At 60.8% G+C, this 53,693-nt stretch carries 69 protein-coding genes, 1 tRNA gene and 1 other RNA gene (2 of these 71 cut by a window edge); 57 read left to right on the plus strand and 14 right to left on the minus strand.

The features are described from left to right. The 3 genes from G7Y49_RS01655 to murI all read right to left on the minus strand — a co-directional run. On the minus strand, positions 1–892 hold the 5' portion of the coding sequence (locus tag G7Y49_RS01655; protein WP_206214514.1) for a site-specific integrase. The gene continues 32 nt to the left of window position 1, outside the view; the window shows 892 of its 924 coding nt (coding positions 1–892); it begins with the start codon at positions 890–892; its stop codon lies off the left edge, out of view. A 356-nt stretch (positions 893–1,248) separates the two neighbouring features. After that, positions 1,249–1,845: an RdgB/HAM1 family non-canonical purine NTP pyrophosphatase gene (gene rdgB / locus G7Y49_RS01660; protein ID WP_165170584.1), complete on the minus strand. Its 597-nt coding sequence runs from the start codon at positions 1,843–1,845 to the stop codon at positions 1,249–1,251. 42 nt (positions 1,846–1,887) lie between these two features. Beyond that, positions 1,888–2,790: a glutamate racemase gene (gene murI / locus G7Y49_RS01665; protein ID WP_165170586.1), complete on the minus strand. Its 903-nt coding sequence runs from the start codon at positions 2,788–2,790 to the stop codon at positions 1,888–1,890. 218 nt (positions 2,791–3,008) lie between these two features. On the opposite strand from murI, the gene ybaK reads away from it, so the two are divergent. Beyond that, positions 3,009–3,521 carry a Cys-tRNA(Pro) deacylase gene (gene ybaK, locus G7Y49_RS01670; protein ID WP_165170588.1) on the plus strand — a complete coding sequence of 171 codons (513 nt, stop codon included), beginning with the start codon at positions 3,009–3,011 and terminating at the stop codon, positions 3,519–3,521. Here ybaK and G7Y49_RS01675 read toward each other — a convergent pair. The 5 genes from G7Y49_RS01675 to pyrE all read right to left on the minus strand — a co-directional run bounded on the left by G7Y49_RS01675 (position 3,484) and on the right by pyrE (position 7,929). Continuing rightward, positions 3,484–5,028, minus strand: a complete 1,545-nt coding sequence (locus G7Y49_RS01675; RefSeq protein ID WP_241157219.1) for a L,D-transpeptidase family protein — start codon at positions 5,026–5,028, stop codon at positions 3,484–3,486. The genes ybaK and G7Y49_RS01675 overlap by 38 nt on opposite strands. 328 nt (positions 5,029–5,356) lie before the next feature. Further along, the gene (locus tag G7Y49_RS12045; RefSeq protein ID WP_206214515.1) at positions 5,357–5,494 is read right to left on the minus strand and encodes a hypothetical protein; all 138 of its coding nucleotides are present in this window, start codon (positions 5,492–5,494) and stop codon (positions 5,357–5,359) included. A gap of 24 nt (positions 5,495–5,518) precedes the next feature. Further along, complete coding sequence (locus G7Y49_RS01680; RefSeq protein ID WP_165170590.1) at positions 5,519–6,589, minus strand: YhcG family protein; 1,071 nt, start codon at positions 6,587–6,589, stop codon at positions 5,519–5,521. 393 nt (positions 6,590–6,982) lie between these two features. Next, a tRNA-Thr gene (locus tag G7Y49_RS01685) sits at positions 6,983–7,057 on the minus strand. 188 nt (positions 7,058–7,245) lie between these two features. Beyond that, positions 7,246–7,929 carry an orotate phosphoribosyltransferase gene (gene pyrE / locus G7Y49_RS01690; RefSeq protein WP_165050841.1) on the minus strand — a complete coding sequence of 228 codons (684 nt, stop codon included), beginning with the start codon at positions 7,927–7,929 and terminating at the stop codon, positions 7,246–7,248. A 141-nt stretch (positions 7,930–8,070) separates the two neighbouring features. Here pyrE and G7Y49_RS01695 point away from each other — a divergent pair, with 141 nt between their 5' ends. From G7Y49_RS01695 to ssrA, 5 genes are all read left to right on the plus strand, one after another. Then, complete coding sequence (locus tag G7Y49_RS01695; protein ID WP_165170592.1) at positions 8,071–8,352, plus strand: hypothetical protein; 282 nt, start codon at positions 8,071–8,073, stop codon at positions 8,350–8,352. A 24-nt stretch (positions 8,353–8,376) separates the two neighbouring features. Then, positions 8,377–9,585 (plus strand): M42 family metallopeptidase, encoded by a 1,209-nt coding sequence (locus tag G7Y49_RS01700; RefSeq protein ID WP_165170594.1) that lies wholly within the window; start codon positions 8,377–8,379, stop codon positions 9,583–9,585. Positions 9,586–9,593: 8 nt separating this feature from the next. Further along, entirely contained in the window at positions 9,594–10,061 is a 468-nt protein-coding gene (gene smpB / locus G7Y49_RS01705; RefSeq protein WP_165170607.1) for an SsrA-binding protein SmpB, read from the plus strand. 9 nt (positions 10,062–10,070) lie between these two features. Further along, positions 10,071–10,430 (plus strand): hypothetical protein, encoded by a 360-nt coding sequence (locus tag G7Y49_RS01710; RefSeq protein WP_165170609.1) that lies wholly within the window; start codon positions 10,071–10,073, stop codon positions 10,428–10,430. A gap of 43 nt (positions 10,431–10,473) precedes the next feature. Further along, positions 10,474–10,842, plus strand: a transfer-messenger RNA (tmRNA) gene (ssrA, locus tag G7Y49_RS01715). Here ssrA and G7Y49_RS01720 read toward each other — a convergent pair. Together G7Y49_RS01720 and G7Y49_RS01725 are read right to left on the minus strand one after the other, a co-directional pair. Then, the gene (locus tag G7Y49_RS01720) at positions 10,804–12,321 is read right to left on the minus strand and encodes a recombinase family protein (protein ID WP_165170611.1); all 1,518 of its coding nucleotides are present in this window, start codon (positions 12,319–12,321) and stop codon (positions 10,804–10,806) included. The genes ssrA and G7Y49_RS01720 overlap by 39 nt on opposite strands. Next, the gene (locus tag G7Y49_RS01725) at positions 12,318–12,773 is read right to left on the minus strand and encodes a hypothetical protein (protein ID WP_165170613.1); all 456 of its coding nucleotides are present in this window, start codon (positions 12,771–12,773) and stop codon (positions 12,318–12,320) included. Before G7Y49_RS01725 ends, G7Y49_RS01720 begins: the two co-directional genes overlap by 4 nt. A 358-nt stretch (positions 12,774–13,131) precedes the next feature. On the opposite strand from G7Y49_RS01725, the gene G7Y49_RS01730 reads away from it, so the two are divergent. After that, positions 13,132–13,374, plus strand: coding sequence for a hypothetical protein (locus tag G7Y49_RS01730; RefSeq protein ID WP_165170615.1), 243 nt, complete (start codon positions 13,132–13,134; stop codon positions 13,372–13,374). A gap of 317 nt (positions 13,375–13,691) precedes the next feature. Beyond that, positions 13,692–15,038, plus strand: coding sequence for a DEAD/DEAH box helicase (locus G7Y49_RS01735; RefSeq protein ID WP_165170617.1), 1,347 nt, complete (start codon positions 13,692–13,694; stop codon positions 15,036–15,038). Positions 15,039–15,443: 405 nt separating this feature from the next. On the opposite strand, the gene G7Y49_RS12460 is transcribed toward G7Y49_RS01735, so the two are convergent. Continuing rightward, positions 15,444–15,521 carry a hypothetical protein gene (locus G7Y49_RS12460; RefSeq protein ID WP_370519561.1) on the minus strand — a complete coding sequence of 26 codons (78 nt, stop codon included), beginning with the start codon at positions 15,519–15,521 and terminating at the stop codon, positions 15,444–15,446. A gap of 30 nt (positions 15,522–15,551) precedes the next feature. Between G7Y49_RS12460 and G7Y49_RS01745 the strand changes: the two genes are divergently transcribed. The 23 genes from G7Y49_RS01745 (at position 15,552) to G7Y49_RS01855 (ending at position 30,432) form a co-directional block, all read left to right on the plus strand. Continuing rightward, positions 15,552–18,353: an ERF family protein gene (locus G7Y49_RS01745; protein ID WP_165170621.1), complete on the plus strand. Its 2,802-nt coding sequence runs from the start codon at positions 15,552–15,554 to the stop codon at positions 18,351–18,353. A gap of 2 nt (positions 18,354–18,355) precedes the next feature. After that, positions 18,356–19,420, plus strand: a complete 1,065-nt coding sequence (locus tag G7Y49_RS01750; RefSeq protein WP_165170623.1) for a YqaJ viral recombinase family protein — start codon at positions 18,356–18,358, stop codon at positions 19,418–19,420. A gap of 20 nt (positions 19,421–19,440) precedes the next feature. Continuing rightward, the gene (locus tag G7Y49_RS01755) at positions 19,441–19,872 is read left to right on the plus strand and encodes a hypothetical protein (protein ID WP_165170625.1); all 432 of its coding nucleotides are present in this window, start codon (positions 19,441–19,443) and stop codon (positions 19,870–19,872) included. 71 nt (positions 19,873–19,943) lie between these two features. Further along, positions 19,944–20,177, plus strand: a complete 234-nt coding sequence (locus G7Y49_RS01760) for a hypothetical protein (protein WP_165170627.1) — start codon at positions 19,944–19,946, stop codon at positions 20,175–20,177. Further along, positions 20,161–20,475 (plus strand): hypothetical protein, encoded by a 315-nt coding sequence (locus G7Y49_RS01765; protein ID WP_165170629.1) that lies wholly within the window; start codon positions 20,161–20,163, stop codon positions 20,473–20,475. Before G7Y49_RS01760 ends, G7Y49_RS01765 begins: the two co-directional genes overlap by 17 nt. Before the next feature lie 4 nt (positions 20,476–20,479). Then, positions 20,480–21,265, plus strand: coding sequence for a primase C-terminal domain-containing protein (locus tag G7Y49_RS01770; protein WP_165170631.1), 786 nt, complete (start codon positions 20,480–20,482; stop codon positions 21,263–21,265). Positions 21,266–21,268: 3 nt separating this feature from the next. Then, on the plus strand, positions 21,269–21,562 hold the full coding sequence (locus G7Y49_RS01775; protein WP_165170633.1) for a hypothetical protein: 294 nt from the start codon (positions 21,269–21,271) through the stop codon (positions 21,560–21,562). Next, on the plus strand, positions 21,559–22,089 hold the full coding sequence (locus G7Y49_RS01780) for a hypothetical protein (RefSeq protein ID WP_165170635.1): 531 nt from the start codon (positions 21,559–21,561) through the stop codon (positions 22,087–22,089). Before G7Y49_RS01775 ends, G7Y49_RS01780 begins: the two co-directional genes overlap by 4 nt. Before the next feature lie 52 nt (positions 22,090–22,141). After that, positions 22,142–22,612, plus strand: a complete 471-nt coding sequence (locus G7Y49_RS01785) for a DUF3310 domain-containing protein (RefSeq protein WP_165170637.1) — start codon at positions 22,142–22,144, stop codon at positions 22,610–22,612. Beyond that, entirely contained in the window at positions 22,596–23,000 is a 405-nt protein-coding gene (locus G7Y49_RS01790) for a hypothetical protein (RefSeq protein WP_165170639.1), read from the plus strand. The genes G7Y49_RS01785 and G7Y49_RS01790 overlap by 17 nt, the downstream gene beginning before the upstream one ends. Then, complete coding sequence (locus G7Y49_RS01795; protein ID WP_165170641.1) at positions 22,997–24,361, plus strand: DNA cytosine methyltransferase; 1,365 nt, start codon at positions 22,997–22,999, stop codon at positions 24,359–24,361. The genes G7Y49_RS01790 and G7Y49_RS01795 overlap by 4 nt, the downstream gene beginning before the upstream one ends. After that, positions 24,355–24,540 (plus strand): hypothetical protein, encoded by a 186-nt coding sequence (locus tag G7Y49_RS01800; RefSeq protein ID WP_165170643.1) that lies wholly within the window; start codon positions 24,355–24,357, stop codon positions 24,538–24,540. The genes G7Y49_RS01795 and G7Y49_RS01800 overlap by 7 nt, the downstream gene beginning before the upstream one ends. Continuing rightward, a complete protein-coding gene (locus tag G7Y49_RS01805) occupies positions 24,537–24,917 on the plus strand; it encodes a hypothetical protein (protein ID WP_165170645.1) in 381 nt (126 codons plus the stop codon). The genes G7Y49_RS01800 and G7Y49_RS01805 overlap by 4 nt, the downstream gene beginning before the upstream one ends. A gap of 65 nt (positions 24,918–24,982) precedes the next feature. Beyond that, positions 24,983–25,258 carry a hypothetical protein gene (locus G7Y49_RS01810; protein ID WP_165170647.1) on the plus strand — a complete coding sequence of 92 codons (276 nt, stop codon included), beginning with the start codon at positions 24,983–24,985 and terminating at the stop codon, positions 25,256–25,258. Between the two features lie 185 nt (positions 25,259–25,443). Then, positions 25,444–25,677 (plus strand): hypothetical protein, encoded by a 234-nt coding sequence (locus G7Y49_RS01815; protein WP_165170649.1) that lies wholly within the window; start codon positions 25,444–25,446, stop codon positions 25,675–25,677. Then, on the plus strand, positions 25,674–26,015 hold the full coding sequence (locus G7Y49_RS12465) for a Lar family restriction alleviation protein (RefSeq protein WP_165170651.1): 342 nt from the start codon (positions 25,674–25,676) through the stop codon (positions 26,013–26,015). The genes G7Y49_RS01815 and G7Y49_RS12465 overlap by 4 nt, the downstream gene beginning before the upstream one ends. Beyond that, positions 26,012–26,338: a Lar family restriction alleviation protein gene (locus tag G7Y49_RS12470; protein ID WP_370519560.1), complete on the plus strand. Its 327-nt coding sequence runs from the start codon at positions 26,012–26,014 to the stop codon at positions 26,336–26,338. Before G7Y49_RS12465 ends, G7Y49_RS12470 begins: the two co-directional genes overlap by 4 nt. A 378-nt stretch (positions 26,339–26,716) precedes the next feature. Next, positions 26,717–27,031, plus strand: a complete 315-nt coding sequence (locus G7Y49_RS01830; RefSeq protein WP_165170653.1) for a hypothetical protein — start codon at positions 26,717–26,719, stop codon at positions 27,029–27,031. Next, the gene (locus G7Y49_RS01835; protein ID WP_165170655.1) at positions 27,028–27,297 is read left to right on the plus strand and encodes a hypothetical protein; all 270 of its coding nucleotides are present in this window, start codon (positions 27,028–27,030) and stop codon (positions 27,295–27,297) included. The genes G7Y49_RS01830 and G7Y49_RS01835 overlap by 4 nt, the downstream gene beginning before the upstream one ends. Further along, positions 27,294–27,725, plus strand: coding sequence for a hypothetical protein (locus G7Y49_RS01840; RefSeq protein ID WP_165170657.1), 432 nt, complete (start codon positions 27,294–27,296; stop codon positions 27,723–27,725). Before G7Y49_RS01835 ends, G7Y49_RS01840 begins: the two co-directional genes overlap by 4 nt. Then, positions 27,722–27,871, plus strand: a complete 150-nt coding sequence (locus tag G7Y49_RS01845; protein ID WP_165170659.1) for a hypothetical protein — start codon at positions 27,722–27,724, stop codon at positions 27,869–27,871. The genes G7Y49_RS01840 and G7Y49_RS01845 overlap by 4 nt, the downstream gene beginning before the upstream one ends. A gap of 72 nt (positions 27,872–27,943) precedes the next feature. Then, complete coding sequence (locus G7Y49_RS01850) at positions 27,944–29,563, plus strand: phage/plasmid primase, P4 family (RefSeq protein ID WP_165170661.1); 1,620 nt, start codon at positions 27,944–27,946, stop codon at positions 29,561–29,563. A gap of 242 nt (positions 29,564–29,805) precedes the next feature. Then, positions 29,806–30,432: a hypothetical protein gene (locus tag G7Y49_RS01855; RefSeq protein WP_165170663.1), complete on the plus strand. Its 627-nt coding sequence runs from the start codon at positions 29,806–29,808 to the stop codon at positions 30,430–30,432. Positions 30,433–30,975: 543 nt separating this feature from the next. On the opposite strand, the gene G7Y49_RS01860 is transcribed toward G7Y49_RS01855, so the two are convergent. The 3 genes from G7Y49_RS01860 to G7Y49_RS01870 form a co-directional block, all read right to left on the minus strand. After that, the gene (locus tag G7Y49_RS01860) at positions 30,976–31,338 is read right to left on the minus strand and encodes a hypothetical protein (protein WP_165170665.1); all 363 of its coding nucleotides are present in this window, start codon (positions 31,336–31,338) and stop codon (positions 30,976–30,978) included. Positions 31,339–31,354: 16 nt separating this feature from the next. Continuing rightward, entirely contained in the window at positions 31,355–31,798 is a 444-nt protein-coding gene (locus G7Y49_RS01865) for a hypothetical protein (protein ID WP_165170667.1), read from the minus strand. A gap of 76 nt (positions 31,799–31,874) precedes the next feature. After that, positions 31,875–32,201 carry a hypothetical protein gene (locus G7Y49_RS01870; RefSeq protein ID WP_165170669.1) on the minus strand — a complete coding sequence of 109 codons (327 nt, stop codon included), beginning with the start codon at positions 32,199–32,201 and terminating at the stop codon, positions 31,875–31,877. 394 nt (positions 32,202–32,595) lie between these two features. Between G7Y49_RS01870 and G7Y49_RS01875 the strand changes: the two genes are divergently transcribed. From G7Y49_RS01875 to G7Y49_RS02000, 26 genes are all read left to right on the plus strand, one after another. Beyond that, a complete protein-coding gene (locus G7Y49_RS01875; protein WP_165170671.1) occupies positions 32,596–32,826 on the plus strand; it encodes a helix-turn-helix transcriptional regulator in 231 nt (76 codons plus the stop codon). An 11-nt stretch (positions 32,827–32,837) separates the two neighbouring features. Beyond that, positions 32,838–33,440, plus strand: coding sequence for a recombinase family protein (locus G7Y49_RS01880; protein ID WP_165170673.1), 603 nt, complete (start codon positions 32,838–32,840; stop codon positions 33,438–33,440). Then, the gene (locus G7Y49_RS01885; protein ID WP_165170675.1) at positions 33,437–33,655 is read left to right on the plus strand and encodes a hypothetical protein; all 219 of its coding nucleotides are present in this window, start codon (positions 33,437–33,439) and stop codon (positions 33,653–33,655) included. The genes G7Y49_RS01880 and G7Y49_RS01885 overlap by 4 nt, the downstream gene beginning before the upstream one ends. Beyond that, positions 33,652–34,008, plus strand: a complete 357-nt coding sequence (locus G7Y49_RS01890) for a hypothetical protein (protein WP_165170677.1) — start codon at positions 33,652–33,654, stop codon at positions 34,006–34,008. The genes G7Y49_RS01885 and G7Y49_RS01890 overlap by 4 nt, the downstream gene beginning before the upstream one ends. A 78-nt stretch (positions 34,009–34,086) precedes the next feature. Continuing rightward, positions 34,087–35,739, plus strand: a complete 1,653-nt coding sequence (terL, locus tag G7Y49_RS01895; protein ID WP_165170679.1) for a phage terminase large subunit — start codon at positions 34,087–34,089, stop codon at positions 35,737–35,739. 215 nt (positions 35,740–35,954) lie between these two features. After that, complete coding sequence (locus G7Y49_RS01900) at positions 35,955–37,553, plus strand: phage portal protein (protein WP_165170681.1); 1,599 nt, start codon at positions 35,955–35,957, stop codon at positions 37,551–37,553. A gap of 48 nt (positions 37,554–37,601) precedes the next feature. Then, positions 37,602–38,261 carry a hypothetical protein gene (locus G7Y49_RS01905; protein WP_165170683.1) on the plus strand — a complete coding sequence of 220 codons (660 nt, stop codon included), beginning with the start codon at positions 37,602–37,604 and terminating at the stop codon, positions 38,259–38,261. A 19-nt stretch (positions 38,262–38,280) separates the two neighbouring features. Then, positions 38,281–39,291 (plus strand): coat protein, encoded by a 1,011-nt coding sequence (locus G7Y49_RS01910; RefSeq protein ID WP_165170685.1) that lies wholly within the window; start codon positions 38,281–38,283, stop codon positions 39,289–39,291. Between the two features lie 11 nt (positions 39,292–39,302). Then, positions 39,303–39,623, plus strand: a complete 321-nt coding sequence (locus G7Y49_RS01915) for a phage head-tail connector protein (protein ID WP_165170687.1) — start codon at positions 39,303–39,305, stop codon at positions 39,621–39,623. Positions 39,624–39,760: 137 nt separating this feature from the next. Continuing rightward, positions 39,761–39,991, plus strand: coding sequence for a hypothetical protein (locus tag G7Y49_RS12050; RefSeq protein WP_206214516.1), 231 nt, complete (start codon positions 39,761–39,763; stop codon positions 39,989–39,991). Then, complete coding sequence (locus G7Y49_RS01925; protein ID WP_165170691.1) at positions 39,988–40,479, plus strand: HK97 gp10 family phage protein; 492 nt, start codon at positions 39,988–39,990, stop codon at positions 40,477–40,479. The genes G7Y49_RS12050 and G7Y49_RS01925 overlap by 4 nt, the downstream gene beginning before the upstream one ends. Beyond that, positions 40,476–40,880: a hypothetical protein gene (locus tag G7Y49_RS01930; RefSeq protein WP_165170693.1), complete on the plus strand. Its 405-nt coding sequence runs from the start codon at positions 40,476–40,478 to the stop codon at positions 40,878–40,880. Before G7Y49_RS01925 ends, G7Y49_RS01930 begins: the two co-directional genes overlap by 4 nt. 4 nt (positions 40,881–40,884) lie before the next feature. Beyond that, entirely contained in the window at positions 40,885–41,334 is a 450-nt protein-coding gene (locus tag G7Y49_RS01935) for a phage tail protein (RefSeq protein ID WP_165170695.1), read from the plus strand. Between the two features lie 30 nt (positions 41,335–41,364). Then, complete coding sequence (locus G7Y49_RS01940; RefSeq protein ID WP_165170697.1) at positions 41,365–41,715, plus strand: DUF5055 domain-containing protein; 351 nt, start codon at positions 41,365–41,367, stop codon at positions 41,713–41,715. Then, on the plus strand, positions 41,700–42,140 hold the full coding sequence (locus G7Y49_RS01945; RefSeq protein ID WP_165170699.1) for a hypothetical protein: 441 nt from the start codon (positions 41,700–41,702) through the stop codon (positions 42,138–42,140). The genes G7Y49_RS01940 and G7Y49_RS01945 overlap by 16 nt, the downstream gene beginning before the upstream one ends. 48 nt (positions 42,141–42,188) lie before the next feature. After that, entirely contained in the window at positions 42,189–46,394 is a 4,206-nt protein-coding gene (locus G7Y49_RS01950; RefSeq protein ID WP_165170701.1) for a hypothetical protein, read from the plus strand. A 10-nt stretch (positions 46,395–46,404) separates the two neighbouring features. Continuing rightward, positions 46,405–46,791, plus strand: coding sequence for a DUF6711 family protein (locus tag G7Y49_RS01955; RefSeq protein ID WP_206214517.1), 387 nt, complete (start codon positions 46,405–46,407; stop codon positions 46,789–46,791). Positions 46,792–46,801: 10 nt separating this feature from the next. Continuing rightward, positions 46,802–49,597 carry a hypothetical protein gene (locus G7Y49_RS01960; RefSeq protein ID WP_165170703.1) on the plus strand — a complete coding sequence of 932 codons (2,796 nt, stop codon included), beginning with the start codon at positions 46,802–46,804 and terminating at the stop codon, positions 49,595–49,597. Positions 49,598–49,607: 10 nt separating this feature from the next. Then, on the plus strand, positions 49,608–49,763 hold the full coding sequence (locus G7Y49_RS01965; RefSeq protein WP_165170705.1) for a hypothetical protein: 156 nt from the start codon (positions 49,608–49,610) through the stop codon (positions 49,761–49,763). Between the two features lie 11 nt (positions 49,764–49,774). Beyond that, entirely contained in the window at positions 49,775–50,146 is a 372-nt protein-coding gene (locus tag G7Y49_RS01970; RefSeq protein ID WP_165170707.1) for a hypothetical protein, read from the plus strand. 65 nt (positions 50,147–50,211) lie between these two features. Then, positions 50,212–50,457 carry a hypothetical protein gene (locus G7Y49_RS01975; RefSeq protein ID WP_165170709.1) on the plus strand — a complete coding sequence of 82 codons (246 nt, stop codon included), beginning with the start codon at positions 50,212–50,214 and terminating at the stop codon, positions 50,455–50,457. 11 nt (positions 50,458–50,468) lie between these two features. After that, positions 50,469–50,747 carry a phage holin gene (locus tag G7Y49_RS01980; protein WP_165170711.1) on the plus strand — a complete coding sequence of 93 codons (279 nt, stop codon included), beginning with the start codon at positions 50,469–50,471 and terminating at the stop codon, positions 50,745–50,747. Between the two features lie 15 nt (positions 50,748–50,762). Beyond that, positions 50,763–51,470 (plus strand): C39 family peptidase, encoded by a 708-nt coding sequence (locus G7Y49_RS01985; RefSeq protein ID WP_206214518.1) that lies wholly within the window; start codon positions 50,763–50,765, stop codon positions 51,468–51,470. A gap of 16 nt (positions 51,471–51,486) precedes the next feature. After that, a complete protein-coding gene (locus G7Y49_RS01990) occupies positions 51,487–52,398 on the plus strand; it encodes a peptidoglycan-binding protein (RefSeq protein ID WP_165170715.1) in 912 nt (303 codons plus the stop codon). 43 nt (positions 52,399–52,441) lie between these two features. Then, positions 52,442–53,371, plus strand: a complete 930-nt coding sequence (locus G7Y49_RS01995) for a hypothetical protein (protein WP_165170717.1) — start codon at positions 52,442–52,444, stop codon at positions 53,369–53,371. Between the two features lie 9 nt (positions 53,372–53,380). Then, positions 53,381–53,693 carry the beginning of a hypothetical protein gene (locus tag G7Y49_RS02000; RefSeq protein ID WP_165170719.1) on the plus strand. The gene runs 1,307 nt beyond the window's last position, so only the first 313 of its 1,620 coding nucleotides appear in the window; its start codon is at positions 53,381–53,383; its stop codon lies beyond the right edge, outside the window.

A 53,693-nucleotide genomic window follows, 5' to 3' on the forward strand; every position in this document is an offset into this window, starting at 1 on the left:
GGTCTTCCGCCACAAGATGAACATAGCGATCCGTCATCTCGCGTGTCTTATGCCCCAGTATTCTCTGAAGCTTTTCGGCGCGCCCACCTTTTCTGAGATAGATAGTTGCATAAGTATGGCGCATAAGGTGAACTGATGTCTTCTTCACTCCCCTTTTCAAGTTGTATGCGCGAATAGCCTGTGTGAGGGAGTTAGGGCTAAGCCTTCCCTCGGAATAAGTTGAGAAGAATATGAAATTACCCTCCGTAACAGGAGAAATCTCGCGCCAAATCAGCAACACCTCTATCGCGCTTTGGGGAAGCGGAACATAATACTGCTGCTTATTCTTCGAATGGCGTATCAGAAGTCGCTTTCGCTCGAAATCGACATCAACCCATTTCATTTCGCAAACAGAAGAACGACGCAGCCCTGTTCTCAGTATCACATTGATCACAGCCCAGTTCCTCCACTCCGATAAGTCATGCGTTCTTGGCTGTGCCAGAATCGCCGCAATCTCCTTTTCCGAGTAAGGTTCCTTGATTCGTTCCTCTGCTTTCGGCAATGGGATTCTGAAATACTTGCAGTATCCCCTGTCTTCGTCCATGCACCAATACAAAAACGTCCTGATTGACTTAATCTTGGTCTTTATTGACGTATCTCGATTGTTGCGCTCAAGACGCAAGACACCCTCCCACTCAATCAGGTGGTCTTTCCTTACGTCAAACGCGGGAAACCTTGACAGCCCATACGGAATGTGTCCGTTGTTCCTGTCATCAAGATAGCAAATGAACTCAGGGACATGGCTATCGTAGGCTCGAATCGTAGCCTTGGCATAGCCTTTTGCTTCCATCTGGTGTCTAAACTCAGAATACGCATCCCCTAGATACACGATGTCCCTGCTGCCGTTTGCCACAACGTTGGACACGTTGATCAATCTGCCCATTTCTATCCCGCCCGAGAAGCACAATCGCATAGAGCAGAAGGGATATCAAAGAGGTATGAAGAGAGAAATACGGTGTTTACCTGGGAAAATGCAACTTGCTATAGTCTTTCTTTGCTCCCAAAGCAGGCGCGCTACCAGACTGCGCCACATCCCGATTGCTTGGCAGCGAAGGTGATTATAGCAGAACTTACGCCGCGCGTTGATCAGCGAAAACGCCTTCCAACACACTTTTCCGAAACGCCGTAGAACTACAATTCATCCTGCCCATCTCGACATCGCTCACTTGCCCTATGCCCCAATCATCCTGCCCTCAAGTACCGAGTGCCCTACGCCAGCTGGGACTTCAGCTCACGCAGCGCGTTGCCGCGGTGCGAGATGGCGTTCTTCTGCTCCTGGCTCACCTCGGCCAGCGTGAGGGCGCCCGCGAACTCATCGGGGAAGAACAGCGGGTCGTAGCCGAAGCCTTCGCTGCCGCGCTCCTCGTACCCGATCCGGCCCTCGATGGTGCCGCGCGCCACGCGCTCGGTGCCGTCGTCGTCGACGAACACGAGCGTGCACGCGAAGCGCGCCGTGCGCTCCTCGTCCGCCACGCCGTCGAGCTCGCGCAGAAGCTTCGCGTTGTTGGCCGCGTCGTTTCCGTCCTCGCCCGCATAGCGCGAGGAGTACACCCCCGGCGCGCCGCCGAGCGCGTCAACCTCAAGTCCCGAGTCATCCGCGAGCGCCGCCACCGCGCCGCCGCATGCCTCACGCGCCGCGCGCGCCTTGATGCGCGCGTTGCCCTCGAACGTGTCCGCGTCCTCGACAGGGTCGGACTCGACGCCCATCTCGCGCAGGGTCCTGAACTCCCAGCCCTCGAAGTCGAGCGCCGTGGTGATCTCGGCGACCTTGTGGGCGTTGTTCGTGGCTATGACGACCGTCTTCATGGATGGCTCCTCCTTCCGCTTCCCGCGCCGACGGCGCGGCCCTTAGAACTCAACGTGGCCCACGTGCTCGACGGGGCTCGACAGGACGCGCGCGCCGAAGCGGGCGAACTCCTCGACGTCGCTCCCCGAGGTGAGGAACAGGCGCTGCGCCTGGTTGCCCGGACGGGCGAGCGCGCCGCGGCGCTTGAGCAGCTGCTGCACGTCGCGCGCCGTCTCCTCGGCCGAGGACACCAGCGTGACCTCGCGCCCGATGACGCCGCCGATGAGCGCCTTGAGCAGCGGGTAGTGCGTGCACCCCAAGACCAGCGTGTCGACGCCGCAGCGCCGCAGCGGCTCCAGGTACTCGCGCGCGATCTTCTCGAACTCGGGGCGGATGTAGACCTTCGACGCCTCGGACATGTAGCTCTCCACCGGGCCCTCGGCCATCTTGATGCCCAGCTCGGCGATCTCCACGAACCGCGGCGTGGCCGTCGAGAACACGGTGATGCCCGCGTCGAGGTGCCGGATGGCCTCCGAGTACGCGTTCGAGGCGACCGTGCCCTTCGTGGCGATCACGCCCACCTTGCGGTTGCGCGTGATGCGCGCCGCCGCGCGCGCGCCGGGCTCCACCACGCCCACGATGGGCACGTCGAACGTGCGCTGGGCGTGCGCGAGGCCCGCCGCCGTGGCCGTGTTGCACGCGATCACGATGAGCTTCACGCCGCGCCCCACCAGATACGAGCAGATCTGCTGCACGAAGCCGTCCACCTCGCGCAGATCGCGCGGGCCGTAGGGGCAGCGCGCCGAGTCGCCCACGAAGATGACGTTCTCCTGCGGGAGGCGGCGGCAGAGCTCGCGCACCACGGTCAGCCCGCCGTAGCCGGAGTCGAATATGCCGATGGGTGCGTTGTCGTAGCGCGCGGGCTCAGCTGCCGCGGCGCCTCTGATCTCGTCGTTGGTGTCCATGGCCGCTAGTATACCCCCCTCGCGCCGCACGCGGGCGGCATCAGGCGGCCCTCCGTAAAGAACCCACGGGCGACGTGCGCGCCCAAGCCGCGTCAGCTACAATCAGCACGGCGCGGCGAGAGGCCGCGCGAGAGGCCGGCTGGCGGGCGGGCCGCGAGGGCGGGCAGGCCGACTGGCGGACGGGCTGCGAAGACGCCGCGCGTGACGAGGAGGCACCCATGGCAAAGCAAGCACACGACCACAAGACCAACGCCATGCGCGTCCTCGACGCGGCGAACGTGGCGTACGACTTCCGCATGTTCGACTGCGAAGGCGCGCCCTCCGGCGTGGAGGTGGCCGCGATGCTCGGGCTCGACCCCGACCGCGTGTTCAAGACGCTCGTCACGCAGGGGAAGTCGGGCGGCTTCTACGTGTTCATGATCCCCGTGGCCGCCGAACTCGACCTCAAGAAGGCCGCGAGCGCCGCCGGCGAGAAGGCCATCCACATGATCAAGTCGCGCGAGCTTCTGCCGCTCACCGGCTACGTCCACGGCGGGTGCTCGCCCATCGGCATGAAGAAGCTCTTCCCCACCTTCGTCGACGAGACGGCGCAGCTGTTCGAGCGCATCATGTTCTCAGGGGGCCGGATCGGCTGCCAAGTGGAGCTTGCCCCCGATGACCTGGGAAGCGTGGTGCCCTACGAGTACGCCGACCTCACCAGTGAACCACTACCACGTCACCCTTCTCGATGATGTCGTAGAGCGCGCCGGCCGCGTCGAGCGAGATGTTCACGCAGCCGTGGCTGCCGTAGCCCTGCGCGTAGCGCGAGCCGCCGAACGCCGACTGCCACGTGGCGTCATGCAGCCCGATGGAGTTGCCCACGAACGGCATCCAGTACGAGACCTTCGTCTCATACTCCGGCTTGCCCGTCTTGGGGTCCTTCGTGCCGATGAGCAGCGAAGGACTCTCCATGCCCCACGTGATGTACCATACGCCAGGAGGCGTGTCGTGGCTGCCGTCAGGCTTGCCCGTGACCACAGCCGTCTCCCACACGCAGGCACCCGAGTCGTCGTAGAAGCGCGCGTACTGCTCGGAGAGGTCGATGTCGCAGTAACGTGCACCCCAGTCCCTGCTGCCGAGCTCGGAGAAGCCGTTGCCGCTCTGCAGCACGGGAATGTCGATGTCGCCCACCGTGCCCGCATGGACCGCGTCGGTCACGAGCGTGCGCAGCGCCTCGCTGTCGATCTCCCATCCGTAGCTTCCGCCCGATACGGTGATGGCCTTGCCGTCAGCGCGCGTGTAGGAGCGCTCGCTGCCCACCGTGTCGCACTGGGCGTTCATCTGGTCGATCCACGCCGTGAAGGCCTCGTCGTTGAACACGACCGTGATCTCAGGGCTCACCGTCACCCATGACGAGATGAGCGCCGGGGTCACCTCGGCCACGAGGTTGCCGTCCATGTACAGGTCGAGGTCGGCCTTGACCATGCCGTTGGCCTCCTCGACCGCCGCAGCCAGGCGCGGGTCGTCCTTGAGCACCGTGGGCTGGAGCAGCACCTCGGGCGTGAGCGTGATCTTCGGCTCGAACTGCATGGCGCCTTCGGTGATGGCCTCGATCACCTTCTCGGCGTCGAGGGCCGTCCCCGCCACCTCGGGCACGACGGCGAAGGCGCCCTTCTCGGCGTCGAAGGCGATGGTGGCGTCCGCGGGGAGCACGGCGCCCTCGTTCACCTTCGCGACCTCGGCGTTCACGGCGTCGGCGAGCGCGGTAGAGCCGTACGAGGCGACGAGCGACTCCGTCTCGTCATGCGCGGAGAACACCTCGACGGGCCACGCCCACGCGTTCACGTCGGCCATCATGCTCTCGGCGATCTCCGCGGAGTCGAGCGTCATGCCGGCTTCCTGCGAGGTGAACGTCATGTCGAGGCCCTGGCCCACCACGCGGAAGCTGTAGTCGCCGACCAGGTCGTCGAGCACGGCGTGCACCTCTTCGGGCGTCTTGAGCGAGATGTCCACGTCAGCCACGTACGTGTTCGGGAAGAACCGCCCCGAGAACACGACGACGCCTGCGGCGTAGGCCGCCACGAGCAGCGCCACGAGCACGCCCATGGTGATGCCGAATACCTTGAGCCCCTTGCGCTTGCGCTTCTCGTCGTTCTCCTCCAGGGAGAACGCCGGTGCCATGCCGCCTGCGAGAGGCTGCTCGACCGAAGGGGCGCTCTGCTCAGGAGCCGTGCGTTTGTCTGCTGCGTGCTTTGCCATAGAATCGCTCTCGACCTCGAATTAATATCGGTGTCATTGTAGCGAATCGCAGGCTTAAACTTCCCTTAACTTTCCCTCTGTTGCATACGCTCGGCAAACCGACGCAAATTCCGTCATCTACGCCGCTTGAGAGGGGTGCGACTACACCGATCGAGAGGGCACGGCAGACGCTAGAATCGGCATAACATGTCGATTCGAAACTCTTTCAGAGCAAATTCGGAACATATTACGGCATGGAAGGTTGGAGGCTCGTCCCCCATTTCACTCCTCCCTCTGTTTACTTCAGCTGCATGCTATACCATTGTCCTGAAGCCCATATTTTAAAAAGTCACAGCTTCCCGCCAAAAGCCTTCTCGACGAACTCCGCGAGCTTGCTTTCCTTGGCCAGGGCGGCGAAGGTATGCGTAGGGTCATCGAAGTAGCCTGGGTTCTCCTGCTCGAACAGATCCACCATCTGCTTCACCACGCGCTTCGGCGTGTAAATCTGAGGTCATTCGTCCTGCTGCCTTTCTTCGAACCTGCGACGCTCTTCCTGAATGTACGCCTCTAGCTCTTCAGGCTTCGGAATTGTCGTTTCGTATTTGGAGGCAAAAACGTTCTTGTCGTCTGCTAGCAGAGAATACCGCGCAACCGTTTCGTTTTTCTCCGAGCAAAGAATGATGCCTATCGTAGGATTGTCATTCGGCCCCCGCAGAAATTCGTTGTACAGACGGACATAGGTATCCATCTGCCCTATGTCTTGATGAGTGAGTTTGCCAGCCTTGAGATCAATCAGAACGAAGCAGTTCAACAGATAGTTGTAGAACACAAGATCGATGTAGAAATGGTCGCCATCGAGGTCGATGTGCTTTTGGCGGGAAACAAATGCGAACCCGCGTCCCAATTCCAACAGGAATTCCTGCAAATTGCTGATGAGCGCCTGCTCAAGTTCGCTTTCGCGGAACTTCGCATCTTGGCTTATGCCGAGGAACTCCAATACATAAGGATCGCGGATGATGTCTTCAGGGCGCTTCGGGGGTTCATTCTCGAAGACCTCCGCTATAACTTCCGGACGTCTTTCCTCTCGCGTTGCCAAAAGTCGTTCGTAGTAGAAGCTGTTGATCTGACGCTCAAGCTGGCGTGTTGACCAATTGCACTCGGCGCATTCGCTCATGTACCAAAGGCGTTTCTCAGCATCTTTCACTTTCGCAAGCATGCGATAGTGAGTCCAGCTTAATTCGTGACGCAGTGCGTCACGAATTGGAAATGCCTGATAGAAAAGCCTCATGTAACGCAAATTCGAAACGTCGAAACCCTTTCCGTAGTCTGCGGTAAGACGAGCAGACAGATCTTCGAGAATGCGTTTTCCGTATTCGGAGCGCTCTTCTCCGCCCTGAGCCTCAACTATGCTTTTGCCAACTTCCCAGTAAGCCTTTACCATTTCGAAATTGACGGCATGGTAGGTTCGGGCGCGCGCCTCTTCAAGAATGCCGCGAACGTGTGAATACAGCCCGTCGAGCTCAATATGCTCCAGAGCATTTCGTCCCGACAATGAATCGTCTTGTTTATTCTCAGGCTTCATTACGACATCTCCTTAACGTGCATTTCGATGAATTCAACCTCATCATCGGAGAGACCATATTTGGCATAAAGCTACTGGTCGATCCCGGGAATAGGCCTTGACCAGTCGATATCAGAAGCGGGAGAGAAATCCTGAAGCGGAACTGTCTCCCGGACAATCAACGGGCTATTCTGCTCCATCTACCGCTTGACCTTACATACACATACTCCTGAACATCGAATAGGGCAATGTGAGGTAGCCAGCCGGTTGCGTCGGTGACCACCTGCTCGTATTCTAGCGCGCTTCCCGTCCTCTGTGCGCGCGAATCACGAGCTCGCCTTAAAGCAAGAGGACGCCTCAGGGAAGGCCCTCGCGCAAAAAAGCGGGCCGCCTCGGGCGACCCGCTTCGCTTCCTGGAGCCGGTGACAGGAATCGAACCCGCAACCCACTGATTACAAATCAGTTGCTCTACCGTTGAGCCACACCGGCGAAGTTGCGCCCAAACGGCGCGCCAGCGTATTGTACGTCAACGGGCACGTTTAGGGAAGCCCTCGGCGCCCGCGCCCGACCTCGTGCCCGGCGCCACCTGGTGCCGCCCGACCTCGCGCCCGGCGCGACCATCGTCGCCCGCGTCAGCCGCCCGCGCCCGCGCCCCGCGCAGCCCGTGCCCGATGCCCTTACGCCTTCGCGCCGTACTGCTCGTAGTAGGCGTCGAGCGCGGCCTTCACGGCGTCGTCGATCACCACGCGCCCGCCGACCTCGCGGTTGTGCAGAAGCTCGCACACCTCGGCCATGCTCACGATGGAGGCCACGGGGAAGCCGTACTTCTCCTGCACCTCCTGCTGCGCGGTGACCACGCCGCCCTTGCCCACCTCCATGCGGTTGAGCGACACGATGAGGCCCTTCACCTCCACGTCGGCGGCGGCCTTCAAGATGGGGTACGTCTCGTCGATGGACTTGCCCGAGGTGGTCACGTCCTCTACGATGATCACGCGGTCGCCGTCGCGCAGGTCGGCTCCGAGCAGGTTGCCCGCGTCGGCGCCGTGGTCCTTCGCCTCCTTGCGGTTGGAGCAGTAGCGCACCTCGCGCCCGTAGAGCTCGTGGATGCCCATGGCCGTGATGACCGACAGGGGGATGCCCTTGTAGGCCGGCCCGAACACCACGTCGAAGTCGAGCCCGAAGTTGTCGTTGATGGCCTGCGCGTAGTACAGGCCCAGGCGATGGAGCTGATCCCCTGTGACGTAGGCGCCGGCATTCATGAAGAAGGGGGACTTGCGGCCGCTCTTCAGCGTGAACTCGCCGAACTTGAGCACGTCGCTCTCCACCATGAACTCGATAAACTCCTGCTTGTAGGCCTCCAAGGAACCCTCCTCACCTCGTCGGGAGCCGCGAGCGCGCCTCCCCTTACCAATGCCCTCCATAATACTACGACTGAGCCGCGCGCTTGCCGGGTCGTGCTAAGATGGGCGGCGAACAATTTCTCGAAAGGACGCGCACGCCCCATGCAGACCTACATCGCCCACTACCGATCCCCCAACGCCTCGGCCAAGCGCGCCAAGGGGCTCTTCGAGTTCGCCAGCGGGGCGCGCGTGGGCACCAAGGCCAACATGCACGACGCGCGCGTGCGCATGCTCGAGATATTCGGGTCGGACGCAGTGTCATGGACGATCGACAAGGTGGAGCGCAAGCGCGCGACCGAGACGCACAGCGACGGCCAGCTCGAGCTGGACTTCCGCGCGCCGAAGCCCGAGCGCAAGCGCAAGGTCAAGCGGGAATACTGGTAGGCGCCCGCCGTGAAGGAGACAGGCATGAAGAAAAAGAACGTGAAGTTCCTGAAGGCCCTCGTGGAGACGCCCTCGCCGACGGGCGCCGAGGAGCCGGTGGCGCAGCTCGTGCGCGAGCGCCTCGCGGACGTGGCCGACGAGATCCAGACCAACACCATGGGCTCGGTGCACGCCGTGCTCGAGGGCACGGGGTGCGCGCCCACGCTCATGCTGGCGGCGCACATGGACGAGATCGGCCTCATGGTCACCTACGTCAGCGACGAGGGCTTCCTGTCCGTGGCCGCCGTCGGCGGCGTGGACGCGGCCATCCTGCCGGGCATGCGCGTCGACGTGCACACGCACGCGGGGACCCTGCGCGGCGTCGTGGGCCGCAAGCCCATCCACCTCATCGAGGCCGACGAGCGCAAGAGCGTGACCCCGCTCTCGAAGCTCGTGATCGACCTGGGCCTTCCGGCGAAGGACGTGCAGGAGGCGGTGCGCGTGGGCGATGTCATCACCTTCGGCGTGGGCTTCGAGCGCTTCGGGAAGGGCATGGCCGTCTCGCGCGCCTTCGACGACAAATGCGGCGTGTGGGTCGCCTGCTGCGTCATGGAGAGCCTCGCGCGCGCAGGGCGGGCCCGCGGCACCTTCGTCGCCGCGGCCACCGTGCAGGAGGAGATCGGCACGCGCGGCGCCATGACGAGCGCCTTCGGCGTGAACCCCGACGTGGCGCTCGCGTTCGACGTCACGCACGCCACCGACTACCCCGGCATCGACAAGACGAAGTACGGCAAGATCACCTGCGGCGACGGCCCGGTGATCGCGCGCGGCCCCAACATCAACCCGCTCGTGTTCGAGCGCTTGGTGGCCGCCGCCGAAGCCGAGGGCATCCCGTACCAGCTCGAGGCCGAGCCCTCCGTCACGGGCACCGACGCACGCGCCATCCAGGTCACGCGCGCGGGCATCCCCACGGGCCTCGTCTCGGTGCCGCTGCGCTACATGCACACGCCCACCGAGGTCATCGCGCTCAAGGACCTCGAGAACACGGTGCGCCTCATCACGCGCTTCGCGCTCGACCTCGACGAGGACGCCTGCTTCGTGCCGGGCATCGCCACGCCGGTGCGCCACGCGGGCGCGCCCGAGACGCTCGACGACGTGGCGGGCGACGCCGCGGACGCCGGCAAGGCAGCCGCCTCCGACGACACCGCAGCTGCCGGCGATGCCGCCGCATCCGGCGAGCCCTCCCAGGCATGAAGGCGCCCATGAAGAAGAAGCAGGACACCACCATCGCCAAGAACCGCCGCGCGCTGCACGAGTACGAGGTGATCGAGACGTTCGAGGCGGGCATCGAGCTCGTCGGCTGCGAGGTGCGCTCGCTGCGCGACAACGGCTGCCAGCTCACCGACTGCTTCGCGCTCATCCGCGGAGGAGAGGTGTGGCTGAACAACGTGCACATCCCCCCGTTCGCGCAGGGCAACATCAACAACGCCGACCCCGACCGCAAGCGCAAGCTGCTCATGCACAAGCGCCAGATCCGCTACCTGTCCGAGAAGGTGAGCGAGAAGGGCCTCGCCCTCGTCCCGCTCAAGATGTACTTCAGGGACAACGGCCTGGTGAAGGTGGAGCTCGCGCTCGCGCGCGGTAAAAAGCTCTACGACAAGCGCGCCAGCATGAAGGAGCGCGACACCAGGCGCGAGATCGACCGCGCGTTGAAGGAACGCAGCAGATAGGAGCCCGCCATGGCTGACGAGGAGATCATCGAGCTCGAGGTAGGAGAGGACGACATCTACGCCTACCTCGTCGACGAGGACGACAACGAGATCGGGTTCGTGGTGCTCGACGAGAACGGCGAGGAGCAGGAATACTACTACGCCGAAGGCGAAGGCGAGGAGGACGAGGGCGCCGAAGGAAAGCCCGGCGAGGTCCCGCAGCCCTCGAAGGCCCTCGACGAGTACGACCTCGGCATCACGCGCGAGGGGGTCGCCGACGCCACGGCCGACATGAACGCCGTCTACAAGGACGGCGTGGCCGTGGTCACGGAGCTCAAGAGCGCGTTCGACGACATAGCGTCAGGCTTCGACTTCCTCAAGAAGAAGTGATATAATCCCCTGATTCCTCGGTTTCGCGCCTCGCGCGCATTTCGGGGGCGACTGGTTTCGACATGGTAAGTTCGAAGTGAGGAGCAGGTCGTGGTCTCCTCGCCACGTTAAACAGGGGTAACGTCAAGTTAATTGGCAAGAAGAACACTTACAGCGCTCCGGCGCTCGCCATGGCTGCTTAATCGCGCTTGGCTGCCGAACCCGCATGTTCCCCGATGCGGGCAAGGCATCATCTGAGGGGAATGCCCCGCGGCACGTAGCCGGTATGGCTCGCGGGAAAGACTGAACCGGCTCGGGGCGTCGACGCTGGTCGACGAGCAGACGCGCCCCTAAACCCGATCGTCGACTAAGCTTGTAGCGCCTTGCGGACAATTTAGTATGGACCGGAGTTCGATTCTCCGCGCCTCCACCAGAGTTTGATCGTGCGAACTGCCTCTGAGCTGCGGCTCTCAGGTAGTTCGCCGATTCCGAGGGATTGTATTTCCTCCAAGGTGAGCCTGCTCGGCTCCCCGTCGAAGGTGAAGAGCACGATGGCAAGCTCCTCGTCGACGTACACCTTGTCTATGAACGTCTCGACCAGCTTTTTCGCCCAGGCGTCGTGTTTGTCGGCGTCTTCCACGAATCCCCTGACGAACCTCTCGACCTTCTCGGGAGACAGAGCAGCCTTCTCTATCGCAGATTCCCTTGCCAGTTGTCCCTCAAGTTCGGATATGCGGCTCTCAGCCTCCGTCAAAGCCTCTTTCACGCTCGATGCGGGAACTCCGTCGGCTATCGAGTCAACGAGCCTTCTGCGGCGGATCTTAACCTCTCTAATCTCTTTCTCAAGCATCTCCCTCTTGTTCAGCCTGGCCTCGGCGAAGTCGAGGAACGACTCGCTCATGGCGATCACGGAGCTGTCGTCGCGCAGCATGTCCTGCAACGCCGAGACGATCGCTTCCTCAAGCTGCTTCGAGGGAATATTCTTGACGTCGCAGCCCTTCTTGCAGCAACCGTAGTACGTGTACTTCCTGCCCGTCTCCGACGTGCCCGAGCGACCGTTCACGGATGCCCCGCAGCGGAGGCACCACAGCTTCGAGGAGAGCGCGTAGCTTGATCGCGCAGGGGCTTTCTTGCGGGAGCCGTGATCTTTGAACATCTGCTGCATCCTCTCGAACTTCTCGCGCGTGAACAGGGGCTCGAAGGCGTTCTCCACCCTGATCCCCGCATAGCTGTAGATACCTAGGTTCGCTTCGTTTTGGAAGAACTTGGAGAGGCCGGCAGGCGTCCACTCCTCTCCTCTCTTGTTGCGTATGCCGCGCATCTTGCACCAATCGGCCACAGCCACGGTAGATCCCGTCTCAAGGTAGTGATCGGCCATCATGTTTGCTCGCTCGTATTCGACGGGGTTCAACACGAAATGATCGTCGGCGTCCACGTCGTATCCGTACCTTCGCACACCGCTGGCCTTGAGGTTCCTCGCGTTCTTCTGATTGCCTTCGCGGATGAGCACTGACAAGTTACGGGAGTAATACTCTGCGAACAGCTCGTCCAGCCCCTCGTGGAGGAAGCCGTCGGGCGTGTCCCTGCTCTCGCCCTCCCGAACGGACACCATGCGCACCCCCGCCTCGCGCAGGCGCCGCTTGTACCGCCTCGAAACCTCGACGCTCCTCGCGAAGCGGTCGAGCTTGTAGACGACCAGGACGTCGTACGCGCCCCGCTCCCCGTCGCTGATGCAGCGCTGGAAGGCGGGGCGCTTGTCGTTCGTGCCCGTCATGGCGAAGTCGGCGTAGACCTCCCCCACGACCCACTTCTCGCGGCCTATGAGCTGCGTGCAGCGCTCAACCTGGATCTCGATGGACTCGTCGCGCTGGGAGTCGGAGCTGAACCGCGCGTATATTGCTGCGAGCGTCACGCGCTCAAGACCTGCTGCTCGAAGTCGTACACGGTGCGCATGAGCATGTTGCGCTGGCGGTTGGTGCACTTCTCGTAGATCGAGATGAAGTCCCGCACGTTGTCGTCTATGCTCAAAGCCTGGTCGAGGAGCGCGCTCTGCGCCTCCTCGCCCGTCTCGATCCACTTGCTGAGGTTCGCGATCTGGGCGCTGCTTTCGCGCAGCGCCTCCTGCATGTCGATTGACTCGCGAATCTCCGCGTCCGTCTTGAAGAAGTCGGAGACGTTGCAGCTCAGCACCTCTGCCAACCTGTAGAGGATGTCTAGCTTCGGGATCGTCCCGTTCGCCTTCCAGTTAGCCGCGCTGCTCTTCCCCAGCTTGGCTTCCTGGGTGACGGCGTACGGGGATGTTCCTTGCGATTTGCAAATATGCTCGAAGTTCTCGTAAAAGAGCAGCTTGTTCTGGCTGTCCACAGCATCCTCCAAGAATTATCAAAAAATCTAGTTGACATTAACTTATAGGTAGGTAATAATGCCTAACCATAAGGTTAACAACTGAAGAACATAAACAATCAGAAGAGCGAGGAGTGACCCGCTTGACTAACTGTTTCTTTTATTCGGTTGGGTTACCAATTATATCGAATGTTATCTAGTCATTCAATAACTTTTTTTGAATTGTCGGATACGCATTCGGCTCCTTGACAACTACATAGCCGACTTCTCCGGAAAGGAAAAAGACGCTGGCGTCCGGAGAGCCTGACCAGGGCCGTGACCCTCCTCGGCGAGAAGTCGGCATTCGTATCCGAAATCTACTTTGCGAAGGAGGTAAGCGATGTGCAAAGAGATGAGAGACGAAGTCCTGCGCCTTTTGGAGAAGCTGAAGCTCACGCAGGCGGAAGTGGTTCGACGCATCAACGAGAACAGCTCCTACAGACTGACGAGGCCGGAGTTCAACACCTATCTCAAGGGTCTGAGCACGCCGAAGGCGAACAGGGTTCTGATGGACGCCCTAAAGGTTCTGCTGCGCGAGGAGGGAGAGCGGGAGGCCCTTCTGAGCGAGGCAAAGAACCTGTGAGCCTCTTCTCTCGGCTGCCGGATAGCAACAAGAACTCCCTCATGGACTTCTTGTTCGAGATCTATATGGAAGGAGCTTTGAATGAATGCTACGGGTGAGCGCCGCCCCGGCCAAGGAAACGGCGCTCGAAACGGGCGAGAACCCGCGAGGAAGATTCTAGCACGCAGCTTCCCGCGAGTTTGCGTAGGGGTCATAGGCGCGCTTGGGGTAGCCATGGCGATTCACTTCAGCGCCGTGGACGAGAGCGTTGTGTGGGTCAGCTCCTACTCAGGCTTGCTGATAGGCTTAGCTCTGGGGAACGTCAGCGGTGAGCTGCGATGATCGAGCTTTACGACCACCAGAAGACAGCTCTCGGCCTGCTGCGTCTGAACGACGGCTTCGCCCTGTTCATGGAGCAGGGAACGGGAAAGACCTTCCCCGTGCTCTTCAGGCTTGCCGAGCTTGCCGAGAGCAGGCGCATCAGGTCGGCGCTCATCGCGGCGCCGAAGGCGGTTTGCGCGTCATGGGAGGAAAAGATCGAACTCCTCGACGAGGCCCAGCGAGCGGCGCTCAAGGGCGTAGATCTGGTGATAGCGTCGTACGACATAACGTGGAGGCGCAAGGGAATCTTCGACGCGACCTTCGACGCCGTCGTGTTCGACGAGTCTCACTACATCAAATCGCCGGCGGCGAACCGCACGCAAACCTGTCTGAGGATCTCGTCAAGGGCCAAGTACCGCTGGATCCTGACGGGCACGCCGACCAGCAACGGACAGCTCTGCAACCTGTGGAGCCAGTTCGCGGCGATCGACCCCGTGGTGACTACGGCGGGCAACGGGCATCGGCTCGTGTACCCGCGCTGCCTCGGCGGCGACAGCTACTACAAGTGGATTCAGCGCGTCGCCTATCTCAACAAGTGGAAGAAGCCGTACAAGTACAAAGACGTGTCGGCTATTCAGGCGGTCATGGGAGAGATGTCATACCGTATCACCAAGGAGGAATGCCTCGACCTGCCCGAGAAGCTTCCCGACGAAATCCTCTACTGCGACCTCGGCCACTCGGTCAAACGACACTACGGGGAAATGGTCAAAAGCTCGGCGATCACGTCACTCGACACGCTGGCAGGCAACCCCCTCACGCGCTCCCTCCGCCTGCGGCAGATGTGCTCGGGCTTCGTTGACACAGAGAACGGCGAGCGCAAGGAGTACGCCTGCCCCAAGGAGACCGCGCTCAAGGAGTTCCTTTCTGACTTCGAGGGCAAGTTCGTGGTCTTCTGCGAGTTTCGCCACAGCGTGGACAGCGTCGGCAGGCTGCTCGGAAAGCTGGGCATCAGGCACGTCGTGCTAGACGGAAGGCAGAGGGACAAGGGCATATGGCGCAAGTTCCAAGACGACGAGGGAACGCAGGCGATCATCTGCCAGTACCAGAGCGGCAGCGCGGGCATCGACCTCTTCGCAGCAGACACGTGCATCTTCTACGAGCCGACGTTGCGAAGCGACCTGCTTGAGCAGGCTCGGGACAGGATCCATCGCGTCGGGCAGAGCCGCCCGTGCAGCTACTACTTCCTTCTCACCGCGGGAACCGTCGAGATAGCGATCTACAACGCTCTCAAGAACTACTCGGACTTCAACGAAGCGCTCTTCGCCGAGTACATAAGCGAGTACACGAAGGGGATGGAATTGTGAAGAACAGGATTCTGAAGGCGATGGCGAAGTGCTGCGATTCGAAGCACCACGTCTTGCGCGACATCGTGTTGTCAGGAGGGACGCTCTACGCGACAGACCAGTACGTGGCAGTCACCTACGAGGAGAACTGGGTGCTGCCGACATACACGGCGGACATGATCGTGCCTCAAGCCTGGGTACGGGAGTACAAGCCCTCGTGCGAGGTGGAGGTGAGCGAAGGCGGGTTCAAGTTCTCCGGCACGGGGAAGCCCGTGTTCGAAGAGATCGACGACGGACGGTATCCGGCGAAGAGCATAGAGAAGATGCTCGACGGCGCTGAGGCAGCCGGCTCGGATGACAGGTTCGCGTTCAATCCTAGGCTGGTGAAGAAGGTCGTGGACGTGTTCATCGCCGCCGACATCGACTTCAAGGTGAGCAACTGCGGCACGTTCCTCGCGTTGCGCGGCATACGACGCTCATCCGACCGTGCGATTGCCGAGGCATGCGCGATAGTCATGGGCAAGAGGTAGCGCCATGGCTCTCAACGACTACGAGATCATCGTCTACGACTGCGAGGTCTTCGCATACGACTGGCTGTTCGTGTTCAAGGACTACAAGAGCGGCGAATACACGTCGTTCTGGAACGACCCCGACGGCCTTGCCGAGTTCATGGAGGAGAACGAGGAGGCGGTATTCGCCGGATTCAATAACAAGCACTACGACCAGTACATCCTCAAGGCGATCGTCGCCGGGTGCGACCCGGAGCAGGTCAAGGAGGTCAACGACTGGATCATCGGCACTGACAACCAGCCGTGGGAGCATCCGTACCTCAATGGCTTCTTCTACAAGTTCCACAACACCGACCTCATGGACGACACGCAGAAAGGCACGTCGCTCAAGTCGATAGAAGGTCACCTCGGCATGGGCATCGAGGAGTCGACGGTTGACTTCAGGATAGAGAAGAAGCTTACGAAGAAGCAACGCGCCGAGGTGGAGAAGTATTGCCGCCACGACGTTGACGCGACGACGGAGCTGCTGAAGATCCGCTGGGACTACCTTGAGACAAAGCTGCATCTCGCGGGCCTCGCCGACATTGATCCATACGATGCGCTCGGCATGACCGACCCGAAGCTGGCCGCCGCCCTGTTCGGAGCCGATCAGAGATACCTGCAAGCAGGCATCGCGCAGGGTATTGAAGACAGGCTCGGGCGCGAGGCCGCGGAGCTCGCCTCCGAGGATTACTTGGCCTATCCCGCAGACTACGACGAGCGCGACTACAGGTTTCCAGATAGGCTCGACTACGACCTCGTTCCCGACGAGGTCGTGGCGTTTTTCAAGCGAATCGCCGACACGAGCATCGACGACGAGGAGCTTTTCAGCTCGACGCTTGAATGCGAGATAGGCGGATGCCCCGTCGTCTACGCGTTCGGAGGAATCCACGGCGCCCTGCCGAAGCACAAGGAGCGTGCTGGAAATGGCAGGATCCTCCTCAACTACGACGTATCAAGCCTGTACCCGTCGCTCATGATCGAGTACGGCTACGTCTCTCGCGCAGTGCCGAACCCCGACATCTTCAAGGGCATTCGCAGCGAGCGATTTGCAGCCAAGAAGAGCGGGGACAAGGTGACGGCCAATGCGCTCAAGTCGCCGATGAACAAAGCGTACGGGGCCATGGGGAATCCGTACAACGCCATGTACGACCCGAAAAACAAACTCTCCGTCTGCGTGAGCGGACAGCTGTCAATCACCGAGCTCGCCGCTGTCTACGCGAGCGTCGACGGCCTGCGCATCATCCAGCTCAACACCGACGGCGTCATGATCTCCATTCCAGAGGAGCGCTACGACGAGGTCATCGCCATCAACGAGTGGTGGCAGAACCAGACCGCCTTGGAGCTTGAGGAAGACCGCGTCGAGTTCGTCTGGCAGAAGGACGTGAACAACTACGCCATGCGGAAAACCGACGGCTCGGAGAAGGTCAAGGGCGCATACCTCGTGCGAGGCATCAGCCCAATCGGCGCGTGGAGCATCAACAACAACGCCGTCATCGTCGCCGAAGCGCTCAAGCGCTACCTGCTCGACGGCACGCCAGTCGCTCAGACCATCAACGCCTGCGACGACCCCATGGCGTTCCAGCTCATAGCGAAGGTCGGGCACAAATACTCGGAGGTATACCAGCTCGTGCTCGACGAGAGCTCAAGCGAAGGGGAGACATGGGTGAAGGCCCCGGTTCAGAAGTGCAACCGGGTGTTCGCCACGAGAGACGGTCACCTGGGCCGGCTCTACAAGGTGAAGGCGGCAGACGGCAGCGTAGCGAAGGTCGAAAGCCTCCCCGATCACTGCCTGATCTGCAACGACAAGCCGCCCTCAATCCTGAACATAGACAAGTCGTATTACATCCAGCTCGCGGAGAAGCGAGCACGAGACTTCAAGGAGGAAAAGAAGTTGGCTACCACAGCAAAGACGAGCGCCAGGGGCGCGGCGGCAAAACCCGTCGACTACAGCGGGATGAACGTCTACAAGAAGCTGAGCCTCGCCCGGAAGATGTTCATGGACACCAACCCGAAGAAGAGCGGGACTAACGACCACGCCGAGTACGACTACTTCGAGCTTGAGGACATCGTACCGGAGCAGACGAGGATCTTCAACGAGGTCGGCCTGCTCGAAGTCTTCCGCTTCGAGCCGAGCAGCGAGATTTCATCCAGCGTCGGCTCGACGGGCGAGACCAGCACCCTGACGATTCCGGCTCTTGCGAAGGCGGAGGTCATCAACTGCGACAACCCTGACGACACCATCGAGTTCCAGCTCGCATGGGGCGAGGTGCCGCCGATCCTCAACAGCAAGGGCAAGGAGGTCAACAACGACATCCAGCGCAAGGGCGGCGAGCAGACCTACATGCGCCGCTACCTCAAGATGCAGGTGCTCGACATCGCGGAGCACGACGAGGTCGACTCGACGAATTGGGACGAGGCTGCGAGCAACGCCGCGAAGGCCGAGGCAGCCGAGAAGAAGGCGCCGAGCGCATCGCGCAAGCCGGCCGCCAAGAAGCCCGCTGCGCCGCGCAAGCCGGCGACCGCGTCCGAGCGAAAGAGCGCCGCTGCGAAGGTGACGGACGCTGACGGCGCCGCGACAACGCTTCAGCTTCGCAACCTGAAGAAGAACATCAAGGTCATGGTCGACAAGTACGGGGACGAGCATCCGGAGGTCGCTCAATACGTGGCGGAGCTCTCAGCCAAGACAGGCAAGCTCAAGACCATCACCAAGCGCGAGGCCGAGGCTGCGATCCAGAAGCTCGGCGAGATGAAGGCCGGATACGAGTCGGAAGGAAACGAGGAGTAGAGATGGATCTGCAGTGGAACAAGGACAACACCATCAGCATCGAGCCGCCCAAGCGGCCGAAGAAGATGACGGGGACGCGCTTCGCCAGCGTCCTCGGGCTCAACCGATGGAGCACTCCCTTCCAGATGTGGTGCGACATCACCAAGGCGTACGTCGAGCCGTTCGAGGACACCGTCTACACCTTAGCCGGCAAGGCGATCGAGCCCAAGCAGATCGAGTACATGCGAGAAGCGTACGGCATGGCAGACGACCTCATCGACCCCCACGACGTGTGGGGCTCTGACCCGTTCAAGAAGACCTACGGCAACTTCTACACCCACCCCGTGTTCGGGGGAATGTGGGACGCGCTGCTCGTAGACGAGTCGTGGGACAAGACGGCTGAAGGGCTCGTGGGTCACACGGAGGCCGTCCTTGAGTTCAAGACGACTAAGCGCGCCGAGGACTGGGAAGACGATGTGCCTGAATACTACGCGTTGCAGGCTGCGCTCTACGCGTGGCTGCTCGATTGCGACGACGTGATCATGGTGGTCAGCTTCCTGGAAGGCCCGGACTACGACCACCCAGAGGGCTACGTCCCCGACGCAGGCAACACGGCGACGCGCGAGTTCAAGGTGAGCGAGCGCTACCCGCGCTTCCTTGAGGACTACGTCAACCCCGCGATCGACTGGTGGAACGCGCACGTCGAGACGGGCGAGTCTCCTGCGTTCGACGAGGACGCCGACAAGGACTACCTGAAGGCGATGCGCACCGTGTCGCTCAACCCGGACACCGACGTCAACGCGCTGATCGAGGAGCTGGACGACCTTCAGGCGAAGGTCGACGAGAACAGCGCCAGGATCAAGAAGGAGGAGAAGCGAATCAAGGTCATCAAAGACCAGCTCAAGAAGTACGCGCAGGAGCAGATCGGAGACCTGGACACCTGCACGTTCTCCCACGGCCGCGTCACATGCAAGCTCGCGAGGATCAAGAGCCTGAAGGTCGACGAGAGGGCCATGAAGAAGGACGGCGTCTACGACAAGTACGCGAAGGCAGCTGAGTCAAGCCGCTTCACGGTGACCTTCGCCTAAGAGAAACAGGAGGAATCGCAATGGCAAAGATCGGGCTCATCAAGGGGTTCCGCAACCTCGAAGTCGGCAAGGAGCAGACGCTCCTCATCAAGAAGGTCAGCTACGAGGAGAAGTACATGAAATGCAAGATCACCTTCTCCGACGCGGAGGATCGCACCCTCACGGAGCAGTTCAGCTTCAAGGGCAAGAAGAAGGGCACGCTCAACGAGGTCGCCCTCGGGATCTTCAGCACCATCGCAAAATGCGCCACGCATGACTTCACAGACCGCGAGATCGACCCGGAGGAGATCGAGGGCCTGTACGTCGTGGCAGACGTGTACGAGCAGGAAGTCAAGGACGAGGACGAGAACGTGACCGGCACCTACAAGCACATCCGCAACTTCAAGGAGGCGGACGTTGACTTCGAAGAGGATGCCGACGAGGACATCGACGACATCGACGACTACCTGTAATGCGCGAGGCGAGGTTGCAGAGACAGTGCCTCGACTGGGCAAGGAGAGAGCAGCGAGGGAAGCTCCTCGTCGTGAACATCCACGGCGACGGCTACTCGAACAAGGGGTTTCCCGACCTGCTGGTGTTCGGTCGAGGCCGAGTCGTGGCCGTCGAGCTGAAATCCGACAGCGGCTACAAGCTTCAGCCAGACCAGGCCCTGTGGCGCGACAGGCTGACGGCCGTGGGAATCCACCACCACGTGATTAAAACGCTAGACCAGTTCGTAGATACGATCAAGGAGGAGTTCGATGAAGCTCAAGGATGAGTACAACGACCGAGGCGCATTAGTCGACTACATGCTCGACACGCATGACGGGCAGCGCGTCCTGTCGAAGATGCCGGCCACGGTCGCAGAGGAGATCGCGAAGCGCGCAGACGACGTGGCGCTCGGCGACGAGAAGGGGTTCGAGCTGATCGTCAACGGGGAGACCTATCTTCCGAAGGACATCTTCGAGTTCGAGGACGGCGAACTCGAGAAGACGGCGCCGAAGAGGACGCGAAGGGCCGCGAGGGGAACCCGCCCTCGCAAGCCCGCAGAGGCGCAAGAGGAACGCGAGGAGTAGGCACATGCCGACACTGATGGACAACATACCCCACGAGCTGCGAGAACTGCAACGCTGGGTATGCGCGAACGCCGACTCGAAGCGGCCTATGAGGTGCTTCGAAGGCAAGGCGGCATCGGTGAGCAAGCCAAACACCTGGGGAGATTACGACGAGGCCGCCGACGCGGTAAGGCAGGGCATCTACGAGTACGCGGGGTTCGTGTTCGACGGTGACGGGTACGTCGGCATCGACATCGACTGCGCCTTCGACGGCGACGGGATGCCGACTGACGAGGCGTTGGCGGCCGTCATGGCCTGCGCGAGCTACACGGAGCTCAGCAAGAGCGGCAAGGGGTTTCACATCATCTGCAAGGGCGAGCTTCCCTTCAAGGGCAGGAACAACCGCAATGGATGGGAGATCTACCGCGAGGGCAGGTACTTCGTCCTCACGGGCAGAACCGTCATGTTCTCGGAGATAGCCGAGGCGCAGGCTGGCATCGAGCTGGTGCTCGACGAGCACTTCTCCGACGTCGAGCGCAGCGGCGGCGAAGGCCGGCGCAACAAGATCTGGAAGCCGTCGTGGGCCGTTGACGAGGCAACGGGCCGCATGTCCGTATCGTACGAGGAGGTCTCGCAGGGCAGCCGGCACCTGGCGCTCGTCAGCCTGTGCGGACACTTGCACAGCTGCGGCGCGCACAAGTCGGCCGTCTACAGCTCGGCCCTCGCGGCGAACGATCAGTACATGCGGCCCCCGATCCCCGAGGCGGAGGTTCGGCAAGTGGTCGACTCGGTGACGAGGTACAGGAGGTAGCCCATGAAGGCTGAAGACTTGCTCTCGCCTTGCGATGACCTGGTTACGACGACGAGGAACGCGACGAGGCTCAGCAGGCTCTCGGAGAGCATTGTGGCGGCGTTCCTCAGATACGGGGCAGCCAAGGCGACGGTTCACCACGAACGCACCGAATACGACCTGGGGACGCTCTACCAAGGACTTCGAAACGTCTGCAAGAAAAGCGAGTTCAAGGGACTCGTGATAGTTCGCAAGCAGCAGGAGCGACTGATCCTGCTGAAGGCGCGGCAGAGACCGCATGAAAGGAATCCAAGATGAGAGACATGCAAAACGGGCGCATTAACGTCAACTACTACCCTCCGAGCGCGAGCGGCGGGCGCTCGGCGCAGGTCGAGATAATAGCTGACGTGGAAGGCGAGAAGTTCGAGAAGGTGAATGCAGCGATAAAGGCGCGAGGCGCATGCGGCGAATTGACCGCGATGCGCGTGCTCAGCATTCTCGCAGACAACACGGCGCGAGTCAGCAAGGCCATCGGCAACGACCAGGCGACCATTCTGTTCTGGGATGACGGCGAGAAGACCGTGGTGAAGTGCCGCGAGTGCGGCGACGGCAGATGCCTGTTTGACAAGGACATGAGAGAACGCCTTGAACGCCGCAAAAGCGACGCGGACTCGAATGCGAGCACGGACGAGGATCGAGAAGAGCTCGTCGACTTACTAAGGCGCAGCCTGTTCTGCGATCTGCACTTCGACTCGGAAAAGGCCGTCATGGCGGCCATGCTAAAGCGCCTCTACCCGAACTTCCAAGACGTGCTGCGCGCCATCGCAGGTGATGAGGATGAATAGGCCCTTCGTGTTCAACTTCCCCCCGACGAAGTTCAAGGTAGGGGTTGACGGGATGACCCGCAGAGGTCAGGCAGACCAGATCGCCCAGGAGGCCGCAGAGGTGTTCTCCGCAGCAGAGAGCGGTAACACGGCCACGTACATCATGGAGCTGCTTGACTGCGTGCACGCCTGCGAGACGGCGCTTCGAGAGTTCTCGCCATACACGCCGGGAGCGTATCGCGACGATGTGATCAAGAAAAACTACCAGCGAGGCTACTACGGCGATAGCGTCGACGACTGCTACTTCGAGGAACCAGACGACGTCTTTCATCCCAGCCACTACCCAGAGGGAACCATGGATCGCATCGAGAAGATAGTCGAGGGCCTGCCCGCGAGGGAAGCCGCGAACCTGTACGCGTTGCTGAAGTACGCGATCCGCGCTGGTGGCAAGGGCTCCGTCGACAAGGACATAGCCAAGGCGAACAACTACGCGCACAGGCTCGTGTACGGCGAGTGGAGGTGGCAGCATGAGCAAGAGGCATAAGATCGAGGTCTTCGAGAGCATCGGCGTCCTGCCCTCCGTCTCCGTGTCCCTCTACCATGACAGGAACAAGCTGTCTCGCGACCTGCGAGAGCGACGCATAGAGAAAGACCTCTTGGTCAACTGTCATGCTCAGACCTTCGGCGCCGACTACGGCAAGGGCTTGGTCTACTTCGTCCTGATGGAAGAGCGCCAGAATCACCCGCTGTGGCAGCAGCTGTCACTGCTCGCACACGAGGCCAGCCACATCGCTTGCAGGTATTTCGAGAGCATCGGCGAATCCGAGCCCGCCGAGGAGGAGCGCGCGTACGTGACGCAAGCAGTCGCGGGATGCCTCTTCGACGCTCACCTGCAATGGCTTGGCAAGCACAGCTCGGAGACGCCGCGATGAGGTACATCAGCTTGTTCAGCGGCATTGAGGCTGCGTCGGTGGCCTGGATGCCGCTCGGCTGGGAACCGGTGGCGCTCTCGGAAATAGACCCGTTTCCCTGTGCGGTTCTCGCCGAGAGGATGCCGTCGGTGCCGAACCTTGGGGATATGACGAAAGTAGATTGGAGTGAGTACCATGGAGCAGCAGATCTCGTCATCGGCGGATCTCCCTGCCAGTCGTTCAGCGTCGCTGGACTTCGCAAGGGCCTTGCTGACCCTAGAGGAAACCTCATGCTCGAATACCTCAGAGCTTGTAGCGAAATTGATCCCGAATGGATCATATGGGAAAACGTCCCGGGAGTTCTATCCGCTGATGGAAGGAGGGCTTTCCAGACCTTCCTCGAGGCGGTGGTTGAACTGTGGCCTCGCGGCGGTGTCTGTTGGCGGATCATTGACGCTCAGTTCTGCGGAGTACCCCAACGACGCCGTCGCGTGTTCGTTGTCATCAATACTAGAGACTGGCGAAGATCTGCTGCGGTATTGCTTGAGCCCGACTGCCTGCAAGGGAATAATCCGTCGAGCCGAAAAAAGAGGGAAGAGCTTGCCGCCCGTGCTGGACGCGGCGCTGCGGGCGGTGGTTGCTTCGGATTCAGCTACAAGTCAAGCCCTGGGGCCGGGAGCATAGGATACGACCGCGAGATAGCGCCGTCTCTGCTGGCAGCGCGAAACGATGCCGCCTGTGTTCAACGCACGTGCACGCAATTCGGCGAGGAGATCGCCGGCACTTTGACGGCACGTGCCGACTCGTCGCCGTGCGCCGACAGGGGCATGAATGTAATCTGCATGCAAGAGACGGTGAGCGACTTCGTGTCCTGTGTCGACCACACTCCTCCGATCAAGGCATCGCAGGCAGGGTCACCGCAGATCATCTGCTTGTCTGACACGCAGGCAAACACAGCGGCTGAAGATGACATGTGCGGCACCCTTTCGGCTCATTCAGCAAAGGACGCACCTGTAATAGCATCCAACGGCGAAGGCTTTGTGGGAGCCTTGTGTGCCAGGGACTTCAAAGGAGTCGGATCGCAGTTTGTTCACGAGGGCAAGGTCTTAGCTGTCAAATCCGAATCGCATTACATCGTGCGTCGCCTCACCCCACTCGAGTGCGAGCGCCTGCAAGGCTTTCCTGACAGCTGGACGCGAGTGCCGTACAAAGGCAAGATCGCCGATGAGTGTCCAGACGCGCCGCGATACAAGGCGCTCGGCAACTCGATGGCTGTCCCCGTGATCCGATGGATTGGCGAACGAATTGAGATGGTCGAAGACCTAATTGTTGACTTAATGCTAGAAGGGGCGTATCGCCCACTGAGGAGAGAGAAATGCTGAATATCGACTTGCTGGTGATCTGCATCACCATCGTCATCTGCGTCATGCTCGCGGCGTCTGTGGCCTTGAGGGCCATCGACAAGAAGGCTGAGGCGAGTGCTAAGCCGCCCTCGCTTCTGGAAGCACTGGCTCGTATCGTAGGCTCGCCCGACGAGACCGAGAGCGGTGATGACCGATGAGCGCAGAGACGCTGTCCTGCGTGTTCTCAGGGCTGGCGGCGCTCATCTGGGCTGGTCTCGGCGCCGTCGTCGTGCTCGCCGTCTGGGCTCTGCGAGAGCGCAAGCGCCAGAAGCACGAGCCGACCTGCGCAGCATACGCCGAGCTTTTGGGAAAGCCCTGCTGGATGAAGCGCAGCCGCAAGGCGAAGCGGTACGTGAAGTACCGGATCGTCGCCGTGAGCCACAAGGGATCCATCAACATTCGCGAGTGGGACGACGACAGCGGCAAGGGAGCGTTCTGGGTCAACAAGGACTGCGTCTCTGGACGCGTCAAGTTCTCTGAGCCGAACGCACTCCTGTCTACCGCAGAAGCATTGGCGGAAGTGCTGTCCGAGTAAGCGAGGCAGAAATAGCAGAAACGAGCTGGCGCGACATCGCGCCTTATAGATAGAGCGGAGAGGCAATGAAAGCATCAGAGTTCAAGGTCAGGTACGACAGCAACGGAAAGATCGACGAACTTGAGGAGTTTCTGGACACCGAGGAAGGCCGTGTGAGTCTCAAGGCGCTCGACGCGCATTGGGCTGAGGTGATGGCCCTCGCCGAGCGCTACGGCTTCATCACGCAAGCCTACGGAGGAGTCGCCACGCTTGCGACACACGAAGTCGTCAAACGCAAGCTCGGCACGACGAAAGAGGTGAAAAGGCTGCGCATGTGCAACACGGAGATGGTGCGAGTATGAGCAACATGATCAGGGTGATTGCCACGAAGGACGTTCCAAGGGACTGCTCTACGTGTCTGTACGGACGCACGGGAGGCTGCGCGAACGCAGACCGTCGCAAGGACTGGCTGCGATACGCGCTGTTCCGCGGGTGCCCGAGCTATTGGCTCGACCATAACCGCTTCGAGAGAGCGAGGTGACGAACGATGATCACCGACGACAAGCAGTTTCCCGATACTGCTGAAGAGCTGCTGGCAGAGTGCGAGGCGTTGTCGGACAAGTACGACTTGTACGACCTCGGGCGACCGAGGAACGGCAAGTGGCGACACGATCAGCGACCCGACGGCACCGAGGTCGGTGCCGGCGAATATCAGTACGGCGTCGCCATGATACCCGCCCAGTGGGTCATCCACGTGTTGGGAAAGCGAGAAGAACAATGATTGCACTCGAATCGTGCCCGTTCTGCGGCGGGGAGGCGCGGCTCCTGGAGGCCGCGCCGGAGGACAACGAGCATCTCCCGTTTCGCCATTTCACCGTCTATTGCCGCGGGTGCAAGACGATGATCGGAACGGTTATGCATAACCAGACTGACTTCTTCGATACGCCGCAAGAGGCTATAAGCGCATGGAATCGCCGAGCCGAGCGCACGTGCAGAAAAGTGCCTGGACGCATGAAGTATGGGGAGAGGCGCCCGAAGTGCTCAGAGTGCGGCTACAGCCTCGGCGACGAGAGATGGGCATACTGCCCAAAATGCGGCAGCAAGGTGGTGGAGGGATGATAGAGCTTAGGCCGTGCCCGTTCTGCGGGAATGTTGGCGATCCGCAACTCATCCATGCGGGCGTGAACATGTGGTATGTCAAGTGCTGCAACTGCGGCACTTGCTGTGGAGGCGCGCAGTTGAGCGCGGAGATGGCCGTCGACAAATGGAACCACCGAGCCGAGCGCACGTGCAAGAACCTCGACACGGTTCCAGAAGATAGAGACTATTTCTACCCCGCCCAGCATTTCGAATGCAGCGAATGCGGGCACAGGCACGTGAGTATGTCTTACGTCTTCTACTGTCCGTCCTGCGGCGCAAAGGTGGTGGATGACGATGATTAAAAAGACATGCGGGACATGCTATTACAGCATCCCGCGCAAGTACGGCCATTGGGTCAGCAACGACCTGATCTGTCTGTTGCAAGCAGTGTCAACCCACAGCGACAGGTGCGACGCGGCGGCGTGCGGATGGGGCTTGTACGGCACTGATGGAGGCCCTAACGGATGGAGGCCGAAGGAGGCCGAAGACGAAGTCCTCAAAGCCGAGCGAACATGCATGCCCATTGCGTGTGTAGAGGGTGCTAACAACGGTGCGTATAAGTTGTACGTTATGAACTGCTCGGAATGCGGTGAGTTTTTATCTGGGAGCTGTGACGAAGCTGTCACGTTGAGAGCATTGCCGAATTACTGCCCTAACTGCGGAGCTAAGGTGGTCGACCTATGAGCGGATACGTGTTCGACGGCCGCAGGTTCGCCGACCTCGACGACATCTACCTGGCAGGCATCAAGGCAGGGAGGGCGTCCGTAGAGCGCGGGGACGTGCGCACCTGCTCCTTTACGGTCGAGGTATGCCGCAGCGAGATGGAGGAGCGGGCAAAGTGCGGCCAGGGCGAGTTCGTGCCGCAGGACTTCCCGCTCGCATGGACGTGCTCGGCCTGCGCCCAGCAGTACAAGCCCGCCAGCAGGCGGCCGCCGTGGTTCGACTACTGCCCCAGGTGCGGGTGCAGGATAGTCAAGAAGGAGGGCGAGGAATGATCATAAGAATCCTCGAAAAATATGAGCTGCGCCCCATGGACGCGCACAACTGGCAGCTGTGGAGGCTGGCGAAGGACAAGGACGGAAACCCGAAGTGGCAGCCGATGGGCAGGTACTACCAGAGCCTGTCGCAAGTCCTCAAGAGCGTCTACGAGCGTGAGCTGAGGGTAGCTGAGGGAACCTACGACCTGCCCCGCGCGATCAAGCAGGCGCAGGCCGTGGAGAGGCGGCTGCTGGCCGCTGTCGAGAAGGAGGTCTTGAAATGAATGGCGAGCCGATCGACGTTCTGGACTCTGACGGCGTGCCGATCAAGGTCGGGGACACAGTTTGGCACATCGGACACGACGGCAGGTACACCGTAGAGGCCCCTACCGCACCTGAGGGTTACGTGAGCATCAAGTTGATGAACTGCGATACAGGCGTGATGGGGTGGTACGACCCGCAAAGGCTCACCCACCGCGAGCGTTACACGCAGGAAGCTGACGCGCATGAGAAAATCAACGCGGACGCGCTAAAGTGTACGGACGACTACTGGGAATGCTTCAATGAAAGTTGCAGCAAATGCCCTAGCAAAGTCGATGGCAAGACTCCGGCAGAACGTTACGGTGTGAAAGGATGTAGCGCGGCCATGAGGCTCGACCTGCTGCGCCGCCAGCGCGACCTGTGCCTAAGAGAGGCGCGTGATGCGGAATGAGCGAGCACTACCGCAAGCGCGGCGGAGACGCGGGGTGCGCGGGCTGCGTCCCCCTCGTCGTCGCGCTGATCTTCGCGTTCCTGTCCTCGGCCTACGTCGTGATCAGCTTCGCGTGCTTCCTGGCGAAGCTCGCGGCGTCGCTATGACGAGAGGAGGCTACCTGCAATGGAGGAGACCATCACGACGCCGCGCGTCGGATCGAAGGGAGGACGCAGCATATGAGGTGGAGCACCGCTGATTACGAGCTGTCCGACGGGTCGACCGTGCGCGGCGCCACGGCGGCGGCCATGCGCTCGCTCGACGCGCTCGACCCGCTGTCGCCCGACAGGCCCGTCGAGTACGCAGACGGCAACACCCGCGAGGAGCTGCTGAACTACCTGGGAGACCTGAGGTGGTGCGAGAGCATCGGCAGGTGCGTCGTGCGCGGCGACCGGGACATGTTCGAGCTGAGGGACGAGGGCTACCTGCACTGCGCCGTCGAGGACTTCCTCACGGCGCGGCTGCTCTGGGCGCAAGACCAGCTCAAGCGCCACCCCGACGAGAGGAAGCGCATCGGGGGCTACGTCAGCTTCGCAAGGCGCCAGGACAGCGCGGCGTGCACCAGGAGCATGCGCTGCTCGGTGAAGGAGCGCCTGCGCATCGACGTTTCCGAGCTCGACACGTCCCCAGAGCACCTCGGAACTGAGCACGGCGTCATGTCGCTCGCCACAGGAGAGCTGCCCGCCGACAGGGCCGACTGGCTCAGCGGCATGAACGGCGTCGACGAGGGCTACGACACGCTCGCGTTCAAGGTCACCAAGCGCGTCAGGGGCGAGCTCGACAGCACGTTCAGGCACATCGACCACAGCTACGACGAGAGGTGGGACGGCTTCGTTGACGAGATAACCGACGGCGACGAGGACAAGGCCGCGTTCCTGCAGCGGGCGCTCGGCTACTCGCTCTACGGCGGGAACCCGGAGAAGGCCACGTTCGTGCTCTGGGGAGCCAAGCGCGACAACGGCAAGTCGACTCTCATGAACGTCGTCAAGCACGTGCTCGGCGACTACGCGGGCAGCGCCAGCTCGGGGCTCCTGCTCGTCAACAGGTTCGAGAACTACACGGCGGCGAACCCCGTGCTCGCGGGGCTCGTCGGCAAGAGGCTCGTGGACGTGTCCGAGCCCCCGCTCGGCGCCGAGCTGAACGGGGCGATGGTGAAGAAGCTCGCGAGCGGCACCGACGAGATCAGCACCCGCCACCTGCACCGCGAGGAGTTCAGCTACGTGCCCCAGTTCACGGTCTGGATGCACTGCAACGCGCTACCCGTCGTGCGAGACCCCAGCGCCATCGACCCGCGCCACATGTTCGTGATCGAGTTCACGCGCAGCTTCACGGCGGAGGAGCGAGACCTCACGCTGGCCGACAGGTTCAAGTCGCCGGACGGCATGTACACCGTGCTGACGTGGATGCTCGAAGGCTACCAAATGTACCTAGAGGAGGGGCTGAACCCTCCCGAGTGCGTCGTGCGGGCCACCGAGGCGTGGCTGAGCGTGTCGAAGTCGTGGCTGCAATCGTTCCTCGACGAGCGCTGCGACCTGGGCAGCGACCGGAAGTGCCCGGTGAGCGAGTTCAAGGAGGCGGCGAGGGCTTACTGTGAGGCGCAGGGCGAGACGTTCATGCTGAGGAACATGAGAAACGCCCTCGAATCGGCGGGGATCTCGTCAGGAAGGGCCAGCGACGGCTCCCGGGTGTACAAGGGCGTGGCGCTGCTGCCAGCGGCAAAACCTAGCTCGAAAACGTCGGAAAGCGCCGTGAGATTTGGCAGAAACGTCGCAGGCAAGCCGACGATAAGGCTGACATAGCGACAAAACATGACATTTCTTGCAAAAGCAAGTCTCTTTGCAGAGCAAAATGTCATCTTTGTGAACTGGTAAAACATAGTATTTATGACAAATTGACATTTACTAATTATACGTACATGTGAGAAATAAGAATAAAAGCGTATTAAAAATAAAAATATAGAAAGTGTCATTTTGTCAGCTTCGACTTTCGGAGGTGAGGACGATGGCGTTGATCGGAATCGTCGGCGGGAGGGGCGGCGCACATGGGCGGTAAGGGAAGCGGGCGCTCGCCTAGAAGCCATGCGAACCTGCCCAAGGACGACAGGAACCCTGCCGTGGCGACGCGGATGGAGAACGTAGACCCGGGCGTGAACTCAAGGATAATGAGGTTCGGCAAGAGGCTCATGGCGTTCGAGGAGCCGGCATGGGACGACGAGGACGCGCTGATGCGGAGGTTCTACGACTATCTGGATCTGTGTGACGAGTTCGGGATCAGGCCCATGGTGAACTCCATGGCCCAGGCGTTCGGCATGAACAGGCAGGCGCTCTGGGGCGTCTGCACGGGCAGCGAGCACTACAGGAAATGGAAGGGAGTAACCCCGGCGTGCGTAAACGTGCTCAAAAAAGCTTACGACTTTTTGCAGACTTCCTGGGAGATTTACCTAACCGAGGAGAAGGGAAACCCCGTCAAGTGGTTCTTCCTGGCGAAGAACTACTTCGGCTACGAGGATCAGACCGTGCGCGTCCAGCGCGTCGAGGTCAACCAGACCAGCCTGCCGAGCCCGGAGGAGGTCGCGGCGAAGTACGCGCGCCAGCTCGGAAGGCAGCCTGAGGTCATCGAGATAGAGGGCGCTGAGGTGGCGACTCTGCCGCCGGCCCAGGACGACTGAGGCCCTGCGACTCTCGCGACTTTCCGACTTCCTGGATCCTTCTCGGAGCCTTCCGACTTTCGCGACTTTTCGACTTTGGGATCAGAACGCATGGGAACGAAGCCCCTGGCGCGATGCGCCGGGGGCTTTTCTCGTTTGCGGGTCTTGCGCGTTGGCGGGAGCGCGAGCTGCGCAGCCCCAAGGCGTGCGGGGCGCTCAAGTGCCGGGGAAAGAGCGCTCGAAGTGTTTTCCGAGGGCTGTCACGTCAGCGGGGCACGACGGGAAGTCATAGAATCGCATATGAGGTGTTTGCACTCGCGCACAAGGCGCTATTTCTCTCCGAGTAGTACCCCAAGCCATAAACAGAGTAAACGGGCTTCTGACGGGCCTATGAGCAGGCTTTGCGAGCAAAAGAAAACACCCGGGCGCTGGTGCGCGTCAGGCGTTCAGGTAAAAGAAAAGCCCCGCGCGCGGGGCTTTTCTTTTATTGCATGTCTAGGAGTTTTGCGAGTATGACGAGCGGCGTCACAAGAACGCAAATGATGAGATTTAGAAGTAACACAGTTAGTGCCTCCCTTCTCCGAACCAGTGTGCTTTCACGAAGGCTTGCGCCATTCGCCCTACTTCCACAAGATACGTTTTCCAAACCTCGTAATCATCAATTTTGTATTCGCCTATTCTGTGGTCGCACGTCGCACGCTTCCAGGTTTCGCGGTATTTCGTATAGCCGGCGGAAAAGAAGAGCTCCCGAACGTCGTTATAATAAACGAGCATATTTCCGTACTGTGCCAAATTATAGTCGGGTTCATATGGAAACGCGTTGATATAACGACGCACTTCCGCTATTCCCAGCTTTTCGAGGTCTTGCCAGATGTCATTACGCACAGCGTTCAGTGCTTGTGAGTTACTTAGCTTCGGAGCAGTCAATTTAAACACCTTCTATCTATGCGAAGTAGGACGGTGTAAACGTGCTGGGCCTGTGGCCGTACCATTCCGGATACGGCGGATCCATCAAGTCGAAGTTTGCAACGAGCGCGGAAACGTCGCACCACAAGCGCAGATCATCGTTTGCGTTCTCGTTGATCCACTCGGTAAACTCAGCCTTGCGCTTTGCGGTCATGCGCGCATAGTTGCGCTCTTCCATAAAGCGCCGCCTTTCCCGTTTGCAGCAGTTCGCCGCCTGCTCGTGAGCGATCTTCTTGCAGACGGTTTGAAACGTGTACCGCTCCCACGTGCGATTGTAATAGTTGCAAGTGGCTTCAATCTGCCCCAATACATCATCGTCAATGATGCATGCCGCGTCGTGAGCAAAACCGTTTCGAGTTTTGCGTGAATCACAAACAAATTGGATTCTGTGGCCGTTGCTCTCGTAGCTGAAAACCTTCATTTTGCTGTATCCTTTCAAGTGGTGGTTTTCCATCAAGCCCCGCGAACGCTGCAACCGCTCGCGGGGCGCTTTGCTTTTAGGCAGTTTTGGCGGCTTGGATCGCGGCCGCCTCGATGAACGCGGTTCGAGCTTCGCGCACCTCGCACATGATCGAATCTTGGGCGAGGGCTTGCGCTAGGGCCGGGATGCGTTCCCGGATGCCCTCGGCCTGGGCGCGGTCGAGCGCGCAGACCTCAACGCGCGTACTGCTTTCCGCTTCGCCCCGCCACATGCCGAAGCACGGAATAGCCGTATATGCCTCGATCCCCAGAAAAGCGCTTACGTTATCGCAAACGCTTTTCGTCGTGTGCGTGGGCGTGCCCTTTACGTTGTGCCCGATGGTCAAATATACGTTGTACTGCATTGTCAGCCCCTTTCTAGGCGATATATAAGGCTTTAACCTTATATAAGGCATGATATAAGGCTATAGCCTTATTGTAAATACCTCAAAGGTGAAAAATATAAGGTCACGGCCTTATGCTATTTACCGTGTGTTTTGGGTGTGCCCTATTTGAACAACGCTATATTTACCCTGCGCCCCGGTTTGTGCTCGTTGTTTGTATAGTCGGTGCGTCGCGCTGCTTTTGCTGGGAAGATTCTCATATGCTTGATCGCGGGCGGTCGTGCGAGCCCCGGGCAGTAAATAAGGAGTGCGGAAAAGGGGTAGGTAAGTGCTCCGACTAGCCGAGAAAAATAAAAATTTCGTTTGACAGGCCGTAGCCTTATAAGGTATAAACCTTATATCGAAAGGAGTCCAGATGAAGTTCGTAGAAGCGCTCTCGTCCATCATGCAGAGCAAGAATGTCACCAAGGCGGAGCTCGCCCGCCGCAGGGGCGTCAAGCCCCAGTCGGTCAACACGATGTTCTCGACCCAGAAGAAGGTGTCGGTCGAGCTCGCCGTCGAGATGGCGCGCGTGCTCGACTACAGGATCGTGCTCATGCCGTGCGACAAGAAGATGCCGGCAGGCTCGTTCGAAATCGAGGGGTAGGGTGACCTGAGATGACGGTCTACGGCTACGTCAGGGTGTCGACCAGAGAGCAAAACGAGGAGCGGCAGCTTCGGAAGATGAGGGAGCTCGGCGTCTCCGAGGGCAACCTGTACGTCGACAAGGCGTCGGGCAAGAACCTCGACCGCGAGGCTTACGACGCGCTCATGTCCGTCGTGTCGGAGGGCGACGTGGTGCTCGTCGACTCACTCGACCGCCTCGGGCGCAACTACTTCGACATCGTCGAGGAGTGGAGGCGGCTGACGCGCGAGGAGGGCGTCGGCATCAGGTGCCTCGACCTGGACTTCTTCGACTCGGCCAAGTTCCGCGAGATGGGATCCCTGGGAATCTGCGTCGAGGACATGCTGCTGTCCCTGCTCGCCTACGTCGCGCAGACTGAGCGCGACAAGAACCGCCAGCGCCAAGCGGAGGGCATAGCCATCGCGAAGGAGCAGGGCAAGTACAAGGGCAGGTCGAAGGCCGTGCACGACGCGGCTGTCGTCGCAGAGGCGGAGCGCGCGCTGCGCGAGGGCGGCAAGGCCGCCGCGGCCAGGGTGCTGGGCGTAGGTCGCGGCACCGTGTACAACATGATCGAGGACGGGAGGCTGCGAGCATGACACCGTACTTCGAGTCGATGGCGCGGCAGAAGAGGATCTGCCCGAGCTGCCTGGTGCATCTGCTCAGGTTTGAGCCCACGCCGCTCAACCAGGACGCGGCCGTGTGGCGCTGCGACGGCTGCGGGTGGTTCCAGACCGTCTTGGCCCCGAAGCCGGCGGAGGCGCCGCGCCGTGCGCGTATAATCAAGGCTGACTTCGGAAGGGGGCGACCGTGAACTACAGGCTGTTCGTCAAGAGATGGCTCGGCGCGACGGCTCTCTTGCTCGGGTTCGTCGCCTTGGCGCAGGATGTCGGCGCGCCCGGGTTGGCGCTCTTCGCGCTGACGGTCGTCTTGGCGGCGCTGCTCTTCCGCAGGACGCGCAAGGACGACGAGTGGATGCGGAGGTACCGGAGGGGCGAGCTGCCGGGCCAGCTTCTCGCCGGAGCTGTCTCCGACGCCGCTCCGGCTGAGACGAGCAAGAGTCGCAAAGCTGCCTCGTGCAAGGTGGCGCTCGTCGTGGCGACGGTGCTCCATGTGCTCGCCGCGCCGTTCCTGATCTTGAGGGACTTGCTGAAGATGCAGAAGTAGCTCGAAAAAGGGGAATCTGAAAACGGAGAGGTTCTGCCGTGCAAACGGTGGAACCTTTCTTGTTTTCGGAGGTCTTACATGAACAACCAGCTGCTGCTCGACGCGATCACGGCAAAGGCGCTCGGCGAGGCGTCGGCCGAGCCGTTCGAGGACGCGCTGTCCGTCTTGCCTTCCTTCTTGGAGGAGAACCCTGTGGCGGAGATGGCCTACGCGCGCTACATCAGGGAGCTCGCCAGCGACAAGGTGGTGGCGTGCGGAGCCGACGTCGCGGAGGCTGAGAGGATCATGCGCTGCATCGAGGGGATCCTCAAGCTGAACGCGCGAGCCGACCTGGACAGCTACATGCTCTTCATGGAGTGGAGGCGTGAGCCAGACAAGAGGTTCTGGCTGCCGAGGCGCCACGTGCTGTACCCGGTGTGCGAGGGCTTCCAAGACCTGGCGGACGACCGCCTCGACATCCTGATCGTGTCGCTCCCGCCGCGTGTCGGCAAGTCGACGACGGGCGTGTTCGCGGAGACTTGGCAGATGGGGCGCGAGCCGCTGAGCGCGAACGTCATGAGCGGGCATTCAGACAAGCTCACGAAGGGCTTCCACATGGAAGCGCTCAGCATAATATCCGACGACGAGACGTACCGATTTGCCGAGGTGTTCCCCGACTCCCCGCTCGTCGACAAGAGCATGGCTGACGAGACGATCCACCTGAAGCGCAAGGGGCGCTTCCCGTCGCTCACGTGCCGCTCGGTCGACGGCACGCTGACGGGAGCCGTAGAGGTCGGCAGGAAGGGCTGGCTGTACTGCGACGACCTCGTGTCAGACCGTGAGGAGGCTCTGTCGGCCGAGCGCATGGACAAGCTGTACGCGGCATATCTCAACCAGCTGCGCGACCGCATGCTGGACGGCGCGAAGGAGGTGCACGTCGGCACGAGGTGGGTGCCCAACGACGTGATCGGACGCGTCATCGACAAGAACGAGGGCAACAGGCGCTGCCGCGTGATCATCATCCCGGCGCTCGACGAGAGCGGGGAGACGAGCTTCGACTACCTCTACGGCCTGGGGTTCTCGACCAAGTACTACGAGGACATGCGCGACTCGCTGGAAGAGGCCGGCGAGGGAGACTCCTGGGATGCGAAGTACATGGGCGCGCCGCGCTTTATCGGCGGCTTGATGTTCCCCAAGGCCGAGCTCAACTACTACGACGAGCTGCCGGACGAGGAGCCTGACGGCATCATCGCCGTGTGCGACACGAAGGATCGCGGCGCGGACTACGCCGTGCAGCCCATCGGCTACATCTACGGCACCAGGCACTACATCGAGCACTTCACGTGCGACAACGGCCTGCCCGAGGTGGTTGAGCCGAGGCTCGCCGGCGCGCTGGCGAGGCACGGCGTCGGCAAGGCTTGCTACGAGTCGAACAGCGCAGGCGGCCGCGTCGCCGATTCGGTGGCCGAGAAGTGCAGGGAGCTCGGACACGTGATCGACATGAGGAAGAAGTTCTCCACCGAGAACAAGGAGACGCGCATCCTCGTCGATTCCGAATGGATCAAGCGGAGGTGCTACTTCAAGAGAGAGCCCGACGACGAGGATTACCGGCGAGCAATGGCGCAGCTCACGAGCTATACGACGGAGGGCAAGAACAAGCACGACGACGTGCCCGACGCGATGAGCATGTACAAGCGGTTCGTGACTCTGCTGATACCGGCGACGGTGGAGGCGATGAGGCGGCCGTTCTGACCCAGAAGGAACTCGTTGCGTCGCAAAGAAATCTATAGCACCCCATTGCACATCGCTGTTGCCTTCCGATCGAGAAGCGGAGAGGATTCGCGGCGGCGGAACCTCTCCGCTGTCGGTGATCCGGTCGTCGTCGCGCCACATGCTGCGGCAGGCGCGCTCCCCTCGCGCTATACGGCCGGCTCGCACCGTCTTCGAGAGAATCAGGGATGTGGAGCTTGGCTGACAACGTGAACAACGCGCAGGAGACGGGGCACGCGCCCAGCGAGTCGCATAAGCCCTCGCTAGACGGGGTCTGCGCCGGCGCGTTCAAGGGCCGCAAGGTTATCTACTCAGACTGCGAGCTCGTTGACGAGCGCAATGTCGTCGACGTGCTTCAAGAATCGCTCGCGGCCCATGCCTTCAACGCCGCCCAGATCGGCTACCTCTGGCGCTACTACAAGGGCGTGCAGCCAATCTTGTGGCGCGAGAAAGAGGTTCGTCCCGAGATCAAGAACGACGTGGTTGAGAACCACGCCCAGGAGATAGTCGCGTTCAAGATCGGCTACCAGCTTGCGGAGCCTTTGCAGTACACCTGCCGCATGCAGGGCGGCAAGGCCGACGACGGCGAGGCAAACGGCGAGTACGAGGACACGCTCGCAGACGTGAACGAGCTGAACACGCTCATGTTCGCCGAGGACAAGGCGTCGCACGACCGTGACCTCTTCGAGTGGATGTGCGTGTGCGGCCTGGGCTACCGCATGTGCGAGGTCGATTCGGAGTACGACGCGGAGGAGGGCGACGCACCCTTCGACCTGTATGTGCTCGACCCGCGCGACACGTTCGTGGTGCGCTCAAGCAGATACCACCATCGCATGCTCATGAGCGTGCTCATCTCGCACGACTTCGACGAGGGCAAGACCATCTACACCGTCTACACGAACAGCGGTTACTTCGAGATCGTCGACGGAAGAATCGTCGACAGCAAGCCGCATACCTACAGGGCGAACCCAGTCGTCGAGTACAGGCTCAACAACGCGCGGATGGGCGTGTTCGAGCCGGTGCTCCCGCTCCTCGACGCGATCAACAAGGTTGAGTCAAACCGACTCGATGACATCGAGCAGATCGTGCAGGCGCTCATGGTCTTCAAGGACTGCGACATCTCAGGCGACGACTACGACGAGATGCGCGAGAAGGGCGCCGTGAAGATCAGGAGCCTCGACCCCAGCGTCAAAGCAGCAATTGAAATGCTCAACAACCCGCTCGACCAGATCGGCACGCAGACAGTCAAGGAAGACCTCTACCAGAGCGTCGTGAACATCTGCGGCATGCCGAACCGCAACGGCCAGGGAGGCTCGACGTCTGACACGGGCGCCGCAGTGCTGCTGCGTGACGGGTGGACGCTCGCCGAGTCCCATGCGAAGAGTTACGAGCTTCAGTTCAAGCGCTCCGAGAGGGACTTCCTGCGCGTGGCGATGAGCGTTTGCCGACAGAGCAAGGACTGCGACCTGGACTTGCGCATACGCGACATCGAGCTCGCGTTCAACCGACGCAACTACGAGAACATCATGGCCAAGGCGCAAGTTCTGACAACGATGCTTGGGACAGGCAAGATCCATCCTCAGCTCGCGTTCCAGGCGTGCGGCCTGTTCACCGACCCGGACGCCGCCTACAAGCAATCGTGCGAGTATGCGGAATCCAACGACGTGGGCGTGGGAGAGGCGGCTCTCGCCGTTGCCAGGAGCCAAGCCGTCGAGCAAGGCTCTCAGCGTGGGTCGCAGGCAACCGTTCCTGAGCCAGATGACGGCAGCAGCGCGGCAAATGCCGCGAGCGCATAGGCGGCCACTGCGTCAAGTGGCAGATGTAATCCGTGCGGTGCCGACCGCGTGACCAAGCGGCGTAGACGGAGAAAGGCGGAAGCGGTGAAGAGAGAAGACGTCAAGGCAATCTTCCCAAACGCAACTGACGAGGAGATTGACAGCCTGCTGAACAAGGTCGGCGACGAGCTCAACCCCCTCAAGCGCAAGCTCAAGAACGCAGAGGCCGAGCGCGATGAGACGAAGGCGTCTCTCGTCGAGGCTCAGGCCAGCGAATCTGACTACAAGCGTCAGCTTGACGAGGCCAACGCAAAGCTCGAATCCGGCATGAGTGACGAGGAGCGGCTTGCGCAGCGCGAGAAGGCGGCTGAGGAGCGTGAGCGTGAGTTCACCTTGAAGTCGAACTCGCTCGACGCCAAGGCGATATTCGTCGAGGCGGGGTGCTTCGACGAGGCTGACATCACTGGGCTGGTCGAGCAGGTAACGAGCGAGGACGGCGAGGAGACCAAGGCGCGCGCAAAGCGAATCGTGGACACGGTCAGCAAGCAGCGCGCAGCCGTGAAGCAAGAGACGGAAGACGCCTTGCTGAGAGGCAATCCCAAGCCGAATGGCGGCGGAGGCAATAGCGACGGCGCTCCGACCACCCTCAAGGATTTCCTTGCTCTGTCGGATGCTGAGCAGATCGCGCTCAAGGAAGCAGACCCGACGATTCTCTCGCAACTGAAGTAGAGACTAAGGAGAAACGGATATGCCAGGAACAGTGACAGTCGGCAGCACGTCCTTCCCGTTTGACGAGGAGATCTTCGCGCTGCATTTCGAGAACCAGCCCAACCTCGTCCGCGACGCGATGGTGTCCAGCGGCGCCATGGTCAACGACGCGTACATCGCGTCTCTGGTGCAGAACGGGAGCAACACCTACACCATGCCGTTCTACAACGCTCTGGCGGACGGCGACGAGGACAACTACGACGGGCAGACCGACATGACGACCGACCAGATCACCGGCGCGAGCCAGAGCGGCGTCGTGTTCGGCCGCATGAAGGCGTGGGAGGCACCCCAGTTCATCTCCGACTTCACCTCGGCGAAGCCCATGTCTGCGATCGCGGCGCGAATCGCGCCGTGGTACGTGCATCAGACTCAGAAGCGAATCATCGGAATCACCAACGCGGTGCTCGGCGTCACGAAGATGAAGAGCCATGCTGTGACCAAGACGGCGCTGAACGAGAACACCCTCTCCGACGTGACGCAGGAGATCTGGGGCGACAACAAGGACAATATCGTCATGGCGATCATGCACTCTGCGGTAGCCCAGGAGTTCGAGGATCTTAACCGCGCCAACTATCTGAAGTACACCGATCAGAACGGCATGACGCGCCAGGTGCGCACCATCGACGTGAACGGGATTCTGTGCATCATCGACGACGGCACGCCCTACACAGCGGCGAGCGGAGACGGCTCGACGCCGGCTACGTACGACACCTACCTGTTCGGCCGAGGTGCGCTGCGTTACGCGCCGGCTCCCGTGACCAAGCCCGTCGAGACGTGGCGCGACCCGAAGACGAAGGGCGGCGTCGACTTCATCGGCACTCGCAAGCGTGAGACGATCCATCCCAACGGCTTCTCGTTCGTCAAGCCGAGCGCGATGACCGAGTCCCCGACCAACGCCCAGCTCTTCGCCAAAGCGAACTGGGAGCTTGCGTACAGCGACCCGCGGGCCATCCTCATCGGCAAGATGACCACTCCCGGCCACGCGGCTTAGGAGAGCTAGCGATGACTGACGAGGAGATGCTATCCGCAGTCAAGATGCTGGTCGACGACGAGCGCTTCGACAAGTACGTCGAGCACTACCTCGACATTGCCAAGGGAGCCGTCGTATTCCGCATGTGGCCCTACGCAGACGCAGCATGGGACGACGTTCCGGAGAAGTACCATGCGCAGACTGTTGAGATCGCCGTCTACCTCGTCAACCGTCGCGGAGCGGAGGGCGAGACGAGCCATAGCGAGAGCGGGGTCTCCCGCAGCTACGAGTCGGCAGGCATACCTTCAAGCCTGCTGTTCGGGATCACGCCTCATGCGGGTGTTCCGAGATGAGGAACCTCGAAAGGGACACGCAGCCTGTCTACATAGCCAGGTTCGCGAGGCTCGAAGCCCAGGAGATCGACGGGAGGCTGACGGGTAAGAACGTGCCCGTACGCACAGCGCCCGCCTTGTTCTGGCCCAGCGTCTCGATGACCCGAGGCGAAGCGCAGGGAGCTTACTTCGGGGTTAACCTCGACTACGACAGGGTCATCACGATTGCCGACCCCGGCTTCGAGGCGTCCGAGGCCGATGTGCTGTGGATCGACGCAGAGGTTGGTGATCTGGGCAATCCGAGCCCGCATGACCACATCGTGAAGAAGGTCGCCCGCAAGGGCGGCTACACGGTGATCGCTGCCAAGCGGGTGGAGGTTCGCCGATGAAGATCTCCCTCGGGCTGTCGGCTGAGTCTGTCAAGGCAGCTGCTCGGCGACTCGATGAGTACGCGGAAAAGCTGGAAGGCAAGAGCGAGGAGCTTTGCCTGCGCTTGGCGGAGGCAGGCGTCGATGCAGCCGTCTCCCATGTCCGCAAAGACACGGGCGAGCTTGCAGGAGGCATCAGGTTCGAGAAGTCTGGCGACAAGGAGTACCTGGTCGTGTCCGAGGGAGAGTATGCGACGTTCGTCGAGTTCGGCACAGGCGTCGTCGGACAGGGCACCTATCCCGGCAATCTTCCTGCCGGATGGGGCTACGACGAGCGCAGGACGCCGGCTGCGCATGACTCGGCCGACCCCACGAGGTGGTACTACCGCGACCGGAACGGGGAGACGCGCAGCACGCGCGGTCAGACGGCGAACGCCTACATGGCCGCAAGTGCCGAGGAGATGAGGCAGGCGATCTTGGAGATTGCGAGGGAGGTGTTCAGAACGTGATCGACATCGAGGCAGGACTGTACGACGAACTTGCTCGGCTCGTCTTAGCTGAGTTCCCAGACGCATACGTTTCGAGTGAGCACGTAATCTCGCCGCCGAAGTTCCCTGCCGTTTTCATCGAGCAGACGTTCAGCAGCGAGGTTGACTCGCGTCGGGACTCCTCGGGAGAGGAGAACGCAAACGCGATCATCTGGACTGTAAACGTCTACAGCAATTCTGAGTCGGGCGCCAAGCAGGAATGCAGGGCGATCCTGGCGATCATCGACAAGCGCCTGCGCTTCTACAACATGAAGAGGCTCACGGCTCGCCCGATAGACAACGCAGCAGACCCGAGCATCTACCGCTACGTCGGCAGGTTCACGGGGCTGGTCGACAAAGACGGAAACATGTATTGGAGGTAAGGAAATGACCGAAAAGGCGCACAACACCAGCATGACGTACCTGATGAACTCCGCAAACGGTACGACCTATACGAAGCTCGTCGACATCAAGGAGTTCCCCGACCTCGGCAGCGCCCCGCCGACGCTCGACACCACTACCCTAAGCGACATGATGCACACCTACATCAACGACATCCTCGACACGGGCGGCGGCCTTGAGTTCACGGCCAACTACAAGCTGGAAGACTACAAAACGCTGCTTGAGCACGCTGGAAAGGAAGAGAACTACGCCGTCTGGTTCGGCGCCAAGAAGGAAGGCGAGGTCTTCACGCCCGACGGATCGTTTGGCAAGTTCGAGTTCAAGGGGGAGCTCTCCGTCTGGAAGAAGGGCGCCGGCGTCGGCGCGGTTCAGGACATGGGCATCTCCATCGCTCCGAGCACCGAGATCAAGCTCAACCAGGCCACAGGCGCCTAGCAGCTAGTTGACAGAAAGAGAGGTTCTGCAATGACTGACCCTACTGCATCCAAACTTGCGACCAAGATCACGTTCGAATGGAACGGAACTGAGTACACCATGGAGTTCGACCGGGACACCGTAGCCCAAACCGAGAAGGTTTTCGACGTGTCGATGGCCGAGGTCAACGCGGGCAAGATTACGGCGATGACGGGGCTGTTCTACGGCTCGTTCCTGAAGCATCATCCGAACATCAAGGCATCTACCCTTGACGCCATCTTGAATCTCATGCCTGACAAGGTAAAGCTGTTCCGCACCCTCACGGCAATGTACATCGTCTGCGTCAACTCGCTGCTAGAGGATTCCGACGAGGGAAAAACGATCAGTTGGACGGCAGTGTAGACGATCCGTCCAACAAGAAGGTATACGTCTACGCATCAGAGCTTTTCTGGGACACCTTTCCGACCTACCTGGCAATCGGGATGCCTGCGGACGAGTTCTGGCACGGAGATCCGAGGCTCGCCGCCTCATACAGAGAGGCGGAGAAGATAAAGAGAGAAAACCGCTATCTCGCGGAATGGCGAGCCGGGGTCTACGTTTTTGAAGCCCTCTATGCAGCAGCCCCAGCTTTCAGGGATTTTGGCGGGGGCACACCGCACGAGTATCCGCGTGACCCGATCTTCTCGGTGCTTGCCAAGCGGGAGACAACCGAGAGAGACGAGAGCAAGGCTCGGATGGAGAAGAACAAGGCCGTGTTCATGGCCTTGGCAGAGAAGATCAACGCCGAAATGGTTGAGCGGCAGGCTGCCGCCAAAGGGGAGTTTTAGAAGCAGGAGAGGTTTCGCTTTCTTTCAGCATCTACGAAGGGAAGCGATATGTCAGCGGAAGGAAGCATCGACAAGCTATCTATCGAAGTGTCGAGCACCGCTTCTGACGCTGTGCGCGGCATAAAAGACCTGAGCAGCGCCCTGGTCGGGCTTGAGTCGAGCATCGGGGGCAACGCAACAAAGCTGGCGGATCTCTCTCGCGGGATCTCGGCTTTGAAGAACGCCTCCTCGAACCTGCGGCTCGACAACCTCAAGCAGCTCAGTGACCTCAAGCTGAGCAGCAGCGTCGGCGGCAGCGTCAAATCGCTTGCGGCGGCCGTGTCTCTGATGCCCGCAGACTCGCAGGCGCGCTTGGCGCCGATTGCGTCCCTCAAGGCGCTTGACGGCGTGAAGATGAGCTCTTCGCTGGGAGGTAACCTGACGAAGATAGCGACGGCCCTCGCGTTCATGCCCACAGACACGGCCAGCAGAGTCGCGGGCCTCTCCACGCTAAAGCACCTAAGCGGGGTGAAGATCAGCGCAACGGTGCCGAACAACCTGCATAAGTTGGCGCAGGCGGTGTCAGCGTTTCCCCAAGGGGCTGGATCCCGCCTGACGGGCCTCGCCTCTGCGCTCCTCCCGCTCAAGCAGCTCAACGGAATGAAGATAACGACGGCCCTCAACGGACTCCGCGAGCTTCCCGCCGTCTTGAAGCAGTACGAGACGCTTAACGTAGGAAGCTTGGTGGCACAGCTCGATCAGCTCAATCCGAGGCTGAAGTCCCTCGCGGTCGCTGCGAACTCGCTGAAGACCGCGTTCAACAAGATGCCGAGCTCCCTTCGCACCGTCGCCGCCGCGACGAGAACCGTCACCTCTGCGAACGGCACGCTCAACTCGTCGATGAAGGAAACCGCCACAAGTGCCGTCTCCGTCATCGGCAAGTTCGGCACGCTCAACCTGGCCTTCCACTACCTCTGGAACGGCATGGCCTCATGCGTGAACGAGGTCAACAAGTACATAGAGAACATGAACCTCTTCGAGGCTTCGATGGGCGGGTACACCGAATCGGCTGCCGAGTTCGGCAATACAGTGCAGAACGTGATGGGCATTGACTTCGGGCAGTGGGCGCGAAACCAAGGTGTGTTTCAGACGCTGATCACAGGCATGGGCGACACAGCTGACAGGGCAGCCGTCATGAGTCAGCAGCTCACCCAGCTCGGTTACGACATCTCGTCGTTCTACAACATCTCCGTCGATGACGCGATGCTCAAGATACAGTCCGGCGTCGCAGGCGAGCTTGAGCCGCTTCGGCGCCTCGGCTGGGATCTCTCCGACGCCCGAATGAACTTCGAGCTGGCGAAGATGGGGATAGACAAGAGCACCCAATCCATGACGCAAGCTGAGAAGGTCGGTCTGCGCTACTACATGATCATGAACCAGGTGACGCAGGTTCATGGCGACATGGCGCGCACCATCGCCTCTCCCGCGAACCAGCTGCGCGTCTTACAGGCTCAGGTCACGCTTGCCGCGCGCGCAGTGGGCAGTTTACTCATTCCGATGCTCAACATGATATTGCCTTACGCGATTGCAGCGGCGAAGGCCATTCGCCTTCTCGCTCAGACGATTGCGAGCTTCTTCGGCATCGACGCGTCATTCGAGGTTGATTACTCGACGCTTGACACGAGCGGCATATCGACAGGCGGCGTCGATGACCTGACTGCCTCCCTCGATGACTCAGGTAAGGCTGCCGACAAGGCCAAGAAGAAGGTACAGGAGTACAAGAACACCGTCATGGGCTTCGACGAGCTCAACAAGCTCAACGATACGCCTGAGAGCGCCAGCGGAGACGCAGGAGGAGGCGGTGCAGGGAGCGGCGGGGGCGGCGGCCTAGACCTGCCCCTCGACACGTACGACTTCCTCGCCGGCCTTGATGATTACATCACAAAGCTCAGCGACGGGCTCGCTGACAAGATGATCGACGGCCTGAAGAAGATCGCACCTGCGGTGGCGGGGATCGGAGCGGGCATCGGAGCATGGAAGATCGGCAAGGGCCTTATCAGCGGCCTGGACGCGCTTTCAGGCAAGCTGAAGGTCGCTGGCGGCAGCGCTATGAGGCTGGCTGACAACCTGTCAAGGTCTGGCAACCCGTCCAAGATGAAGATCGGTGGCCTGGTAGGCGACATAGGCATCGGCCTGGGCTTCGCCGCTGCGAAAGCCGGCGACATCGCCAAGTCGATTGGCGGGCTGAAGCTGGCCGGTGTCGCAGCCGCAGTCGCGGTCATCGTCGGCCGCACAGCAGACCTCTGGCTCAACAGCGAGAGGTTCGGGGACGGCGTTGCTCAGATCTGCGGATGGCTCGAAGAAGTGCCTGGCCTGATTGCGGGCATACCCGATGTCTTGGGCGGAATAGCTGAGCTCGCCTTGAGCGCGGCTGGTGCCTTCGCCGACTGGGTGAGGAGCCTCACCGGGATCGACCTCTCCTTCTTGGAGCCTGTCATCAGCGCCTTCAAGGAGCTCTCCGACTTCGTCGGGGACAAAGCCTCGGGCGTGGTGCGTGCGCTCAACCTGGACTTCGCAGACCTCGGCATAACCGTCGCAGGTCTGGCGATGGTGATCAGCGGCGTCGGTGCCCCGCTTGGCGCCGCGCTCCTCGCCTTCGAGGCGGTGACGCTCGCCGTCAGGGCGATTGGCTACGCCGCCGACCCGTGCGTGGAGAGCATGGACGCTCTGGCAGGCGCGTCCGAGGAGACAGCAGGCAAGCTCGGCACGTCCCTCGACTCGATGGAGAGCGCTATCAATGAGATCGACCAGATCAGCTTCAGCGATGCCGTCGTGACGGATGAGGACGTTCAGTCTGTCGGCGACAAGTGCGCCGACATACGCGACACGATTCTCAATAACCTCGACGCGAAGCGCAACGAGGAGCTTTCGCAGATTGACGCGATGGCCGGCTTCATGACAGCGGAGGAGATCGAGAGCGCGAAAGCTCGCGTGAACGAGTCCTACGACCAGCAGAAAGCAGCCATTGCGTCAGGCACGCAGGAGATCAGCGAAATACTCAACGCCGCGAAGGAGAACGGCGTAGCCCTCTCGCAAGAGCAGTCCGCCCGCGTCAACGAGATCCTTGACCAACAGTATCAGCAGCTCATCGAGACCTCAGGCGCCTCCTCGGAGGAGATCGCGAAGATCAACGAGGCCATGAGGAACAACAGCGAAGCTGCGGCTCTCGAAGCTGCGAGCAGCGTCATACAGGAGGCTCAGCGCGTTCGCGACGAGCGCAAGGCAACTGCGGAGGAAGACTACGCGAATCAGGTCGCTGTCGCGCAGAAGATGCTCGAAGCCGGCGACATCGACAAACAGCGCTACGACGAGATCGTCGCTGCCGCGGAAGAGGCGAAGAACCTGACGCTTCAGCACGCAGACGAACAGTATCAGGGCATCGTTGACAAGACGGAGAGCGGCCTCGGCGAGGCTGCCAACAAGTTCGACTTCGAGACCGGCGAGATTAAATCCAACTGGGACGTGTTCTTGTCAGACCTCGGAAGCTGGTGGGATGGGTTCAGCTCTGACTTCGGCAACAGCTGGAACAGGGCCTGGTCTGACGCCGGCAACAAGTTCGAAGGCTTCAAAAGCGATGTCGGCAACGCTTGGCAAAGCCTCTGCTCTGACATAAACAGCTGGTACAGAAGCAATTTGGAGCCGACGATCAGCGATGTCAAGTACGCGTTCCAGGTAGCTGGCAACGCGATAGGAGGTTTCTTGTCAAATCCTGTCGGCACCATCAAATCTGCGTGGGGAGACCTGTGCTCCTGGTTTGATCGAAGCATCGTGAGACCCATCCAGAGCCTGTTCAGGAGCATGCACATCGAGATCCCAGCGCCGAAGCTACCTCATATCGAGTGGAGCTGGCGCGAGTTCTCGGGCCCGTTCGGAAGTATTTCCATCCCGGAGTTCAACGGCATCAGCTGGTACGCGCAAGGCGGCTTCCCGACATCGGGCCAGCTCTTCATGGCCCGCGAGGACGGCCTGACTGAGATGGTCGGCACAATGGGCGGCAAGTCTGCGGTCGCGAACAACCAGCAGATCGTGGAGGGCATTGAGCGCGGCGTGATCAGCGCTATGCTCCAAGTCCTGCCCAGCTTCCAGCCTAGTCAAGACGGCGACGTGACGATGGTGCTCCAAGTGGGCAACGAGGTGCTTGCGCGCGCTGTCAACAAGGGCAACGCGTCCATGGCGCGTCGCGGCCAATTGAAACCCGAGATCCAATTCGCATAGGAGGTGTGCCATGCCAATGCTCTACGTCGGATCGTCTGCATCCAGCCTGACTCCCATATCCCTCGACCCAGCGCAGCTCACATGGGGCCTTCAGGACATCTCCGCAGCCGACGCGGGTCGCGTGCAGGATGCCGGCAACACCATGTACAAGATGCGGACGAGCCAGAAGCGCAAGATGAGCATCACGTGGAACTTCCCGACGGCCGCCCAGGCATCGGAAATCCTCAAGGCGTTCAACCCCGAGTACGTGTACGTGCGATACCACGACCCGATGGAGAACAGCTGGAACGTCCGCCAGTTCTACGTCGGAGACAGATCCGCCCCGTTCAAGTGGTTCAACCTCAAGGCGAGGGGGACGCGTCACGCGACGCTCTCCTTCGACATCATCGAGCGGTAGGTGGTGCGGAATGCTCAGCACAAGCTTCGAGTTCCGCACAAAGATCGCCCAGAACTCAAAGACGATGTTCAAGGCGACGCTCAGACTCGCAAACGGAAACACCAGATACCTTGTCGGCGACGACATCATGATGGGCAGCGTCTCGTTTGATGACGCCGTGTCGAGTGATGAGTCGTTCGACATCGGCGCCGCGATCATCAACAAGTTCGGCGTGACGCTCAACAACTACGACCGACGCTTCGACGAGTACGACTTCGAAGGCGCGACGATCTCACCATACGTAGGCGTGCAGCTCGACAGCGGCGGCGTCGAATGGCTTGGCAAGGGAGTCTACGGTGTCGACAAGCCCGAAGCCTACGGCAGCACAATAGGGCTCGTGGCGCTTGACAACATGAGGAAGTTCGAGCATCCCTACTCGGACGTTGCGACGAGCTACCCCGCCACGCTCGGCACCATCGTAGCTGACATCTGCCGAAAGTGCGGCGTGACGTTGAAGGCGAGCAATTTCGTCAACAGCACATACGTCGTGAGGGAGCGTCCGGAAGACGACGCTCTCACGTGCTTGCAGATGATCGCGCACGCGGCGCAGGCGTCGGGAAACTTCGCTCGCTGCAACGCGAGCGGACATCTCGTGCTCGACTGGTACAACACGGCGGCATTCGAGATGGAGGACTGGATCGACGGCGAGGAGTTCGACAACGCGAAGCCTTACGCCAGCGGCGACACGGCCGACGGAGGCAACTTCGACAGCTATGGAAGCGGAGACGCCGTTGAGGGCGGTGAGTTCGGCGCGAACGTCTACGCTAGCCTGTTCGCTCTCGCCAGCGAGACCATCTGCACTGACGATGTAGTCGTGACAGGTGTGAGCGTCACCGCCCAAGACGAACGAGATGACGACGGAACTGCTGGCGAGGAGGGCGAGACAGCTCTCTACGGCTCGCAAGGCTATGTGCTGTCAATCGAGGAGAACCCGCTCATCCTGTTCGGCGAGGCCAGTACCGTCGCAAGGCAGGTGGGCATTCGCGTCGTCGGCATGCGGTTCAGGCCCTTCGGCGTGAGCGCCATCGGGAATCCCGCTGTAGAGGCGGGAGACCCCGTGATCCTCACAGACAGGCTCCAGAATCAGTATCGCAGCTACCTTACGTCCCTCACGTACAAGGTCGGCAGCTATGAGGCGTTCTCCTGCGGGGCCGAGTCCCCTAGCAGAAATCAGGCGACGTCGTTCAGCGCCACGACAAAGGCCGTGGTAAAGATGAGGAACGCCCTGAAGCGGGAGAAGACCGCGCGCGTGCAGGCGGTTGAGAACCTTGCAGCGGAACTTGCCGAATCATCTGGGCTGTACATGACCACGGAGATCAAAACTGATGGGTCTACGGTCTACTACATGCACGACAAGCCGACCTTGGCGGAATCCAGGATCGTGTGGAAGCTGACGGCAAACGCCTTCGGCATTTCAACTGACGGAGGCAGGACGTATCCGTACGGCCTCGACGTGAACGGTGACGCGATACTCAACAGGATCTACGCCATCGGTCTCGACGCCGATTACATCAGGACAGGTGCCCTCGTCGTGAGGAGTGAGGGTAAGACCGTCTTCAGCGCTGATGTGGACACCGGCATCGTCTCGATTGCCGGAGACTGCGTGACAATTGGCAGCGAGAAGCTGACGGAGTCTATCAACGGCATCCGCGCGCTGTACGGCACCTGCACGACCGCCCAGGCCACTACGGCGAAGTACGTCACGTGCAGCGGGTTCTCACTCAGGGCGGGGGCCGTGATCAACGTCAAGTTCACCTACAGGAACACGGCCTCCGACCCGACGCTGAACGTCAACGGCACGGGTGCCAAGCCCATCTATTTGAACGGTGCAGCGCTCACGTCCGATTATTACTGGGATGTGCAGGACGTGATCACTTTCGTCTACTCGGGAAGCTACTGGTACGTTGTCGATGCCGGAGCGCTGTCGAAGATAAAGGCCACGTCAGACTCGATAACGCTCAACGTGAGCAAGACTTATGCGACGAAGAGCGAGCTGACGGTAGGGTTGAACTCGATCAGTTTGAGCGTGAGCAACGCGCGCCTCGGGAACACCGCGAGCATAGTCCTTTCCGCCAACGGCAAGAGCACTACGCGGACGATCGACCTCACGGGCGTGCGCAACGCGTTCAAGAACGACAACACGGCCATAACCATCACAGCAGGCACCGTGACGTTCAACAGCAACACGTTCGTGGTGAACAGCTCTTACTTCAAGGTCACGAGCACGGGCGTCATCACAGCCACCAGCGGGAAGGTCGGTGGTTTTACCATCAGCTCGTCTCAGATCTACAACGACAAGATGACGCTGAACTCAAGCGGCCTGCATCTTAAATACGGCTCAAACAATACGCAGTTAGGGCTTATCGGTACAAATACCTTGGCTACCGATTATTCGAAGTACGGCTTGAATTTCGATCTCGAGCCAGCTGGCGCGTATATGACATGGGCGACTAGGACGAGTTCAAGCGCAGCGAACTACGCCATGAAGCTCACCTACGCAAACAAGAGTCTGCCGATGTCAGGCGGTGGGTCGTGGACAGCCGGCCGCCTGCACGTCGCGTGCAACACGGACTTCCACAACTACAGGGCGTACAACCTCTGGATTGACCCCAACACAGGCGGTGCGAGCGGAGGCGTCAGCATGAGGATGCCCTTCATTCAGATCACCAGTATGAGCAGCAGCGGCTCTGCCGCCTATTGGTACACGAACTGCTATCTCACGTTCAAGAACGGCTTGCTCACAGACGCGGTAGCGCACACGGGATAAGGAGGAAACCATGTCCACAGAACCTTTGTATGACGCCACGGAAGGAATCCCGCCGGATCAGTCCGAGGCGACTGAGCCTGAAGGTCAAGCGCCGGACGGGATCAACGAAGAGCTTGAGCAGATCAACAGGAAGCTAGATCTGATTCTGTCAACGCTTCAGGGATAGGAGAGACGACGATGAAGTATTCGAACCACGACATGGAGCAGATGCTCGACGCCGTCGAGCATCACCTGGATCGCAGGGACGTCATCGGCTACGCCGCGGCACGGAACTCGCGCATCTTGCGCGACGAGCTGAGGGAGTACCTAAAAGTTCGCGACGAGTTAGTCATGAAGTACGGCGAGGCGGACGTTGACGAGAAGGGTAACCCGATTGGCTCGGTGTCCCTTCAGGTCACCTCCGAGAAGTTTCCCGACTTCCTCGACGAGATCGGGCGGTTCTCAACCATCGAGCACGAGCCCGATCTCTTCAAGTTGAAGTATGACGAAGCGATCGGGCAGCTCAGCGGCAAGGAGCTGCTTGAGCTTGAGTGGATGTTCGAGGACTAGAAGGCGATTCTCGCAAGTGCTCGCGCAGGTACCGCGGCAAGGAGGATCGAAAGGAGGTGATGCAGATGCTTGATGTATCGGCGTTCGTGCCGAGCCTGATCTCGGCCCTCATAACATTTGCGGGTGCGTACACGGCCTTCTCGGCACGACTCGCGAAGGTGGAGACGATGATCGACGGCCTGTCGAAGAGCGTCGAGAAGCACAACGGCGTGGTGGAGCGTACTTTCAAGCTCGAAAGCGACATGGCGACCATGTGGCATCGCCACGACGAGCTCAAGGATGACCTCGAAAAGGTTAAGGACAAGATGTAGGAGGAAGAGAGATGAACATCAATTGGAAAGCGAGAATCAAGAACAAGGTGTTCTGGCTTGCGATCATCCCCGCGCTTTTTCTGTTCGTAGAGCAGGTGGCTGGCATCGGCGGTGTGACGTTGGACCTCACCGCGCTGCAGGATCAGATCGTCGCTGCGGTCGGCACCGTGTTCGCCATTCTCACCATCCTCGGAGTCGTCATCGACCCGACGACGGAGGGCTTGGGAGACAGCTTGCAGGCCATGTCCTACAAGCGACCCAAGACGCTCGAAGAGCAGATCAAGGGCTGACCGACAATGGGCCGCATGTCAAAAGGCGGTCTTGCGATCTTGGCTCTCGTCATCTTGGCCTGCCTCGCGACAGCATGGCTCGCGGGGCGGGCTGACGACCGACAGGTTGCAAGCGACGACGCGAACGACTTCTTGACGCCGGTGAGCGACGTGACAACTCACGAAGTCGTGGAGACCTTTCGGTTCAGCAGTGAGGCCGACATGCAGCTTCCCGAGCTTCCGACGGGATGCGAGGCCACGGCGCTCGGCACGACCCTCCGTCTGAACGACATTCCAGCCACGAAGGCGGAGGTGGCTGATGCCATGCCGAAGGGCGACGGCTCAGACTTCGTCAACCGCTTCTGGGGAGACCCCTGTACGCCTTACGGGTGGGCTTGCATGGCGCCTTGCGTTGTCGACACGGCAAAGGTCTTCCTGCCGTCGGACAAGACGGTCTTAGACCTGAGCGGAACCCCGCTCTCGTCCCTCCCCGCCCCGTGCGTCGTGTGGGTGACCATCGGCATCGAGGAGGGCGTTCCCTCAGGCTACGAGCAGAGCGGGTACCGCCTCTTGGAGAACCCCCACTGCGTGACGCTGCTCGCCGTCGGCGAGGATACCGTGACGTGCTACGACCCGCTGGAAGGACTTGAAGAGTACCCGTTCTCGAAATTCGAAAACGCATATGCGGCGAACGGTCGACAGGCCGTGTACATAGCCGACAGAGGCTATGCGCCGTTGGAATAGATTGGAGTGACTGACTATGCCTCTTCCGCTTTACGAGCGCTTCGCGCAGGTGATGGAGCACTTGTGCCGTCACGACGGCGACGGCGGTCACGGCTACACCTGGGATGCGCGCTGGGGTGACGGCACATACGAGACCGTCACTCTTTCCGATGGCTCCGAGGCGCAGGTCGCCAACGGCGACCGCGACTGCTCATCTGGCATCATCTCGGCGCTGAAGGCCGTGGGCGTCGACGTTCACGGCGCGACCTACACGGGCAACATGCGCTCGTGCCTGATGAAGACCGGGCTTTTCGAATGGGTTCCCATGGCCGTGAACCGTCCAGCCAAGCGCGGCGACATCTACCTCAACGAAGCGAGCCACACGGCCATGTGCACCAATGACAGCCCTGACATGCTGTGTCAGTTCAGCATCAACGAGAAGGGCACCGTGCACGGCGGGAGGAAGGGCGACCAGACGGCTCGCGAGAGCAACTTCCGCGCTTACTACAGCTACCCGTGGCACGGTCGCCTTTGCTGGAAAGATCGCGGCGGCACAGCCGTCGTCTCGAAGCCTGCGACCAACACGCCACCAGCGGCTGCAGGAGACCTTGAGGTAGATGGTTACTGGGGCAGGCTCACCACCGCAGCCCTGCAAAGGGCGCTCGGCACTCCCGTCGACGGCATCGTGTCAGACCAATACGTCGGATACAAGGCGAATAACCCGGGGCTCGACTCGGGCTCCTGGGAATGGCACCGAAGCACCCGCGAGGGCAGCGTGGTCGTCCGCGCGCTTCAACGCAAGGTCGGTGCGCGTGTTGACGGCATCGCGGGCGATGAGACGTTCAGCAAACTGCAAGCCTGTCTGGGGACTCCCGTCGACGGGGTGATCAGCTCTCCGAGCTCATGCGTGAAAGAGCTGCAACGTCGCCTGAACGCGGGGATCTTCTGACGAAGGCCATCGAATGCCGTAGCTGGCAGAGAGGAGGCAAGAAATGGCAATCCAGCACAGACGAGGCGTTTTCAGCAAGTTCGACCCTACACGCCTTCTGCCAGGAGAGTGGGCAATAGTCTTGTCCGGCGATGCGTCGGCGAGCGACGGACGGGCAGCCTACATCTGCTTCGCGGCAGGAACAGTCAAGCGAATAGCGACGTTCGAGGACATGGTCGAGAACATAGCGAACGCAAACGAAGAGCTCATAGAAGAGCTCACGTCGAACGTGGGCAAGGCGACGACTGCGGCGAACACGGCCACCGCTAACGCGAACACGGCGACTGCGCGCGCCAATACGGCTACGACGAACGCCAACAGCGCAACGACAGCGGCGAACAACGCCGCGAAGGCGGCAAACGATGCGGCTGCAAGTGCGAGAACTGCGGGCACCGCCGCGAACAACGCGGCGTCGTCTGCCAGCAACGCAGCCAAGGCGGCCAACGACACTGCATCCAGCTGCAGGACAGCTGCCAGCAGCGCTGACGAAGCAGCCGAATCCGCGAATCTGGCGGCTTCCCGCGTTGAGGGCGCTGCCACAGCCGCGAACAACGCCGCGAGTGCAGCCGACACCGCCGCCGGAAAGGCGAACACGGCGGCAGACGCGGCTAATGCGGCGGCCGCCAACGCGAACATCGCTCGCACGGCCACAGAAGCTGCCACTACCAGAGCAAACGATGCGTCAGGCAGAGCCAATACCGCCGCAGACGAGGCCGAGGCGTTCCTCAACGGCTTCGTGGTTCAGTACGACAACTTGTCGGACGAGTGCAAGGACATCATCGCCCAATCGGCAGGAACTGGCGCATCGGTCATCAGCGACGAGCAGGGAATCGCCATCGTCGACGACATGGCGTCGGTCATCGTCGTCGGCCGAGAGAACGGCGTGCTCAGCGATGCTGAGGGCATTTCGATAATTGACGACATTTTCGAGTAAGGAGGAGACATGGCTGAATACAACGAGAGCGACCTGGTTACCGCCGGCACGCTCGACAAGATGCTGAGGCGCTTCGCCACCCTCATAGGCAATCCGAGTGCGGCGAAGCCTCACTACAACGCCGAGACGGGCCGCTATGACAACCTGGGCGACTGGCTGTCCCTCATGGCGGACGGCCTCGTGTACGGCGTGCAGATCCCGCGCTACGCCTACTCGCCCGTAACGACCGCCATCAAAACGGGGGCGAACGCCGGCCTCGTGCTCGAAGAGTCCACGGAGACATCGGCCGGCCGCAACGACTACGACGGCAAGCTGCTGTTCT

The organism is Adlercreutzia sp. ZJ242, assembly GCF_011038995.1.
GTDB lineage: Bacteria > Actinomycetota > Coriobacteriia > Coriobacteriales > Eggerthellaceae > CAAEEV01.

Coding starts and splice junctions, on each gene's coding strand:
- G7Y49_RS01735 (WP_165170617.1), top strand. CDS start 13,692: ATGATCGAGCTTTACGACCACCAGAAGACAGCTCTCGGCCTGCTGCGT.
- terL (WP_165170679.1), top strand. CDS start 34,087: ATGAACAACCAGCTGCTGCTCGACGCGATCACGGCAAAGGCGCTCGGC.
- G7Y49_RS01865 (WP_165170667.1), bottom strand. CDS start 31,798: ATGAAGGTTTTCAGCTACGAGAGCAACGGCCACAGAATCCAATTTGTT.
- smpB (WP_165170607.1), top strand. CDS start 9,594: ATGAAGAAGAAGCAGGACACCACCATCGCCAAGAACCGCCGCGCGCTG.
- G7Y49_RS01800 (WP_165170643.1), top strand. CDS start 24,355: ATGCTGAATATCGACTTGCTGGTGATCTGCATCACCATCGTCATCTGC.
- G7Y49_RS01955 (WP_206214517.1), top strand. CDS start 46,405: ATGCCAATGCTCTACGTCGGATCGTCTGCATCCAGCCTGACTCCCATA.
- ybaK (WP_165170588.1), top strand. CDS start 3,009: ATGGCAAAGCAAGCACACGACCACAAGACCAACGCCATGCGCGTCCTC.
- G7Y49_RS01790 (WP_165170639.1), top strand. CDS start 22,596: ATGAGCAAGAGGCATAAGATCGAGGTCTTCGAGAGCATCGGCGTCCTG.
- G7Y49_RS01985 (WP_206214518.1), top strand. CDS start 50,763: ATGTCAAAAGGCGGTCTTGCGATCTTGGCTCTCGTCATCTTGGCCTGC.
- G7Y49_RS01780 (WP_165170635.1), top strand. CDS start 21,559: ATGAGAGACATGCAAAACGGGCGCATTAACGTCAACTACTACCCTCCG.
- G7Y49_RS01810 (WP_165170647.1), top strand. CDS start 24,983: ATGAAAGCATCAGAGTTCAAGGTCAGGTACGACAGCAACGGAAAGATC.
- G7Y49_RS01875 (WP_165170671.1), top strand. CDS start 32,596: ATGAAGTTCGTAGAAGCGCTCTCGTCCATCATGCAGAGCAAGAATGTC.
- rdgB (WP_165170584.1), bottom strand. CDS start 1,845: ATGAAGACGGTCGTCATAGCCACGAACAACGCCCACAAGGTCGCCGAG.
- G7Y49_RS12465 (WP_165170651.1), top strand. CDS start 25,674: ATGATTGCACTCGAATCGTGCCCGTTCTGCGGCGGGGAGGCGCGGCTC.
- G7Y49_RS01925 (WP_165170691.1), top strand. CDS start 39,988: ATGAAGATCTCCCTCGGGCTGTCGGCTGAGTCTGTCAAGGCAGCTGCT.
- G7Y49_RS01830 (WP_165170653.1), top strand. CDS start 26,717: ATGAGCGGATACGTGTTCGACGGCCGCAGGTTCGCCGACCTCGACGAC.
- G7Y49_RS01815 (WP_165170649.1), top strand. CDS start 25,444: ATGATCACCGACGACAAGCAGTTTCCCGATACTGCTGAAGAGCTGCTG.
- G7Y49_RS01935 (WP_165170695.1), top strand. CDS start 40,885: ATGACCGAAAAGGCGCACAACACCAGCATGACGTACCTGATGAACTCC.
- G7Y49_RS01680 (WP_165170590.1), bottom strand. CDS start 6,589: ATGAAGCCTGAGAATAAACAAGACGATTCATTGTCGGGACGAAATGCT.
- G7Y49_RS01750 (WP_165170623.1), top strand. CDS start 18,356: ATGGATCTGCAGTGGAACAAGGACAACACCATCAGCATCGAGCCGCCC.
- G7Y49_RS01995 (WP_165170717.1), top strand. CDS start 52,442: ATGGCAATCCAGCACAGACGAGGCGTTTTCAGCAAGTTCGACCCTACA.
- G7Y49_RS01745 (WP_165170621.1), top strand. CDS start 15,552: ATGGCTCTCAACGACTACGAGATCATCGTCTACGACTGCGAGGTCTTC.
- G7Y49_RS01785 (WP_165170637.1), top strand. CDS start 22,142: ATGACCCGCAGAGGTCAGGCAGACCAGATCGCCCAGGAGGCCGCAGAG.
- G7Y49_RS01695 (WP_165170592.1), top strand. CDS start 8,071: ATGCAGACCTACATCGCCCACTACCGATCCCCCAACGCCTCGGCCAAG.
- G7Y49_RS01970 (WP_165170707.1), top strand. CDS start 49,775: ATGAAGTATTCGAACCACGACATGGAGCAGATGCTCGACGCCGTCGAG.
- G7Y49_RS01880 (WP_165170673.1), top strand. CDS start 32,838: ATGACGGTCTACGGCTACGTCAGGGTGTCGACCAGAGAGCAAAACGAG.
- G7Y49_RS01990 (WP_165170715.1), top strand. CDS start 51,487: ATGCCTCTTCCGCTTTACGAGCGCTTCGCGCAGGTGATGGAGCACTTG.
- G7Y49_RS01870 (WP_165170669.1), bottom strand. CDS start 32,201: ATGCAGTACAACGTATATTTGACCATCGGGCACAACGTAAAGGGCACG.
- G7Y49_RS01730 (WP_165170615.1), top strand. CDS start 13,132: ATGTGCAAAGAGATGAGAGACGAAGTCCTGCGCCTTTTGGAGAAGCTG.
- G7Y49_RS01965 (WP_165170705.1), top strand. CDS start 49,608: ATGTCCACAGAACCTTTGTATGACGCCACGGAAGGAATCCCGCCGGAT.
- G7Y49_RS01805 (WP_165170645.1), top strand. CDS start 24,537: ATGAGCGCAGAGACGCTGTCCTGCGTGTTCTCAGGGCTGGCGGCGCTC.
- G7Y49_RS01915 (WP_165170687.1), top strand. CDS start 39,303: ATGACTGACGAGGAGATGCTATCCGCAGTCAAGATGCTGGTCGACGAC.
- G7Y49_RS01910 (WP_165170685.1), top strand. CDS start 38,281: ATGCCAGGAACAGTGACAGTCGGCAGCACGTCCTTCCCGTTTGACGAG.
- G7Y49_RS12460 (WP_370519561.1), bottom strand. CDS start 15,521: ATGCCTCGGCAATCGCACGGTCGGATGAGCGTCGTATGCCGCGCAACG.
- G7Y49_RS01835 (WP_165170655.1), top strand. CDS start 27,028: ATGATCATAAGAATCCTCGAAAAATATGAGCTGCGCCCCATGGACGCG.
- G7Y49_RS01950 (WP_165170701.1), top strand. CDS start 42,189: ATGTCAGCGGAAGGAAGCATCGACAAGCTATCTATCGAAGTGTCGAGC.
- G7Y49_RS01840 (WP_165170657.1), top strand. CDS start 27,294: ATGAATGGCGAGCCGATCGACGTTCTGGACTCTGACGGCGTGCCGATC.
- murI (WP_165170586.1), bottom strand. CDS start 2,790: ATGGACACCAACGACGAGATCAGAGGCGCCGCGGCAGCTGAGCCCGCG.
- G7Y49_RS01765 (WP_165170629.1), top strand. CDS start 20,161: ATGAAGCTCAAGGATGAGTACAACGACCGAGGCGCATTAGTCGACTAC.
- G7Y49_RS01960 (WP_165170703.1), top strand. CDS start 46,802: ATGCTCAGCACAAGCTTCGAGTTCCGCACAAAGATCGCCCAGAACTCA.
- G7Y49_RS01980 (WP_165170711.1), top strand. CDS start 50,469: ATGAACATCAATTGGAAAGCGAGAATCAAGAACAAGGTGTTCTGGCTT.
- G7Y49_RS01885 (WP_165170675.1), top strand. CDS start 33,437: ATGACACCGTACTTCGAGTCGATGGCGCGGCAGAAGAGGATCTGCCCG.
- G7Y49_RS01775 (WP_165170633.1), top strand. CDS start 21,269: ATGAAGGCTGAAGACTTGCTCTCGCCTTGCGATGACCTGGTTACGACG.
- G7Y49_RS01795 (WP_165170641.1), top strand. CDS start 22,997: ATGAGGTACATCAGCTTGTTCAGCGGCATTGAGGCTGCGTCGGTGGCC.
- G7Y49_RS01850 (WP_165170661.1), top strand. CDS start 27,944: ATGAGGTGGAGCACCGCTGATTACGAGCTGTCCGACGGGTCGACCGTG.
- G7Y49_RS01975 (WP_165170709.1), top strand. CDS start 50,212: ATGCTTGATGTATCGGCGTTCGTGCCGAGCCTGATCTCGGCCCTCATA.
- G7Y49_RS01710 (WP_165170609.1), top strand. CDS start 10,071: ATGGCTGACGAGGAGATCATCGAGCTCGAGGTAGGAGAGGACGACATC.
- G7Y49_RS01845 (WP_165170659.1), top strand. CDS start 27,722: ATGAGCGAGCACTACCGCAAGCGCGGCGGAGACGCGGGGTGCGCGGGC.
- G7Y49_RS01940 (WP_165170697.1), top strand. CDS start 41,365: ATGACTGACCCTACTGCATCCAAACTTGCGACCAAGATCACGTTCGAA.
- G7Y49_RS12050 (WP_206214516.1), top strand. CDS start 39,761: ATGACCCGAGGCGAAGCGCAGGGAGCTTACTTCGGGGTTAACCTCGAC.
- G7Y49_RS12470 (WP_370519560.1), top strand. CDS start 26,012: ATGATAGAGCTTAGGCCGTGCCCGTTCTGCGGGAATGTTGGCGATCCG.
- G7Y49_RS01855 (WP_165170663.1), top strand. CDS start 29,806: ATGGGCGGTAAGGGAAGCGGGCGCTCGCCTAGAAGCCATGCGAACCTG.
- G7Y49_RS01770 (WP_165170631.1), top strand. CDS start 20,480: ATGCCGACACTGATGGACAACATACCCCACGAGCTGCGAGAACTGCAA.
- G7Y49_RS01755 (WP_165170625.1), top strand. CDS start 19,441: ATGGCAAAGATCGGGCTCATCAAGGGGTTCCGCAACCTCGAAGTCGGC.
- G7Y49_RS01675 (WP_241157219.1), bottom strand. CDS start 5,028: ATGGCAAAGCACGCAGCAGACAAACGCACGGCTCCTGAGCAGAGCGCC.
- G7Y49_RS01700 (WP_165170594.1), top strand. CDS start 8,377: ATGAAGAAAAAGAACGTGAAGTTCCTGAAGGCCCTCGTGGAGACGCCC.